We start from the raw sequence: 56,478 nt of genomic DNA, 5'->3' as shown, positions 1-56,478 counted from the left end.
CCAGATTGTTGGTGGCCTGCTCGGCGGCGGAAGAGACCGCCGCGGTCTGGCTGCTCGATTCCGACACCAGCGAGCGCACGCCGGTTGCGGTGGCATCGAGCTCCCGCGTCGAGGCCACAACGCTGTGGATCACCGCCTGCACGGTGTCATCAAAACTGCGGCAGGCCTCGTCGACGGTACCGGAGCGGGCCAACTGCAAGGCCTGCTGCGATTCACGCTCCCGGCCCAGGCGCTCGGCGGTCGCCGCGCTCTCGCGCAGGCTTTCGAGCGCCGCGGCCATGGTGCCGAATTCGTCGGGATGCCGGGATTGCGGCACCGGCGTCGCATAGTCGCGCGCGCTGATGCGGGCGATGGCGTCGAGAATGGCGCGCACCGGGCGCATCAGACGATTGCGCACCACGAACACACCGGTCAGGGTCACGGCAAGCGCGAGCAGGAAGGCGAGCGACTGTACCATGAGGTTGGTGAGAGCCTTGGCCTGAACGGCCTCGGCACGCGCGATCGACTGATCCAGCGCCTTGGTCGCGACGCCGACAATGAGCGCGAACGGTGACTGGCAGAGCGTATTCCATTCTGCCGCAGGGAGCGCCGGCTTGCCGCTGCCGTCAAAATTTTTGGTGAGCTCGTTGATCTGCTTGAGAACACCATCGGTCTTGGCCTTCGCGTCCGTCGCTGCCGTGACCAGCTCCGCCGACACACCGGGCGCAGCCAGCAGCTCGGCCATGCCGGCCCATGCGGAGGTGATGGTGCCGTCCCATTGCGCCACCGACCGCTTCTGGGCGTCGTCGAGCGGCTTGCTGCTGTTGACGTTCGAGCGCAGTGACGAACAATGGATGCCATAGCGGTCGCGCACCTGCCAGGCGAAGCGGCGGACCTGGATCATGCGTGCGATATAGGGATCGTTCATCCAGGCGCGGTTCGACACCGCCGTGGAGGCGAGGTTCGCGGTGTCGATGACCTTGGTGACGGAATCGTACCAGGAGTTGGTTCGCTCAAGCTTGCGCTCGGCGCGCGGACGCTTGGCCTCGTCGTAGAACAGCTGGAATTGCGGCGCGGTCTCGCTCCAGCGCTGCTTCAGCGTGCCGGCGAGCTCGTCGCGGCGGGCGAAGTCGACGGTCGAGAGCGCAGCGCCGACGGCCTCATAGCCGGCCTGCTCGGCCTTCTCCGCCGCTTCGAGCTTGGCGCGCGGATCGTCCTCGCCGAGCAGCGCACTCTGGGCATCGCCGCGATTGGTCCGCAGCGACAGCACGCCCTGGAAGATCGCCTTATCGGCCGCGGCAAGCCGCTCGGTCTCGAGACTCTCGCTGTAGCGGCCAAAAGCCCCGGCCATCTGGAACGCCGTCGAGGCCAGCGCGCCGGCAGCAAGGAGGGCCATCAGCGTCAGGAGAAGCGAGCTTACCGATTTCTTAAACATTGCCATGGGTCGGGGGCCTACTCTTCACGAGCGGCCACCTTGCATCGCGACATGCCAAGGTTTGGTTAAGACTTTAATCAAGTACCTGCGGTTGTGCCCGCCGCGCCTCCTGGCGGGCCGCGTCCCTCACGCGACCTTGGTGAAATCCGGCGGACGGCGCTCGGCAAAAGCCGTAAACGCCTCGCGCGCCTCGGCGGTGCGCAGGCGCTGCGCGAACTGCTCGCCTTCGGCCTGCATCTGCGCGACCAGTGCTTCGCCGTTGCGCATCAGCTTCTTGGTCGCCGTGAGCGCGCCGGCCGGCTGGCGGGCAAGACGCTGCGCCAGCGCGAGCGCCTCGGCATCGAGCTTGTCGAGCGGCACCACGCGGTTGGCGAGGCCCCATTCCAGCGCGGCCTTCGCCGGTAGGGTCTCGCCCAGCGCGAACATCTCGTAGGCGCGGGCATGGCCGATACGCGCCGGCATCAGCAGGCTCGATGCGGCCTCCGGCACCAATGCGAGGCTGACGAAAGGCGTCGACAATTGCGCGTTGTCGGCGAGCACGACGAGATCGCAATGCAGCAGCATCGTGGTGCCGACGCCGACGGCGCGGCCCTGCACGGCGGCGACCAGCGGCCGGGTGCAGCGCGCCAGAGACTGGATGAAGCGCACGACGTTGCGGCTGCCTTCGGACTTGCCGGCCGCGACCGCGGCGAATTCGCCGACGTCGTTGCCGGCCGTGAACATGTCGCCCTCGCCACGGATCAGGATTACGCGGGCCGACGGATCGAACTCGGCGGATTCGATGCTGTCAGCAAGCTTGCCGTACATCGCATCGGTCAGCGCGTTCTTCTTGTCGGGACGCGCCAGCGTGAGGGTGAGAATTCCGCTATTGTTCTCGATCCGGACGTGCTCGGTCATCGCTCTCTCCTTTTATTCGTCTGAATGTCTTGTTTCTGAAGATCTTGTATCTGAAGGCCTTGGAAACTTGTCCTGAATGCTCGTCAGCCAGCGCGCGACGATGTCGATCTCCGCAGCCGTGAATCCGTCCGTCAGCGCCGCGTTGACCTCTGCCGCGCCTGCCTTTGCTTGCGCCAGCGCGGTCCGCCCCTTCGGCGTCAGCCAGATGCGCCAGGCGCGTCCGTCCTCGCGATCGGCCCGCCGCTCGATCAATTTCGCCGCCTCCGTGCGGTCGACGAGGCCGGAAATGCCGGCCGGCCCCATGTCGAGCGCCGCGCCCGCCTCGCCCATCAGGACGCCATCCTGCTTGCCGAGGATGAACAGCAGCCCTGCCTGCGCCGGCGTCACCGCGTTCTCCGGCCGCGCCGCCATCCAGCGCTGCAGCCGGCGCTGCGCAACGCTCAGCAGGTAGATCAGCCGATGATGCCGCGCGTCGGCCGGTTTATTTCGCATGCGAAGCAAATAGCGCCTGTCGGTCTCTTTGTCAAAGCGCTTGACGTTCTCGCGCGTTCATGTTCCTTATTTGTTCCAAACTCGTTCTAGTTGCAACAGAAAGGTGAGCCGTGGCGTAGAAGCTGGAGCAAGCGGAAGAGCAAGACCAAGAACACGAAACGGAAGGCGAACTCGCCTATGCGTTCGGGGTTCTGGACGCGTACTTCCATGGCGTTCCGCTCAGCAAGCTCGTCACGACCACCCGGCAGTTTCCCGGCCACATGCGAGTGGACGTCCAAGCCGCCCTCGACAAGCTGCTGGCAGCGCACGTCGACTTGTTCGGACTTGCCGAGGAACACTACGAAACGCTGTCGTTTGCGCGCCTGCTCCGCGACGATCGGAGCGCCGTGGCGATCGCCCCGCTGCAATATTCCGACGTCGATGTCGGCGAGAGCAGTCCGTCGCGGTGCCTCGACAACGGCTTGTGGCTCTGCGAGCACGACGGCTTGCGCCATGCCGTCCTGCTCTGCGCCGACCGCGACCCCCGTCGCGAGCCCGGCATCCGGATCGAAATCATGGTGTCCGCGGGAAGCACGGGGGCGGCCGTGGTGCAGCATTGCTTCGGCGCGCTCGAAGACGCCGTGCAGGCCGCGCGCACCTATCGCGGCAAGATCCTGTCGCTCGAGGAATCTTCCGACTACCGCGGCCAATCCCGCGGCATCAATGTGCACCGGCTACCGACCGTCCGACGCGACGAGGTGATCCTGCCGGAGCGGACTCTGCGGCTGCTCGAACGCAACGTGCTCAATTTCGTTGGGACGCGCGAGCAACTGCGGCGGCTCGGACAATCGACGCGCAAAGGCATCCTGCTTTACGGACCGCCCGGCACAGGCAAGACCCATACGATCCGCTATCTCGCAACGCATCTGCCTGGACATACGACCCTGATCATCACGGCCGGGCAGATCGGCCTTCTCAGCGCCTATATGGGCCTGGCACGGCTGCTGCAGCCCGCGATGGTGGTGATCGAGGACGTCGACCTGATCGCGCGCGACCGCCGCAACATGGGGCCATGCGAAGAAACCATGCTCAACAGGCTGCTCAACGAGATGGACGGATTGAAGCCGGATGCCGACATCCTTTTCGTTCTCACCACCAATCGGCCACAGGACCTGGAAGCTGCCCTGGCCGGTCGCCCCGGTCGCGTCGACCAGGCCATCGAAGTGCCGCTCCCGGATGAAAATGGCCGCAGCAAGCTGGTGCGCCTCTATGGCAAGGGATTGCCGCTCGACGACGCGATCGTCATCGAGGCTGCCCGCCGCAGCGAGGGGACGAGTTGCGCCTTCATCAAGGAACTGATGCGGCGGCTGGCGCAAGCCAGCTTGGCGCGCGACGGCGGCAAGTCGATCGTCTCGGCCGATATCGACGAAGCCCTCGACGACATGCTGTTCTCTGGCGGCCGGCTCAATGCGCGTCTGCTCGGCGGGGCGCAGGCGATGGCAGCGGAGTGACTTCGCGGTCATCCATCCGGCCTGTGCCGCCTTACGGCGCGCAGGTGAAGCTTGCCGCCTCCGTCACCGCACCGGTCTTGTAGTGCGGCCAGGCCGGCCAGCGGCACAGCGGCAGCGCGCGCAGCGTTGCGAACGAGGGCGCCTCGACCTTCTGCTCGGCAACTTCGAGGTCTCCGGGCGCCTTGCCCTTCTCGATCCAGTCGACCAGCACGCTCAGCATATCGACGTTGGCCGGTGCGCCGGAGCCGACATGATCGACGCCGGGTGCGGTGTAGAGCCGCGCGAACTCTGCCGTTTCGGCCTTGCCGAGCTTGCGCTCGACGCTCTCGAAATAACGGATGCCGGCATAGGGGCTCTGCGCGTAGTCGGCCATGTGCTCGAGCATGATCAGACGGCCGCCGCGGGCGCGGAAGCGGCTGAGATCGGGATCGGTCGAATCCATCAGCTTCGAAACCTCGAGCAGCCGCGCCTTGTGCTCCTCAACCTTGTAGGTGGTGACATCGAGCTTGGGATCGCGCGCGAAGACATATTGGATGCCGCCGGCGCCGTAGATCCAGGCGATGCCGTTGTTGGGCGCAGGCGGCTGCGCCGGCGGCGCGGTGCCGAGCCACCACGCCACCCAGCCGCCGGTCGGGCCGATCGCCGGCGTATCCTCACCCGACACGCCCCAGCCGGGATAGTCGTCGAGACCGTTGGCGAGCGCGAACGGGAATTTGTAGGTCCCGTGCAAGGTATCGATCGCCTTGATCTGTGCATCGGTCAGGCACTGATCGCCGCTCTTTCCGGCCTCACAGCGCAGCGTCTCGACCTTGAAGGCCGCCTTGCAGGCGACGGGATCCTGCACCAGCGCATCGTCGGAGCCATCGGCCTTGTCGCAAGCCGCCCGCACGGCATCGCCGACGAGCTTCACCTGCGCCGGATTGATCCAGCCCGCGCCCATGGTGACGAGACCCGAACGCGTGCCGGCGTGCTGCAGGCCGACCCAGTTGATCACGGGCACGCGGGCGAAGATGCCGTCGAAATCGTCAGGGTAACGCTGCGCCATGGTCAGGCCTTCACGGCCGCCCTCGGACGAACCCATGAAATACATCTTGTCCGGCTTCTTGCCGTAGGCGCGCTCCATCAACCCAACGGCCACATCGCGCACCTTCTTGTAGGCGCGGTGAGCAAAATTCTCGAAGGCTTCGTCGTTGAGCGCGAAGACCTGTGGCGGCTCGCCTTGCTTGGTCTCGTGACCCGAGTCGGTGCCATAGGTGACGAAGCCGCGCGCGAGCGGCGACGGCTTGTCGAAGGGATAGGCCGGCGGCAGCGCAAGGCCGGTGATCAGCACACCGTTGAAACCGCCGCCGCCATATTGCAGCGAGCGGCCGTTCCATTCGACGGGAAGGTTGACCTGGAATCTGATCGGCGGCGCCTTGGGATCGACAGGGTCGATATGACCGAGCACCTTGCAGAAGGCCGGATTGGCCGGCGTGACGCGCCCTGACGGCGTCGGTCCGCGTTCGGCAACGGCGATCGGCGAGGGCGCCTGCAAGGTTGCGGAGTCGATCTTCACGGCATCGGCCCCGCCGACGAGACCCTTGCAGACCACATCGGCGTCTTCCGCCAGCGTTGCCGCCGACGCCGTGCCCGTTCCCAGTGTCGCCATCGAGCCTACAAGCAACGCACACAGCTTCGCTCTCTTTCGCGTCATCGTTTCCACCCGGCTTTCTCGATTTGTTGCGTCGACGGCTGGCCGCATTGAATGCAACCTTCGTCCTCCCGTCAATCGCTCACGCCGAGCCGCCCATCAGAATGATCCGAGCGCGCTCCCCAAGGCGATCACGGCCACCAGCGCCAATAGCGACGTCACGATGCCCACCATCACAATGTCGAGATAGCTGTCGCGATGGGTCAGGCCGCAGATCGCGAGCAGGCTGACCACCGCACCGTTGTGCGGCAGGATGTCCAGCGTCCCCGAACCGATCACCGCGACGCGATGCATCAGCGCAAGGTCGATGGCGTTGCGCGCGGCGATCTCGACATAGGTCTGGCCGAGCGCGTCGAGCGCGATCGTCAAGCCGCCGGATGCCGAGCCGGTCAGCGCGGCCAGAATATTGGTCGCAACCGCGAGCGAGACCAACGGGCCACCTTCGATCGCAAGCACCCAGTCGCGCACCGTTTCGAAAGCCGGTAGCGCCGCGATGACCGCGCCGAATCCGACGAGGCTGGCGACGCTGAGCGCCGGCAGAACCGATGCATTGGCACCGGCGTCCATGGTCTGCCGCAAAGAGGGAAGCCGGGCCCAATTGAGGAAGATGGTCGTGACGATGGCGGCACCCAGCGCGGTGCTGACCGACCACACACCAGCGACCGCCGCCAACGATGTACCGCCGAAGCGCTGCTCGCTCAGATACGAGACATCGAGCCGCGGCAACACCAGCAGCGACATCACGAGATTGACAGCCACGACGACGGCCAGCGGCAGGATGGCACTCACCACCGGAGCAGACATTTCACCGCGCCGTCCATGCCGGATCTCGGCCGGATCGAATTCTCGTGCGGTGGTCGCGTATTCGCGGACCAGTTCGTCGTCGACGGCACGTTCGGTTGCACCCTCCATGTCCTCGCCATAGCCTTCCCCCGCACGGCGAGCTGCGGCTTCGGCGCGGCGCAACCACCACAATCCCGCTCCAACCATGATCAGGGAGGCGATGATGCCGAGTCCGGGCGCGGCAAAAGGCGTTGTGCCGAAGAACGGCATCGGGATCGCGTTCTGGATCGATGGCGTGCCCGGCAAGGCCGACATCGTGAAGGTGGATGTGCCCAGCACGATCGCGGCCGGAATCAATCGCCGCGGAATCGCGGCGGCACGAAACAGCGAGCGGGCCATGGGGACGATCACGAAGAACGCAACGAACAGGCTGACGCCGCCATAGGTGACCATCGCACCGGCGAGCATGACCGCCAGGATCACGTGGCGCTGGCCGAGACGTCTCGCCATGAAGGCGGCAACCGACGCGACCGCCCCGCTGTCGTCCATCAGTTTCCCGAATACGGCGCCAAGCAGAAAAATCGGGAAGAACTGCGCCAGGAATGCAGCAGCATTCACCATGAAGATCTGCGTCAGGTTCGCAAGCAGCGGCTCGCCGCCGAACAGCGCCGCGACGAGCGCGGCGAACGGCGCCAGCAGGAGGACGCTCCAGCCGCGAAAGGCGAATAGGACGAGAAGGCCAAGCCCGACGAGAATGCCGAGAAGCCCCACCTCTCAGCACTCCGACAGCAGGATGTCGAGATCGGCGGTCGAGCGCCGACCGATATCCGGGCCGTGCTCGTCGAGGAACGTTTCGGCCGCCCGACGTCCTTCGCCGTGCAGCATCGAGACGAACTCCCATTCGGCGTTGAGCTTGGACGAGGCGCCGAACTTCGCCAGCATGTCGCTCTTGACGCGGTGGGTCCGCATCTTCGCCCAGCGCGCGCCCTCGCCGCTTCCCGGGTCGGCCGCCTGACGCAGCAACGCGATCATACGCAACTCCTTCATCAGCGGCGAGTTGAACGAAATCTCGTTCAGCCGATTGAGTATCTCCGCAGCCGTCCGCGGCTCTTCCGGCTTTTCAGTCGGATTGATCTGCACCAGGATGGTGTCGTGCGCGTCGCTTTCGCGAATGAGCGGTGTGATGGTCGGGTTGCCGGCATAGCCGCCATCCCAATACGGTTCGCCGTCGATCTCGATCGCGCGGAACATGGTTGGCAGGCAGGCCGACGCGAGCAACACGTCAGCCGTGATCTCCGCGTTGCGGAAGATGCGTCCTCGCCCGGTGCGCACCCGCGTCGCAGTGATGAACAGCTTGATCGGCGAGCGCGCGAGGCGCTCGAAATCGATGCTCTCAGCCAGCACCGCATGCAGCGGATTGTAGCCGGTCGGATTGAGGTCGTAGGGAGAGAGCACCCGCGACATCAGGTCGGTCAGGATGTAGGCCGGCGAGGTATCGAGCGTCCAGCGCCCCATCAGCCGGTCGAGCGGCGAGCGCTGGAGCGGGCTGAAGGCCGCCGCTTTGGAAACGCGGCGCCAGTATCGTTCGAGCGCGTCACGCGCACCCTCGGCGCCACCGGCCGTCCACCCATCCGCCAGCACCGCTGCGTTCATCGCGCCCGCGGACGTCCCGGAGATCGCGGCGATCGTAAGCCGCTTCTCTTCCAGCAGGCGATCGAGCACGCCCCAGGTGAAGGCGCCATGCGAACCGCCGCCTTGAAGCGCGAGATCAATCAGTACGGTGTCCGGTTCCATCGCGGCACTCACGCAACTGAATCTCAAATCCGACGCGATTTGTCACGTGCGCGTCGAAGTCGATGGCGTAGTGTAGAGAGCCTTGGCGAAGAAATGCAACCGGAACGTGGGCCCCGCGCCGTCTAGAGCGCGATGCGATGAGGATGAATCGTCATCGCGCTTTAGGTCGTTGTTTAAGCATGATCTTTTCGGAAAACCGCTGCGCGCTTCTCCGGATCACGCTTTAGTGCTCGAACACCAGCCGCGCGCCGACCGTGCCGTCGAGGGCGCGGATCTGCTGGAGCAACGCCGCGGAATCCTGCCCGCCGAGATCGGCGTCGAGCACGACGTAACCGAGGTCGCCTGATGTCTCCAGATATTGCGCGGCGATGTTGATGTCGCGCTGGAGGAAGACCTCGTTGAGCCGGCGCAACATGCCGGGGACGTTGCGATGGACATGGCTGAAGCGCGCGCCGGAAGGGCGCAAATGCAGCTGCACTTCCGGGAAATTCACCGCGCCCATGGTCGAGCCCGTGATGAAATAGTCGACCAGCTTGCGCGCGACCTCGCCGCCGATGCGCTCCTGCGCCTCCTCGGTCGAGCCGCCGATATGCGGGGTGAGGATGACGTTCTCGAGGCCCTGAATGGGGCTCTTGAAGCGATCGGAATTCGACGACGGCTCGACCGGAAACACGTCGACGGCCGCGCCGGCGAGATGGCCGTCGCGCAAAGAGCGCGCGAGCGCGTCGAGATCGACCACGGTGCCGCGGCTGTTGTTGATCAGGAACGAGCCAGGCTTCATCGCCCGCAGCTCCTTCTCGCCGATCATGCCCGCGGTCTCCGGCGTCTCCGGCACGTGCAGGCTGACGACGTCGCTCTGCGCGAGGAGCTCTTCGAGCCTCTCGACCGGCTCGGTGTTGCCGTGGCGGAGCTTGTCGGTGCGATCGAAATAGATCACGCGCATGCCGATCGCTTCGGCAAGCGTCGACAGCTGCGAGCCGATATTGCCATAGCCGACGATGCCGAGCGTGCGGCCGCGCACCTCGCGGCTGCCGGTCGCGGACTTGTCCCAGCCGCCGTCATGCGCGGACACCGAGCGCGGGAAGATGCGCCGCAGCAGCATCACGATCTCGCCTATCACGAGCTCGGCGACGCTGCGCGTGTTGGAGAACGGCGCGTTGAAGACGGGAATGCCGCGCTTGCGCGCCGCCATGAGATCGACCTGGTTGGTGCCGACGCTGAAGCAGCCGACGGCGAGAAGCTGATCGGCGGCTCCGAGCACATCATCGGTGATCTGGGTGCGCGAGCGGATGCCGAGCAGCGATACGCCCTTGAGAGCGCGCCGCAGATCCTCGCCGTCCAGCGCCTTGGTCAGCCGCTCGACATTGGTGAAGCCCGCGCTCTTGAAAAGGTCGACAGCGCTGTCATTGACGCCTTCGAGCAGCAGCGCCTTGGCACTCCGCTCAGGGCTTTGGCCTGGGCCTGGCATGGTATCTCCATAGATGATGAGCTTTGTCGCAGCTCATAGACCGCGGACGGTGCGCGGCACAATAGGGGTCGGATACGGGGAGAAAATGGCGGATGGTCATGCTCGCATCAGCCACTCCGTCATCCTGAGGCGTGAGCCCTGCGGTGCGAATGCACCGCTGGGCGAACCTCGAAGGATGCACGGCTCCGATGCAGCCGCGCGGAGAGAGTTGGGACGTCGCCCTTCGAGGGCCGCTAAGAAGCGGCCACCCCAGGGGGACGGATAATCCACCCGTTCAAGGTCAAATCACATAAAACCCGTGCGTGCCGTCACGGCGGAGCTGCTCGACCAGCCCATATTCCCAATCGAGATAGGCCTGCATCGCAGCCTGCGCGACGTCGGTGCCTTCATAGGGCCTGCGGTAACGATGGGCCGGATCGGGCTTGGGCAGCATGCGCGGCGGGCCGATCTCGAGCGCGGCGTCATAGCCCCCTTCCAGCACATAGACCTCCCAGCCCATCTGCCCCAGCCACGACGCCGTCATGTCGGCACGGACACCCCTGTCGTCGGTCAGCAGAATGCGCGCGCCGCGCACGGGCGCGGCCATGTCGGTCTCCTGGACCAGCTGGCCGCCGGGATAATGGCGGAAGCCCGCGAGATGGCCGGCCGCATATTCCTCGGCGTCGCGCACGTCGAAGCGATAGAGCGTGCGATCGGTCTGCGCGACGAGCGCGGCCATCTCGCTTGCGCCGATATGGCGAACACCGGCGCGATAGGCGACGTCGCGCGCATTGGCCGGGCCGCGCTCGAACGAGCCGATCGCGCCGCGCCTGTCCGCACCGTGATCGAGCGTGTGCCGCGCCAGCGTCCAGCCGATGGTGCCGTTGCGCAGCGCCCGCACCTTGTTGGGCACGCCGGCATTGATCAGCGACTGCGTGCCGATGATCGAGCGGGTGCGGCCCGCGCAATTGACGATGATGGTGGTTTCAGGGTCGGGCGCGGCCTGCCCCGCCCGCAGCACCAACTCCGCGCCGGGCACGCTGATCGAGCCCGGAATGTTCATGGTGGCGTATTCGTCGAAACGGCGGACGTCGAGGATGGCGATGTTGGCCTTGTCCGCGATGAGTTTTGCCACCTCGTCGGCGCTGAACGAGGGCGTGTGCTTGCGCGACTCGACCAGTTCGCCGAACGCTTTCGAATAGGAATTGACGTCCTCGAAGACCTGATAGCCCGCCTCGCGCCAGGCCTTCAGGCCGCCATCGAGCGCGCTGATACGGGTGTAGCCGAGCGCGGCGAGACGTTCGGCGCCGGCCGCGACCAGCCTCTCGCCGTCATCGTAAAGCACGATCGCCACGTCCTTGCGCGGCAGCCGCACCTCGGCCTCGATCGCGATCCGATCCACGGCCATGTTGGCTGCGAACAGCGGATGTCCGGTCGCAAAACCTGCCTCGTATCGGAGATCGAGCAGCGCGATTTCTTCGCGCAGCAGCAGTGCGCGGCGGATATCGGCGGGGGTGACGGTCGGAAGCTTCATGGCACGGACCTTGAGAAGAGGACCATGAGCTTTTGACCGATTAGAAGCGCGTTGGCTAGCCTCGCCCGCTCACTCGCCGGGAACGAGCCGCCCGAGCGGCTGCCGTGCCGGACGGCGCAGCTTGCGGCGCGACAGGTAGAGCAGGATGCCGGTGGCCGCGAACAACGGCATCGACATCGCGGCAATCATGAACGCGAGCTTGCCCGGCCAGCCCAGGATCTCGCCGCGATGGATGTCGTAGATGGCCGCGATGATCTTTTCGCCGAACGTCTTGTCAGCAAAGCGCTCCGCTGAGACCAGCTGCCCGGTGACGGCGTCGATGCGGAATTCGTCGCGCGTGGTCTCCAGCAACGAGGCTTTCCCCCACGACCGGATCCGCAACGTCGTACCCTGCGCCGGCAGCGTCAGCAAAGCCCTGGAGAACCGATCGCCCTCCTCACGCTGGAACGTCATCCAGGCCTGATCGAATCCAATTGGCGCCGCCGGTTCGGAGTTGGCCGCACGCGGCAGCTTTGCGGGCATTTTCGCTGCTGTGACGTGCGGACGCGCGAGCAGCCAGGTCACGCCGTCCTTGTACCATTCGAAGGAGAAATACAGACCGGTGAGGGTCATCGTCAGATAGACCGGAAGGACCCAGGTGCCGATCACGGTGTGCAACGACCGGTGCAGAGCGCGGCCACCGAGCCCAAGATTCGGCTTCAGCCACATCGTCACGCTGCCTGCACGGCGCGGCCAGCGCAGCACGAGGCCCGTGACCAGCATGACGATCAGGCCGAGCGCGATCGTGCCGGTGATCGGACGTCCCCAACCCTTGCCGTCGCCCGGAATGAGCAGCCAGCGATGCAGCCGGCGCACGGTCGCGAAAAACGCTTCGCCGCGCGGCGCGCCGAGCACGCTAGCGTCATAGGGATCGACATAGAGCGAAGTCGGCCGGTCGCCCCGGTCGTCACGCGCAAAGCGGACATGAACCGCCGCAGACGGATCGCTCGACAGTGTGACGGCGGCGACCTTGCCGAGGTCCTGCGAGGCCTTCAGCCGCGCAACCAGCGCATCAGGCATTAACGCCGGTGCCTGACGCGGTGCGACCTGCATGATGCCGGCGTTGAGATGATCGACGATCTCGTCCTCGAAACTCATGATCGCGCCGGTCAGCGCGATCAGGGACACCAGCAGCGCAAGGACCAGGCCCGCGATGGAATGGACCTGGAACAGGACCGCCTTGATGGTGTGTCCGAGCCGCGCGGCCATGGCTAGAACTTCACCGTGGCCGACAGCGAGACGCGCCGCGCATCGCCGATCGCGACGTTGAGATTGTTGACGGCTGAGGGATAGTAGACGGTGTCGAACAGGTTCTTGACGTTGAACTGATAGATCACCGGCGTGTTCTGGTATCTCGTCTCATAGGTCGCAAAAATGTCGGCGACCACATAGGACGGCAAGAAGAAGGTGTTGGTGGAATCGCCGGGACGGTCGCCGACATAGCGCGCACCGCCGCCGAGGCGGAGCTGACCGGGCAATGCGGTGCCGAAGTCATACACCAGATAGAGCGATGCGGTGTTCAGCGCGACGTTCTGCAACTTCCTGCCGAGCAGCGTCGCATCCTCGGACGCCGTCACGCGGGCATCAGTATAGCCATAACTGCCGATCAGGGCCCAGCTATCGGTGAGCCTGCCGGTGACGTCCAGCTCGACGCCGCGCGAGTGAGCCCGGCCGACGGTGTGGAGCTCCACGTTGCCCGCGCTGTTCGTCTTCGTCGTCTGCACGTTCTTCTTGTCGAGATCGTAGAGCGCCAGCGTACCGGAGATGCGCTTGTTCAGATCGAATTTGACGCCGGCCTCGTATGACACGCCCTCTTCCGGAGCGATGTTGGAATCGATCACCACGCCGATCGGCGCAATGGTCGAGTTCGGCTTCAAGGACTGGGTGTAGCTCGCATAGAGCGAGATCTGGTCGGTCAGCTTGAAGATGGCGCCGCCGAGCGGAAGTACCTTGTCCTGTGACACATTGGTATTGGTGTTGAAGGGCTTCCCGCGGCCGGCGATCTGCTCATAGTCCATGTAGCGCGCGCCGCCGACCAGCGCGAAGCGCTCGGTCAGATGCAGCGTGTCCTGGACAAACAGAGACCACTGGCCGAGCTTGTCGGTCTGGGCGCTATCGCTGTTCGACGCCGTCGTCCCGGGCCCGATCAGCCCATAGACGGGATTGTAGACATTGAAGGCGGGCGTCGTCTGCCGAATCAGGGTGTCGCGGTAGATGGTGCGATACTGACCATCGCCGCCGAACACGACGTCATTGCGCATGTCGCCGAGCCAGAAGCTGCCGGAAATATACGACGTTCCGTAGCTGACGTTGCTGAGCGAGCTTCCCGTGCCATCGTTGCTGCGCGTCTCCCTGCCGGTCGTGAAGTCAATACCGGTGATACGGAGCTGGTTGGCGCTGAAGGTCTCGGTGTTGTAGCTGTAGCCAGCGTAGAGCTTCCAGTCCTGGTTGAAGCGATGCTCGACCGAGGCCTGCATCAGGTCGGACGTACCCCACGTGTTGTTGAAGGGCTCATCTAACCGGCGCGTGGCGGGCACCGCGAGCGGCGCCTTGGTCACCGGGTTGAACGCCGTGCCGCGATCGAACGGGTAGATGAACTCGCGATGCTCGTAGTTGAGCTGGACCGTGGTGTCCTGGCCGTACCAGGCCAGTGACGGCGCGATCAACATCTCGCGGTGGCGACCGAAATTGCGCCAATAGTCCTCGCTGACACCGTAGCCGATAAATCGATAGGCGAGACCTTGGTCGCCGATCGGGCCGGTGACGTCGAGCAGGCCGTCGGCGCCGGTCTTGGAGGCGTTGAAGGCCGAGCCGAGCAGCGTGACCGAGCCGTGCTGGTAGAGCTCGGGGCGCTTGCTGATGGTATTGACGATGCCGCCGGGGTCCATGATGCCGTAGAGCAGCGAGGCTGGTCCCTTCAGCACCTCGACACTTTCGACGGCGGCATTGAGGCTGCGGCCCTGCACCAGCGGCATGCCGTTGCGCATGATCGAGCCGTCGCGATTATCGCCGAAGCCGCGCCGGATCACCGCGTCCTGGCTGCCGGCAAGCGTGTTGGTCTGGGTGACGCCGGAGACGTTGATGAGCGCATCGTCGATGTTGCGCGGGAGCTGGTCCTTGAGCACCTGCTCGGGCACGACGTTGACGGCTTGCGACGTATTGAGTGGCGAGGCGCCGCTGCGCAACGTGGTCGCGCTCGGCATCGCGCGATAGCCGAGCTTGGCGGCCTGCTGCGCGGCGGCTTCCGCGGCCGCGCGCTCCGAGAGTGTCGGTGCGGCGGGCGCAGGGTTACGATTGCGCTGGCGCGCGGCGGTCTGCGTGCGGCGTGACGCCTGATCCGACGCGCGCGCCGGCTTCGGCCGCTGCGCCGGCGCCTCCACCGTCACCGGGGGCAGGGCCGATTGCGCCTGCGCGGTCGTCATGATGGAGGGGCATTCGGCGAGCAGCACGGCCGCTCCGATGAGAAGACCTGCACGGCTCTTGCCGGCATGAGTTCGATGGCCGCAGACACGCTGGCCATCCAGATGGGCACGCACGTTCGATTCACTTCCAGGTCAGACGCAGCATTGAAGCTGGCGCGTCTAACAGCCGCGGTGCCCGAAGAGAACCGCAGGCAGAGTTGAATCGCTCTAGTGTTGAATCGTTCTAAGAAGGAGCGACATCGAACGGCAATCTCCAATTGCCGTCGTGCCGGTCGCAACACGCAACACGCGAATTCGCGGCGTATCACGATTCTGTGCGGTCTCAGGCGATGGCAGGAGCCGTCAACTCGTCGAGCTTCCGCTTGAACGCGGAGCCGTCGGACGAGGCGCGGAGCGGCGGGCGCACGCGCTGCCAGGCCGCATCGCCGGTCTGTGCCGCCAGGATTGCTTTCAGCGTCGCAGTGAACGAGGGCGTCTTCAGCACGACGTCGATCGCAGCCTGCATGCGCGCTTCGACATCCTTGCCCTCGACCATGCCTTTGACCAGCTCGGGCACGACATTGGCCATGCCGCAGATGGTGCCGGCACCGCCGGCGGCGATCGCTCGGGTGATATCGGCTTCATTGCCGACGGTGATGGCGAGCTCGGGAGCCGCGGCACGGAACGCCTGGAACTGCTTGAAGTCGCCGCTGGAGTCCTTCAGGCCGGCAATCACCTTGCCGTAACGCTTGCGCAAGTTCGCGGCGACGGCGGTTGGGATCGCAACGCCCGACGTCTGCGGGATGTGATAGAGATAGGCGCGCAGCCGATCGTCGGCGACGCCGTCGATGATCGCGGCAAAGGCATCCTCGATGCCTTCGGGCGCGACGCTGCGGTCGAAGTAAGGCGGCAGCACCAGCACGTGGCGCAGGCCGAGGCCGAGCGCGGCGCGCGTCAGCGCGATGCCGTCGGTGATGGCGGGGAAGCCGCCGCCGATGCCGATGCGTTCCGGCGCGACACCGGCCTTGAGCACGGCTTCGATGGTCGCGATGCGCTCGGCGACATTGAAGGAGGTGCCTTCGCCGGTGGTGCCGAACAGCACGACGCCGTCGACACCCTTGCCGAAGAGCTGCTTGGCGTGAGCCGCCAGCTTGGCGGAGTCCACGCTGCCGTCGGCCGCCAGCGGCGTCGCCGATGCCACCCAGAACCCGCGAATTGCCTCTGTCATCACACCGCCCTCTAAGCTGCGATCTCGGACCAAGCCCCTGATCTCCCAATGGTCTTTAAGGGGGCTTCCGAGCCTTGTTTTTGCTTTACTTTCCGTCTTGTACCTTACATACAAGAAAGAGGCAAATCCTTTCCACCGTCACGGCGCGCATGGGCGCAGCCAGATTCAGGAAGGTCTCGCATGAACATGGTGACCCCGGTGAAGCGTCCCGACCAATTGCTCGGCGCCCTGCGCGACAAGCTCGGCGCAGCCGCCGTCCTGATCGGCACCGACGTGCCGGCGCGCAATTGCAACGACTGGAGCGCGAGCCTGCCGCAGACGCCGCTTGCGGTGATCCGTCCCGTCGATGCGCAGGGCGTGGCCGATGCGATTGCGACCTGCCGGCAGGCGCAGCTGCCGTTCGTGCCGCAGGGCGGACTGACCGGGCTGTGCCGCGGCGCATCGCCCGAAGCCGGCTGGGTCGCGATCTCGCTCGAGCGCTTGAGCGGCATCGAGGAAATCGACCGCGCTTCCGCGACGATGACGGTGAAAGCAGGCACGCCGCTGGAGACGATCCAGAAGGCCGCGGACGAAGCCGGCTTCTTCTTTCCGCTCGATCTTGGCTCGCGCGGCTCCTGCGCCATCGGCGGCAACCTCTCGACCAATGCCGGCGGCAACCGCGTGATCCGCTACGGCATGACGCGCGAGCTGGTGCTCGGTCTCGAAGTCGTGCTGCCCGACGGCACCATCATCACCGGCCTCAACAAGCTGATGAAGAACAATGCCGGCTACGATCTGAAGCATCTGTTCATCGGCTCGGAAGGCACGCTCGGCATCATCACCCGCGTGGTGCTAAGACTGTTTCCGAAGCCGCGCTCGACCATGGCCGCGCTCTGCGCGCTGCAGGACTACGCCGCGGTGATCGCGCTGCTCGATGCGGCGCGCAGCGGGCTCGGGCCGCTGCTGTCGGCGTTCGAGGTGATGTGGCCGGACTATTGGGACGTGATCACGACTCGCGCCGGCGTGAAGCCGCCGGTCGCCGCAGGTCACGGTCTCTATGTGCTGGTGGAAGCACAAGGTACCGACGAGAGCCTGGACGCGCCGCGCTTCCAGGCCTGGCTCGAAGAGCTGATGGAGCGCGGGCTGCTGGCCGATGCGGCGGTGGCGCAATCGCTGGCGCAGACGCAGGCCTTCTGGCGGGTGCGCGACATCTGCGCCGAATTCGGCCAGGTGCTGGGCCCGCACATCTCCTACGATATCGGCCTTGCGGTTGCGCGGATGGACGAGTTCGTCACGCGCTGCAAGGCGGCGCTTGCTTCCGGCATCGCGGGCTGCGAGAGCGTCTATTACGGCCATATCGGCGACGGCAATCTGCATCTGGTCTCCTGGGTCACCGGCCTTTCCGTCGAGCAGCAGCCGAAGGAAGAGATGGACACGATCATCTACGGCCTGGTCCGCGAGCTCGGCGGCAGCATCTCGGCCGAGCACGGCATCGGCACGCTGAAGAAGAAATGGCTGGGCCACGCCAGGAGCGAGGCCGAGATCGCGCTGATGCGGACGCTGAAAGCGGCGCTCGATCCCGGCCATCTGCTCAATCCCGGCAAGGTGGTCTGAGAAACGCCAATGCGCTCGCTCAAGCTCGATACGCCGAAATCGCTGTCGCAGCGGGTGATGCAGCGGCTACGACAGGCGATCATCGACGGCGAGTTCGCGCTCGGCGCTGCCATCTCCGAGGAGATGGTGGCCAATTCCTTCGGCGTCAGCCGCACGCCGGTGCGCGAGGCGATGGGCCAGCTGCAGGCGCAAGGCCTTGTGGTGATCCGCCCGCAGGTCGGCAGCTTTGTCTTTACGCCGAGCGCGGACGACATCAACGCGCTCTGCACCTTCCGCATCGCGCTCGAACCCAAGGCTGCCGAGCTCGCCTATCGTCACGATCGTGACGGTGCAATCGCCACAATGGGCGAGGCCATCGCAGCGATGGAGCCGGCGGTTGCGGCAAAGGACAACATCGCCTATGGCCGCGCCGATGCCGCGTTTCACGAGGCGCTGTTCACCCATTGCGGCAACCGCTACCTCGCCGAATCCTATCAGCTGGTCTCCGGCCGCGTCGCCGCGCTCCGCACCAATCTGACCTCGCCGATCGACGTGCGGACCCGCACCTCGTTCGACGAGCATCGCAGGCTGCTCGATTTGTTCGCGCGCGGCGAGTTCACCGCCTTCGAAGAATTGATGACCACGCATATCACCAATTCGGGCGTGGTCTATGCCAAGGCATTGAAGGTGGAGGCGTTGAAGGTGGAAGCGTCGGGCGTGGAATAAGCGCCTCTAGCGCCCTTCCCTCGGTCCCGGCCTGTCCAGAAAATCCAGCGCAGTGTTGATCTGCTCGAGTTGGTGCTCGATCCTGTCGCGGTCCTCGACCGATGGCGCCTTTTCGAGCTGCTCCACGAGCTTCTGCTTTCGCAACAGCAGGTTCTCTATGACTGTACTCACAGCTCCCCCATCGCCAGAGGCGAACATCGCGAGTGCGCGCGAGCCGGGCTCGCGGCAACCCCTCATCAGAATGTCCGCGAAGGCCGATGGTTCCTGCGGGTGAACCTGGACGCATGCGGATGGAACTAGCGGCGCAAACTGGCCCAGACGCCACCCAAAATCAGCAAACCACCGAAAAGATGGATCAGCTGCGGCGGTTCGCCGAGGATAGCGAAAGACAGCAGCGCGCTGGCGATCGGCCCGAGATAGAGCACGAGCGAGGTCCGCACCGAGCCGAACTTGCCGCCGAGCCAGGCAAAGCCCGCATAGGCGAGCAGGCCGGGAACGATCCCGGCGAAGACATAGGCCGACAGCGCCTTGGTGCTGAAGACCTCCCCCGGCGTCGCCCACATCTCCATGGCCGCGAGCGGCAGCGAGAATAGGGCGCCGGCGCCCGAGAACAGGCTGATGCGTGCCAGCAGCGACGCCTTTGGCGCGGCGCGCGATTGCAGCAGCGTGTAGCCGGACCAGCCGAGCATCGCGATCACGACGAGGCCATCGCCCGCCGCGGTCTGAAGTTCGATCAGTGTCTGCGGATGGCCGCCGGAGATGATGAGCAGCGCCCCTGCGAGCGCCAGCGCGGTGCCGAGCCATTGCAGCGGGCCGACATGCTCCATGCCGCGCAAGGCGGAAATCAGCAGCACCGTGATCGGCGACAGCGCCATGATCAGCGCGATGTGGATCGCCGTCGTCGAGACGCCCGCGGCATAGACCGGACCGCCGCACAGGAACATGCCCATGAAGCCGGCGGCGAGGATCGGCCAGACGTTTCGGCCGAGCGGCACGCGGCCGCCCTGGATCTCCTTGAGCGCGATCGGCGCGAGCCCGATTGCGACGATGCTCCAGCGGAAGAAGGCGAGCGCGAAGGGCGGGACGGAGCCCGCGAGTCCGCGCGCCAGAATTTGATTGGAGGCCTGCGCGGTCGCCACCAGGATGAAGCCGACCAGCGCAATCACGCCGAGCCAGGCATTCGGGGACGGCGATACGCCGGCCACTGCGTCATGACCGCCGTCAGAGGTTTCCTTGCCCATGGGGTAACCGGATATCCGATGTCGGCCGCGGTGAGAACCCTGACGACGCCCCGGCCGCGGCCCGGGAACCTCAACTTTCACGCGCCCGTCGGTTGAATTCGGAGGCGTGGGGACTTATCCCTTGGCGCCATGGACACCCAGATGATCACCGCCGCAAAGCCGCTGATGGCCCGGGCGCAGCCGCGCAAGCCGGCACCGTTCCTCCCGATGAGCCGCGCCGAGATGGACGCGCTCGGCTGGGACGCCTGCGACATCGTGCTGGTGACCGGGGACGCCTATGTCGACCATCCGAGTTTTGGCATGGCCATCATCGGCCGGCTGCTGGAGGCGCAGGGCTTTCGGGTCGGCATCATCTCGCAGCCGGACTGGCACTCGGCCGAGCCGTTCAAGGCCCTCGGCAAGCCAAAAGTGTTCTTCGGCGTCACCGGCGGCAATATGGATTCCATGGTGAACCGCTACACCGCGGACCGGCGCCTGCGCTGCGACGATGCCTATACGGCCGGCGGCGAAGGCGGCAAGCGGCCGGACCGCTGCACCGTCGTCTACGCCCAACGCTGCCGCGAGGCGTTCAAGGACGTGCCGATCGTGCTCGGCGGCATCGAGGCCTCGCTGCGCCGGATCGCGCATTACGATTACTGGTCGGACAAGGTGCGCCGCTCGGTGCTGGCCGACGCCAAGGCCGACCTGCTGCTCTACGGCAATGCCGAGCGCGCCGTCGTCGAGGTGGCGCAGCGGCTCGCCGCCGGCGAAGCGCCGCGCGCGCTCGACGACATCAGGGGTGTCGCGCTTTTCCGCAAGGTCCCCGAGGACTACACCGAGCTGCACGCCGACGATCTCGATTCCGCCGACGAGGGCGCGACGCGCCAGAAGGGTGCGACCGTCATCCGCCTGCCGGCGCTGGAGCAGGTCGAGCAGGACAAGGAAGCTTATGCCCGCGCATCGCGCGTGCTGCACCGGGAGAGCAATCCCGGCAATGCGCGACCGCTGGTGCAGCGTCATGGCGATCGCGATCTCTGGCTCAACCCGCCGCCGATCCCGCTGACCAGCGACGAGATGGACGCGGTCTACGACCTGCCCTACGCGCGCGCACCGCATCCGTCCTACGGCGAAGCAAAGATCCCGGCCTGGGACATGATCAAGTTCTCGGTGACGATCATGCGCGGCTGCTTTGGCGGCTGCACCTTCTGCTCGATCACCGAGCACGAGGGCCGCATCATCCAGAACCGCTCGGAAGGCTCGATCCTGCGCGAGATCGAAAAGATCCGCGACAAGACGCCGGGCTTCACCGGCGTGATCTCAGACATCGGCGGCCCCACCGCCAACATGTACCGGATGGCGTGCAAGGATCCGAAGGTCGAGGCGGCGTGCCGGCGGCCGTCCTGCGTCTTCCCCGAGATCTGCCCGAACCTCAACACCTCGCATGACGACCTGATCCGCCTCTATCGCAAGGTGCGCGAGACCCGCGGCATCAAGAAGGTGATGGTCGCCTCCGGCGTGCGCTACGACCTCGCGGTCGAGAGCCCCGAATACATCAAGGAGCTCGTCACCCATCACGTCGGCGGATACTTGAAGATTGCCCCCGAACATACCGAGCGGGGGCCGCTCGACAAGATGATGAAGCCGGGCATCGGCGCCTACAACAAGTTCAAGCGGATGTTCGACGAAGCGGCCGAACGGGCGGGCAAGAAATATTACCTGATCCCCTATTTCATCGCGGCGCATCCGGGCACGACCGACGAGGACATGATGAACCTCGCGCTGTGGCTCAAGAAGAACCGCTATCGCGCCGATCAGGTGCAGACCTTTCTGCCCTCGCCGATGGCGACCGCCACCGCGATGTACCACACCGGCGTCAATCCGCTGCGCGGCGTCCGCCACGGCGGCAGCGACAAGGTCGAGGCGATCAAGGGCCTGCGCCAGCGCCGCCTGCACAAGGCGTTCCTGCGCTACCACGATCCCGACAACTGGCCGGTGCTGCGCGAGGCCTTGATCGAGATGGGCCGCCGCGATCTGATCGGCTCGCAGCCCCACCAGCTCGTGCCCGCGCACCAGCCCCCCGGCACCGGCAAGGCCGCCGGCACGCGCCGCCCGGTGCGGCCGGGCGGCAAGACGCAGCGGTTCACGACCAAGGGGCTGCGGGTGATGAAGTGAACGCGCGCGGCAGCGTTCCTAGAGATCGAGCACGACCGGCCCCGACACCGCGTCCGTCACGCCGCGTCCGTTGCCCTGGTCCTCGAGCACGGACCTGAAGCTGTCGAGCGTCTTGATCATCGCCGATCGTGCCGCGACCAACGCGTCCTGACTGGCCCATGTGCCGATGAGGCAAAAGGTCTGCTCGCCGGTCTTGATGATGACGCCGTGCTCCAGCCCCGGCCATTTGGCCTTGCCGTTCCGATGCGCGTCGAGGAAGGCGGCTTCCTCACCCGGTTTCACCTTGAACCTGACCACATTATAAACCTGCATGATGCGCCTCCGAAAAATGGACTGATGAAAACGGGGCCGTGCGAGGTGAGGACGAAAAGCCCGGCCGGTCGCCCTGGCCGATTGTTGTCCCCGCGCGCGGCGGCGTCACCGTGACAAATCAGCATGGTCTATCCCGGCCTTCCTGATCGCAGGACAGAAATGTGCGAAAACAACCCCATGCACAGTAGCCGGGGACAGCAAAATCAACAGCATAGGACGCGGCAAGAGAGCATGATCCTTTCGGAATTCGCGGCGAGAATTCCTGATTTTGCGAGACGATCATTGATCCGTCGGGCAAAACAGGAGCAGGATGACATCATCGGCGCGCCCGGTGTTGCGTGTCGGCCCTGACGGCTTCAGCACGGCGCCCCGTCCAGAAAGCGTAGATCGCCAATCCCTGCACCAACGCCGTGGCAACATAGAAGCCTGGCGCGGCACCAGAGGCGGCGGCCGAAAACCATTCGCGGATCAAGCCAAAGACCGCCGGCGCGAATGAATAAGCGCCTTGCGACATCGCAACGATCAGCGCGACGACACGCGGTACGTCCTCTGGTGCAAATTCGACCTGGGCGATCAACGGCGGCAGGAACGTGCCGTTGCCGAATCCGACACCGAACAGGACGACGCCAAGAATCAACAGCGGAACGTTCGTTCCAGCCGCGGCGATGAAGATCATCGAGCCCATGATTTGAACCGTGTAGCTGGCGCAGGCAATCAGCCGCCGGTCGGTGCGCTCCGGCATGAGCCAGCCCAGCAGCGTTCGACCCATGATCGCCATAGCGCCGATCAACCCGACCACCAGTCCGGCCCATTGCGTGCCGAGCGCGGGCAGCAGCAGCGAGAACAGGTGCGCGGTCAGGCCGATCTGCGCAAACAGCCCGAGGCTCATGCCGGCCGCGAGCGTCAGGAATTTTCGGTCTCGCCAGATCAGCGATCCCGGGAGCCGCCGCGCAGCATCCGCAGGCCCGGTCGCCGCGGCTGGCTCCGCTCCGTCCGGCAGCGATCCGATCTGCGCAGGCGTGCGTGACAGCACGGTGCTTGCGAGCATCCACACCAGGATAACCATGATCACGCCGAGGACGGCCGCTGCGATGGCGAAGCCGTACATTGCAATAGCCGCGGCCCAGAGCGGCGGAAAGATGATCCCTCCGACGTTCGCGCCGTTATACGCGACGGCGAGCGCCGCAGGGCGGCGGCGGACGAACCAGGGCGACACGATGGCGTTGACGGCGGCGACGCCCATCGTCACCCAGCCCGCGCCGCTCAGCAACGTCGCGCCGAACAGCTGCCACGGCGTTGTCGCGCTCGCCCATCCCAAGATGCCGGCGGCCAGGGAGAGAGCGCCGGCCTTCGTCACGGCCGCAATGCCGAAGCGCCGATAAAGCGCCGGCAGATTGGCGGTCACGATCGATCCAATCAGGAAGTGCACGGTGACGGCCATCGAGACCAACGCCAGCGGCCAACCCCTGGCTTCACAAACCGCGTTCAGGAAGATCGGCGGACCATAGAAGCCGAAACCAAGGCCGAGAACGGCGAGACCAAAACTCGCCGCGACGACTCGCCAACCATAAAACGTGCTGTTCTGCATCTTTGTCGACAGCCTGCGCCCCGCGGCGCGATTGTGCACAAGCCTGACGGCGGGTCCTTCGCTCGCGGTCGAATTATGGGATCGGAAAGACCTGCGTGGGGCCCGCTTGACGTCGCCGCCATCATGTAACATATAAAGTTACATGAAGCGAGATTCCCGACTCTCCGGCGTTCTGCACGTGCTGCTACACATGGCGCAGCAGCCTGGGCCGTTCACGTCCGAGACGCTGGCCAAGGCCATGGACACCAACCCGGTGGTGATCCGCCGCATCATGGCGGGCCTGCGGGAGATCGGTTACGTGCGCTCCGAGAAGGGGCACGGCGGCGGCTGGACCATCGCCTGCGACCTGTCGAAGGTGACGCTGCGCGACGTCTATGCCGCGCTCGGCAATCCCCCGCTTCTGGCGATGGGCAACCGGACCGAGGCGCCCGGCTGTCTGGTCGAGCAGGCCGTCAATGCCGCCCTCGATCAGGCCTTTGACGATGCGGAGGCGCTGCTGCTGGCGCGGCTCGGCGAGGTGACGCTGGCGATGCTGGGCGAGGACCTGCGCAAGCGGCTCGGGTCCCGAAAGATCCACGATATCAGCGCGCATCGCGCGTGAACGGCTCCATTCACGGAGACAACATCATGACCGACATGCAAGCCGCATTTTCCGATCCGCAATTCGTGGCGAGATACACCGAGGGGCCGCGGCGCTTCGTGCCGGGCTATGACGCCATGCAGTCCATGACGGCGATTCTGCTCGCCGAAAGGGTCCCAAGCGATGGGCAGGTGCTCGTCCTCGGCGCGGGTGGCGGCCTCGAGCTCAAAGCGTTTGCGCAGGCGCATCCCGGCTGGCGCTTCGACGGCGTCGATCCGTCCGCGGCGATGCTGGCGCTGGCCGGGCAAACCCTGGGATCGCTCGCATCCCGTGCACGCCTTCATCAAGGCTATATCGATGATGCCCCGGAGGGACCGTTCGACGGTGCCACCTGCCTCTTGACCCTGCACTTCGTCGGCGTCGAGGAGCGGCGCCGCATCGCCTCGGAGGTCCGTCGCCGCCTCAAGCCGCGCGCGCCGTTCGTGGTCGCGCATTTGAGCGCGCCCAATGGCGAGCAGGAGCGCCCGCTGTGGCTGTCGCGGTACTCGGCGTTCCTGGCCGCATCCGGCGTCGAGCCCGAGCAGGCGGCCGCCGCGCGGAACGCCGTCACCAACCATCTGGAGATTCTGGCGCCCGCGCAGGACGAGGTGATCTTGCGCGAGGCCGGCTTCACGGACCCAACCCTGTTCTATACCGGCTTCGCCTTCCGCGGCTGGGTCGCCTATGCGTGAGGTCGCAATTCGTCGTTCGGCACCACGGGATGCTTCAACCGCGCTTGGCTCTCGATACGTAACCGGCGGTCACCTCATCTTTGTGGCTGGCGAACGCAGCTAGTACTTCGGTCTTCTCGCGCTTCGGGACCTTGGCGAAGTCAAGTGTCCGTCCGAGTTCAGCGGCGACCTCGTCGAATTCCGCCGGGGAGATCCGCAAGCCCCGGTGCGCCTCCTCAAGGCCAAGGGGCGTCGTCCCCGGCCTGGTGGCTTTGAACTGGAACGGCCCACCCGAAACGTCACAGACCCAAAGTGTTCGCATGAACTTGAGACCAGGCAAGCGTTTCAGATTTTTGGTGTGCCATTCCCTCAACTGCGGATTTTTTGACTTCTGACCGACGACGGCGTTCTTTACGACAGCGTCGCTGAAGTGATCCACGACCGCTGCAATGGCGAAGACGCCGCCAAGTCGTTCATACAGGCTTTGATCCGGAGTGGTTTGCTGGGCCTGCGCACGCGCTTGATTGGCTCCGGCCAAAGCCACGGGGGCGGCGGTCAGCGCCAGTCCTGCGACCACACTTCGTCTGCTGATGGAAGTCGAACGAGGCCTTGCCATGGGCACCTCCTTACATCGGTTTCCTGAGGCATTGCAGCCAGCATATCCCGTGCAACGGCCGCCGTGCGCGTTGCCGTCCGGAGGCCTGTCGGTGATTGCCGCGCACCCATTGGATGGTTCGGAACGGAAATGGTTCCTGGAAATTTTGAGCTGGACGCCGACCCATGCCCGCCGAACTGCGAAGAAACTTGGTATGAGCAAATCTAGCCCGCCGCGCCCCTGAGAGCTGGCGTCGAGCCAAGCGTCGAACGCGGACGAAAAGGGCCAGGCCCGGACTCTTGCCGCAAAAAGGAAGTAGCAACACTACGTCTTTGCAGGGCGGGCTGTGGTGGAACTAGGGGGCTGTGTGAGAAGCGACGTTCGATTTGTGATGCATCCAGATGACGAGGCTGTGCTCATGTCGGAGGTGTTACGCGATCCCGTGGTTCTTCTCGTCGATGGCCCGCGGTGGAAGTCGGCCGCGCCCCCCACAACTCGAAATGTCGCCTCTGTCGGTTACCACTGCATCATCTGGTCCCCCGAGGACCTGCCAAAGCTACCGGCCGAATTCATCCCATCGTGCAACGATTGGTATTGCAGAGCTGAGCATGCCACAATTCAATTCATAAGGTGCGTAATCACCGGCACGTTTGATCACACAAGGCCGATTTGCGATCGCGACTGATCAGGCAAGCGAGAAGACCGCGGCGAACGTCGAGCGCCGTTACAATTTGCTGCGTCGTTGGATCAAGAAAACCTGCGTCAACTCCGTCGTCCGCTGGCGCAATCCTGGGATTCCGGAAGCCCCGGCTGGACCAAACAGATCCGCCAATCCAAGCAGCCCAGACCGATCGCTATGGGTTGGACCCTCTGCGATGAACTGGCTGACCGCCGATGCAACACGGCGGATCAAAATCTCGCCGGAGACTCTGGTAGAAGGGTTTACCAGCCAACGATCGATCTGACCTCGGACCCTGCGGTCAACTTAGCTTCCGCGACGAGAGGGACTTTGGCGAGGCTTCGCTGCCGTCGAAGGGGAGCCTGTCTGCATTGGGTCAAAAGCAGCGGTCGCCCAATCGGTCAGGCGGTGCCCAGCTGTACGGTCTATTCTCAGCGGCCGCGGAAGCAGCACCGACGTTAACCCTGTCGGCAAATGATTCGCCGTAGGTCGGCAATCGCCGACAAGTTGCCTTATTGGCGCGGAGAATTTTCAGCGGCACTAACTTAGGTTAGAGGCGCTTTATGCTGAAAATGGCGTTGTTGGGCCTCCTCATCCTGTTGAGCGCAGGCGTGCTGTCGGCAATGGAGCTGAGCGCTCCACCGCGTCGCGCCGTCGCGATCGCCCCGCCGCTTGCCGAGCAGAGCGCTAGCGTCTCTGCGTCACATGACGCGTTGCCGAAGGCCGATCGCCTCGAGGTTGCCGCTGTGAGCAGCGCGATGCCAACACAGGACGCTCCGGTCGAGAACCCCGTTGCTCCGCAAGACATCCAAGTCGGTTCGACCGCACCGGAACCAATCGTCCGTCATCGGCGCGATACGAAGAAGATCGCGACCGCTGAACGTCCCAGGCCGAAACCAAAGGCAATTGTTGCCAAGCGAACTGCCAATGCGCAGCGTGCAAAGGCCGCCAGCGAGACCGAGCCCTGTCGACTCAAGGCGTTCGGCGGCCTGCTCAAGGCATTGAATTTGACCGGTTGCGAAATCTGAGGCCGCTTCCGGGCACGACGGATCAAGATCGAACGACCTGACGTCGTGGTGCGAACCCGGGCCTGCTTCCTCCTGGAGGCACTTACGGGCACACGCCCTGCCGCCACTTTTCCCTCGGCCAACGTCTCGCAAATTCTTCCGGTCATGCATACCTAGCCCTCATGAAAAAGATCGGCTTCCTCTCCTTCGGACACTGGACCCCCTCACCGCAATCGCAGACCCGCTCGGCCGCAGACACGCTGTTGCAATCGATCGAGCTTGCGGTCGCGGCCGAGCAACTCGGCGCGGACGGCGCCTATTTCCGCGTGCATCATTTCGCGCGCCAGCTCGCCTCGCCGTTTCCGCTGCTCGCGGCGGTCGGCGCCAGAACCAGCACAATCGAGATCGGCACGGCCGTGATCGACATGCGCTACGAGAACCCCCTCTACATGGTGGAGGACGCCGGAAGCGCCGATCTCATCGCCGGCGGCCGGCTACAGCTCGGCATCAGCCGCGGCTCGCCCGAGCAGGTGATCGACGGCTGGCGCTACTTTGGTTATCGCCCGGCCGAGGGCCAGAGCGATGCGGACATGGGCCGGCGCCATGCGGAGGTGTTTCTCGACCTGCTCCGGGGCGAAGGCTTTGCCGAGCCCAATCCGCAGCCGATGTTTCCCAATCCGCCGGGCCTCTTGCGCATCGAGCCGCACGCGCAAGGCCTGCGCGAGCGGATCTGGTGGGGCGCCGGCTCCAACGCCACCGCGGTGTGGGCGGCAAAGCTCGGCATGAATCTGCAGAGCTCGACGCTGAAGAACGACGAGACCGGCGAAGCCTTCCACGTGCAGCAGGCCGCGCAGATCCGTAGCTTTCGCGCCGCCTGGAAGGAGGCCGGCCACGCCCGTGATCCCCGCGTCTCCGTCAGCCGCAGCATCTTTGCGCTGATGGACGATCGCGACCGCGCCTATTTCGGCGGGGAGCGCGAAGGCGAGGACCAGATCGGCTTCATCGACCCGCAGACCCGGGCGATCTTCGGCCGGAGTTATGCCGCCGAGCCGGATGTGCTGATCGAGCAGCTGCGCCGGGACGAGGCGATTGCGGAGGCTGATACACTGCTGCTGACGATCCCGAACCAGTTAGGGGTCGATTACTGCGCGCATGCGATCGAGGCGATCCTGAAGCACGTCGCGCCGGCGCTGGGGTGGCGGTGAGCGAGTGGTCCACCTTGGCGCCACATTGACCTGGATTCCGGGCGCTAAAGCGCGACGCCATCAGGATGAAGCGTCACCGCGCTTTAGGTCGTTGTTTAAGCATGATTTTTTCGGAAAGCCGCTGCGCACTTTCCCGGATCATGCTTCAGGCAAATAGCTCCCGGTCTCTCCTGCTGATCGGATCGTCCCAATCCTTCTGCCACCACGGCTTCTCTGAAGCCTTTTTGGGCGGCAACTGAAGCTCGAGCACCTTTTTGCTCTTGCCCTTTGCGTCCTCGCGGGCGGAGCGGAAACGATAGTGATCGTAGATGCGCAATGCTTCAATCATGTAGCTGGTCGCGACCGTGCGATCCTTGATCAGCAACAGGTTCTCGCCATTGTCAGTATCGGCGGGCTCAGAGAAATTGTATGAGCCCAGATAAACGCGTGCATCATCGGCATCGAAATCGAGCACGACGAATTTGTGATGCATCCGAGTACCCCGGTGCTGACCGTCGCTGCCGGCAAGTCCTGACGGTTCCGTACTGAACGGAGCCGGCACATTGCCGGTCAGCGCCGACGAACGAACGACGCGCTTCTTGTTGTCGGCCGTCAATACGGTGACGCCCAAATTCCCTTCCTTCACGCGCGCATCGGCGATGCCAAGCGCGAACACCGTCTTGCTCTTGATGGCGCGACCCAGGGCAGGACCGATCGGTCCATTTTTCATCTGACCCAGGAACGCCAAAGAAAAAAGAACACTGGATTTCGCCTTGGCTATGTCCTTGCCCACCACAGCCAGGAGCCCGTTCTCTTCGGTATGCGGCGAAAAAGCGACCTTTCCGCCGAGTCCGCTCACTCCCAGATCGCGCCAACCCGTCGCCACCTCGGAGTCGCGAAAATCGCCTGCGGCTTCCGCCGAAAAATAGCTATCGAAAACCTTGAAGTAATCGTCGACAGCATTCTTGCTGTTGACAATGACCGCATTGTTCGACTGCACGTAGAACCCGCGCCAGCTCATGTTCGTGGAGCCGTACACGACCTTATGCACACCCTTGCCGGAAACCGCGATGGATTTATGGTGCTGCAGGTTCGCCATATGCTGGCGCTTGACGTTGTCAGCCCCGGCCGATTTGCGTAAGCGCTTCTCAGCGACGCTCTCGGGCGAATCCTTGGCTTTGTGCCCGCCGCCCTTGGCCGTCGAATCGTCGATGATGACCTTCAGCCTTTTTCCGAGCTTTTCGAGACGGGTCAGGATTTCGGGCATGTTGAAGTCATAAGCGATGACGCGAACATTGGCCTTGGCGGCGATCGCCTCATCCAGCACGTCGAGGATCGACGCACGCGCTTCGAAGCCCATCCACTTGTAGGCTTCCTCGGCCTTCTTGTTCGTGGGCTTGAAGGTCAAACCATCCTTCGCATCATCTGGAATGAGGCTGCCGAGCTTGCGGTCGGGCGCGAACTTCTCAACAAAGGACTGCGAGGACACATAACCGCGCGTGAAAGCAACATTCAGCTTGCCCGGTAATGTCTCGCGCATCAGGGCGATCGAGGCTTCCTGCGGTTCGCCTCGACTGAGCGTTCCCAACTTGTCCATGAACATGGGTGTCACGCGATAGAGAAATTGTCCGTCCTTGTCGGCGTGCCAGGGGAAATGCACCCAGCGGAATTTTTGAATCGGCGCAATCGTACTCGGGAGCATCGGGTCGCTCGGCTTCTTGCGCTGACCCGGAAAGCCGATGCGGTTGGGTACCGGCCAAAACCGGTCTTGCTTCGGCTCCTTGTACTCGATTGCAAAGCCGACGAAATCGCGCGGCGGCTTGCCGTGCCGCCAGTTCATCGCGAGCAGCAACATCCCGTCGCCGCGATGAATCTTCAGGGTGAATGGCGCGTTCGCATTGGTGCCCGTGACCTGATAGGAATTCTTCATTCTGCCCCCCGCCCTGAAGTTTGGGGCAAATCCTATCAACACAATTTTTGATTGCAAGCGCGTGATGCTTGGCGCATGAGGGCTGCACCGGCCGGGCCAATGCGATGCTTACCCTTGTCTTCCTGACAGCGAGCTTCCCGCCATCCACCAGGTTGCGTGATGAATCAGCATCTGTCCCTCGTCAGTCTCGTGGTCGCTGACTATGATGACGCGATTGCTTTCTTCACACGCGCTCTGAATTTCGAGCTTTGCGAGGACACGCCGCTCGGTGGCGGCAAGCGCTGGGTGGTGGTGCGGCCGCGGGGCAATTTTGGCCCCGGCTTGCTCCTGGCGCGGGCGGACGGTCCGGCGCAGATGGCACGCATCGGCGACCAGACCGGCGGACGTGTCTTCCTGTTCCTGGAGACGGATGATTTCGAGCGCGATCATGCGCGCATGATCGCCGCCGGCGTGCGCTTCGTCGAGGCGCCACGGCATGAGGCCTATGGCGTGGTGGCGGTTTTCGAGGATCTCTGTGGCAACCGCTGGGACCTGATCCAGTCAGCCAAGCGCAGCTGACACACGAGCGACCGCGCCCCGCCCGGCCTTACCCCGTCTTCGTCCCCGTGATCACCGCCAGCGCCTCGACGAGGCGATCGAGATCGGCCTCGTCGGTAAAGAGCGCCGGCGTCACGCGGATGCACTGGCCCCTGGCGACGCCGGCCCGGCGCACCGTCATGACCTTGTGGCTGTCCCGCAGTTTTACCACAATGGCCTCGTTGTCGGCCTTGCTGGTCTTGCCGGCGAGACGGAAGGACGTGATCGCGCCGTATGAGCCGATTTCGTCCGGCGTCAGGATCTCGATGTCCTTGAATCCGCGGGCACGGCTCACCCAATAGTCGCGCAAATGGCGCAAGCGGGCCTGCTTTGCGGCGGCGCCGATCTGCTGATGCAACGCCACGGCCGTCGGCACCGTCAGCACCGTGGCGAAATTGACCGTTCCGGTGTGAACCCGCGAACGGATATCGGCCTCCGCAAAATCCTCATCCCCCATGTCACGGTCGATGGCGGCGAGGCGGTCCTTCCTGATGTAGAGAAAGCCCACGCCGAGCGGCGCGCCGATCCATTTGTGCAGATTGAAGCCGACGAAATCGGCCTCGAGCTCACCGACCCGGAAGTCGATCTGCCCCCAGGAATGCGCGGCGTCGACGATGGTGTCGATGCCCTTGGCCTTGGCCATGCGGGCAATCTCGGCGATCGGCATGACAAAGCCGGTGCGGTGGCTGACATGGGTCAGGAGCAGAAGTCGCGTCTTCGGGTTCGCCTCGATGGCGCGGGCATAGGCGTCGAGCACCGCCTGGCGGGTGGCGGGCTCCGGCACGTCGAACTTGACCACGTCGACGCCGCGGCGCCCCTTCAGCGCGTTCATCGCATACTGCATCGAATCATAATCGAGATCGGCATAGAGCACGGCATCGCCGGGCTTCAGCCGGTTGTAGCCGCCGATGAGGAGCTGCAGCGCTTCGGTCGCACCGCGGGTGAGCGCGATCTCCTCGGTCGCCGCGCCGACCGCCTCCGCCACCTTGGCGCGCACCGCCTCGAAATCCGCACCCGCGCGCTGCCGCGCGTAATAGGTGTTCTGAAAGTTGATCATGTCGGACTGGCGGATGAACTCGCGCCGCACAGGCTCGGCCATGATGCCCCAATAGCCGTTCTCGAAATTGACGACATCGGGCGTCACGGCGTAGAGCCCCTTCACCGCCGCCCAATAGGCCTTGTCGGCGGCGATCGCGGCGGCCGAACCGGCCGGCTGCGCCGGCAGGCCCTCGGCCGCCATCGCCGGCGCGGCCATCGGCGCCATGGCTGCGGCTGCGAGGCCCTTCAGGATCGACCGGCGGTCGGACGAAATGGTCTTGATCAGATGCATATATCAGCCTCCACGATGCGCGGCGAAAGGAGCAGCGATCAGTAGAGCGCGAATGACAAGGCGGTGACAGTTCGATGATGCCGGCCCCTGAAGGCCGCGGCGCGAGCGGGCTACGCGCGTGGCTGGTGCCGTTTGCGAAGGGACGGCCGGCGTGCCGCCGGGCTACGCCACCGGCTGATAGTGCGTGAGAGGCTCGACTGCCATATCCTCGCGGGCGACGGCCTGCATTCTCACATGGCTGCCGATGACGAGGCCCGTGAGCGAGAGCATGAGCCCGAGCGCGAGTGGCGCGAACAGGGCCTCTTCCTGGAACAATCCGTTGAGCAGCACCACCATGACGCCGAAGCCGGCGAGACCCTGCGTCAGATAGCCCGATGAGGCGTAGAGGCGCCATGCCCTAAGCGCCATCGCGAAATAGAAGGCCAGCAGCACGAAGGCGCCAACGCCCATCTGGTACAAGAGCACGCCGATCGCGCTCTCGACGGCGCCGTCGATCGTCCCGGCCGCCTGTGCGGCACTCCAGTCGATGGAGAAATAGCTCTCCGACAAATTGCCACCAATGCCGAGGCCCCGGCCGAAAGGTCTCTGCACGAATCCGTCCAAACCACCCATCAGTCCGATGACGTGATAGTCGCCGATCTGCAGCCCGAGGCGGATCGCCAGAACCGCGAAGGCGGCCATGCCGAAGAAGCCGAGCAACAACGTCACCACTGCGCCGATCAGACGGGTCGCGACCCAGGCCGCAACCACGAAGATCACCACGATGAGCGCGCCCTTCACGCTGCAAAAGATCAGCAGCGGCAATGCTGCGAGGGCCAGCAGCGGCCGTCCCACCGAGAACAGGAACAGGGCGAGAAACCCGACGCCGTAAGCGAAGCTGATCGGATGCATGTTCGGACCGTTGATGCGCAGCATCTTCGACAGGCCGAACCCTTCGAGCAGCGGTGTATTCAGGAAGTCGAAGCTGAAGCGGTCCTTGAGGTCGACGGGCACGTTGCCGGTGGCCCGCATCTGGGCTTCCCAGACACCCGAATGGGTCGCCTTGAGCTCGTCGAACCCCCAGAACGTATAGCTGTTGGTGATGGCCAGCCAGAGATCGCGGAAGACGAGCTCGACATAGCCGCACAGCAGAAGGATGACCGCGAGCATCACCAGGAACGGCGTGATGCGCACCTCATAGGTCGCGGCCGTCAGAAGCGAGAGCTGGAACAGGAACAGCGGCAGCACGATATTGCGCAGATAGACCGCCGCCGGCTGTCCGTCCTGGATGAAGCCGATCGCGAAATACAGCGACACCACGGCGAGGGTGACGACACCCCAGCGCATGATCTGGTTCACCTCGGCCGATTGATTCCTCTGGCCCAGCACGTAAAGGCCGAACGTCGCCAGCCACATCACGGAGCAGACGAGGAAATTGTAGCCCTTGATGAAGTCGAGATCGGACGGCAGCGGGACCAGCGGCGACAGGATCGAGACGAACAGGTTCTGGAAGAACAGGACGAAGATCGCGATGGCCGGCGCATAGGTCGGGACCGCCAGCACGATGGCGATGCCGATGAGGACCTCGACCACGATGGCCAGGGCCGGATAGGCCAAATGCAGGACCGGAGCAAAGCCGATCGCTGCCACGGCGATGCAGAGGGTCGGAACCAGCTCGCGCCAGGCCGGCGGCGATGGCTCGGCCGGCACGGTCTGAACCTGGGTCAAGTCCCCGGCACCCATCAATCGTCCTTTGGCAGCGCGCGTCGAGCACGATAGCGGGGCGATGTGTAAGGATTCCTTAACGATAGCGAACCCGTGCGATGTCAGCGCCGGTCGCGCCGAGGCACGCCGAGCAGCGCCCGCATCACGTCGGGATCGGGCTTGCCCGTGCTGCGATCGACGAGGCCAAAGCCTTGCGCCAGCTCCCAATGCGTCCAGCCCCAGCAATGCTCCCTGGCATAAGCGGTGACGTCCGCCAGCCAGCGCAACCGGCTTTGTCTGGGCGCGCCGGCTTTCAGCACGCCGAACTCGTTGACGATGATTGGCCGCTTGAACTGCTGCTGCCATGCGAGCGCCGGCGCGAGCCAGCGATCGGCGCCTGGCTTGTCCTTGGCGGCGGCAATTGCAGTGTCGAGCATGCCGAGCGCCTTGGTCGCGCCCCTCGCCTGCAGATCCTGGCGCAGCCCCTGCACTTTGGGATCGCCGGCGTTGATCGGATAAGGCAGATCGATGATGTCGTGCAGCGGATCCTGCGCATCCCAGTGGGCCTGATGGGTGAACACCATGGGATCATAGAAGTGGATGGCATAGACGATGTCGGGATCGTCCAGCGGACGAAACCGCGGCAGCGAGTCCGCGCGCTGCCAGTTGACGGGGCCGACAATGAGGGTCGTGGCGGGAAGCAATTTGCGGACGAAGCCGGCGAGCGTCTCGACCTGCCTCTGCCATGTGTCGGTGTCGATATCGGGCTCATTGAGCAGCTCGGCGAAGACGCGGTCGGCCGGATAGGAGCGAATGACTCCCGCGAGGCTGCCCCAGGCGTCCTGCATCTCACGCAGCGCCGCGTCGTGATCTTCCTTGTGCAGGCGATTGAAGCGCTCGCCGGGATGAAGATCGACGGAGATGGAATAGCCGAGCGCGGTGAGCTGCTTCAGCGCCTCCTCGAGCGCGCGCAGCGTCTCGTCGCGGTCGACCTTCGCGGCGAACCGGGGCATCACGCGCTCGGCCGGCACCGGCAGCCGGACGTGAGTCATTCCAGCGCGGCGCAGTTGCTGCAGCAGTTCGCGGCTCGGCACCTCGCCGTTGATCCAGCCATCGGCATTGAAGCCGCGCGACAGTGCGGCGAGCCTCGCCGGCGCCACGGTCTGCGGCACGGGCACGCAAGTGTCGGCGAAGGCCGGCGCTCCGAACGAGATCGACAGCAGCATCGCAGCAGTCAGCCAACGACGGCGCGCCGCTTTCATCGTCAAACCGCAAGGCCCAATGCGCCGCCCTCGGGGTGAGGCGCCGTCGAGCCCGCAGGCGCGTGATTGACGACCAAACCCGTCGGCACGCCCTCGTACCGCGACAGCGCGGCGGTCACCCGGCGCATCGCCGCCGAACCGAGCTCGCCGGCGCGCGTCACCAGGACGATCAGGTCCGCATGCGCCGCCAGCGCGATGGCGTCGGGCTGCAGGGCGAGATTGCCGGCATGGACGATGATCAGATCGAACTCCGAACGAATATCGTCCTCGGGCCTCGCATCGGCCTTTCGGCCGGCACTGAGGAGCTCGTCGATCGACTGAAGTCCTGCCGTGGTCGAGCCGTCGTTCCATTCGGTCACCGGCGGCTGGTGACCTGCGAATTCGCCCTGCAGCCGGATCAAGACGCTCATCATGCCCCGGTTCACGGCGGCGCGATTGAGCGAGCGCGCAACGGTGTTGCCGCCGGCGCTCTTGCCGACCGACAGCACGAGGGCGACCTTGCAACCGCGCACCGGCACGCGATCGATCCGCTCGAGCAGCGGCCGCAGATAGGCGCCGAGATCGAGCTCCACTGAGGCAGCGATCGGTCTTTGCCAGACGGTGTTGGTGTTGGTCCCGGCTCCGGACGAAAGATCGGGGATGCGGGCCCAGACAGGAAGGCGCGGCATCGCCTCGGGCCGGGGCGCGGCAGCGGCGGGCTGCTGGACTTGCGGCTGGAGCGGCTGCTGGACTTGCCCGCCTTGCGTATCCTGCGCCGCCGCGCGCACGGCAGCCTCGGCAGGCGCAGGCCCGCCCGACATGCTTGTCATCGCCGCAGTGGCGGCGGTCGATGTCAGCAGCGAGCCGATCGCCAGCGCCGCCAGCAGCAAAGCGAGCGGCGGACGGGTCGAGCGCAGCGGCGGAATGGCGGGCGAAGCGATCTTGGTCTGGGAGTTTTGCAGCTGACGCTGCTCGTTGGTCGTCTTGAACCGCGACAGGAACTGCTCGTAAATGTTCCTGTTGGCATCGGCGTCCCGTTGCAGCTCCTGCAGCTTCACCAGCGCCTGGCCGTCGACCAGCATCTGCGTCTCGACCGCCTTGAGCTGCTTCTCCAGCGCGTTCTGCTGCTCCAGCTGGGCCTCATATTCGGACTTCGCCGTGTCGATGTTCTTTTTCCGCTCGACCTCGATCTGCCGGTTGATATCGGCCAGCTGGCTGTAGGAGATCGCGAGGTCGGGATGGCGGTCGCCGTACACCGCCTTCTTCTGCGCAATCTGGTCGTTCAGGGTCGAGCGCTGCGCACGCAGCATGCTCAACAGGTCCTGCTTCACGGGACCTTCGACATTGGCCTTGAGATCGCGCTGCACCTGCTCGTAGCGCGCCTTGGCTTCCTCGGTGCGAAGACGAGCAGCGGAGACCTGCTGATTGAGATCGGTCACCCGCAATTGCTGCGTGGTCGAATCCTTGCCGGCATTGAGGATCTTGTGCTCGAGCCTGAAGGCGGCAACGGCGTCTTCCGATGCGCGCAGCCGCTCGTTCAACGTGTTCAGCCGGTTCTTGAGCCAGTCGGCCGCCTCGTCCGTGGCCTCGGTGCGGACGCGGCCCTGGCTGGCAACGAACGCCTCGGCGATGGCGTTGGCGTAGTAAGCGGCCCGCTCGGGGCGGTTCGAGGTGAAGGAAATCGCAATGACGTAGGTGAGCCCGCGCCGCGTGATCTCGAGGCGGTTGCGGAATTTCTCGAGCAGGCGCGTCATGTCGGTATGACCGCCCGCGATATCATCGTCATCGGCGATCTTGAGCTGCTCGATCAGGGGGCGGAGAAAGCCGTCCGATTTGGCGATCTCGATCTGGCTCTGAAGCGCCGCGGCGTCCTGGCCGATGCCCGGCAGCACCTCCTGATCCGAGGTCACGCGCAGCTCCCGGGGATCGAGCACGACCAGGGCGGTCGCGGCGTACCGGACCGGCAGAATCATCAGAACGACGACGCCGAGGGCGAACAGCGCCAGGGCCAGCGTCAGAATGCGCCGGCCGTTCTCGCGCAGGAAAGACAGCACTCCGGTGACGGTCAGCGATCCCTTGATCAGCGCCGGCGCGGCGCCGTCAGGTTTCATCCGCGCAGCCCGCGGCGCTTCCCACGAAGCCGCAGGCTCCGTCGGGGCGATGCTTCGCGGAGTTGCGCGGCTACCGAACGCCATGGGCTCGACTCGAAATCAACTGACAGTCACAGTTCAGAGGCTTTCGACACCGTAAATATCCATGGTTAACCGCCGGTTACGGCCGGCGCGCGAAGCCGGTCATGGCAAAACCTGAGAACAGGCCCGTTCAGGCGGAAAAGAACGGCTTGGATGGTCTGCGTCCCGGACCCGCCGCACTGGCGGCCAGCGGCGCCCTCGGCGTGGCCGGCCGCGCGCGCTCGACATCGCCAAGCAGGCAGGACCGCAAGGTTTCGATCTCCGGACAATCGGCGGTGCCGAGCGGGCCGATCAGGAAGCCGCTCTCCAGGGGCTCGCATTTGTAGCCGGGACAGCGTTGCACCCTGTCCGCGATCACGACGTCGACCTTGCCTTCGAGCAGCTCGTGCAGCCCTGCCGGCTGACTGATGCGAATGGCGAGCTGGGGCTGGGCCCGGCGGAACTGCGCCAGGCGCGCCCGCAACGCGTCGACGGCAAAACTGGCGTGGAGCCCGATATGCAGCAGGCTCGTGACGCCCTCGGGCTTGAGCTCGGCGGTGGCCTCGGCAAGGCAACGAAAGGCGTCACGGACCCGCGCCAGATAGGTTTCGCCGGCAGAGGTCAGAATGATCTGCCGTGTCCGTCGCTCGAACAGCTGCACCCCCAGCCGTTCCTCCAGCAGGCGGACTTGCTGGCTGACCGCACCGGCCGTGACGTGCAGCTCGTGAGCGGCCTGCTTGAAGCTGAGATGGCGGGCGGCGGCCTCGAAGGCGCGCAGGGCATTGAGTGGCGGCAGCAGATACGTCATGGCCGGCTCCGGGCGATGCGGGAAGGCCGGGAGGATGCATGAGTTTCGCTCGCTCGACAAAAGAGAAATCCTGCTTTGTCGCCGCTGACGGCGAGCGATACCCCAGGGCCGATCTCCATGCAGCCCCAGGAAACCCGCCGCAGTGCCCGACATGCCGTCGATCGAAAATTCGTATTCCTGGATTCGCCTCACCGCCTCCATCGCCCTCAGCGCATTGGGCTGCGTTGGCATGTGGTCGCTGATCGTGGCATTGCCGGCGTTGCAGGCCGATTTCAATGCGCCTCGCGCGGAGGCGACCCTGCCCTACACGCTCGCCATCATCGGCTTCATGATCGGTGGCATCATCGTCGGCCGCTTGGCGGATCGCTTCGGCATCCTGCCGCCACTGGCCGGCGGCACAATCCTGATGAGCCTCGGCTATGTCCTGACCGCCTTTGCCCCTAACCTGTCCGTGTTCGCGACGATCTCAGGCGTCACGATCGGGCTCGGCGGCGCGGCGAGCTTCGCGCCCCTGGTGGCCGACGCATCGCTGTGGTTCGACAGGCACCGGGGCCTTGCGATTTCCCTGGCCACGGCCGGCGGCTCTCTTGCCGGCGTGATCTGGCCACCCATCGTCCAGCATGCCATCGCCGCGCATGGTTGGCGGCAGACCCATATCGGCATCGGCCTGTTCTGCCTCGCAACGATGCTGCCGCTTTGTCTCGTTCTGCGGCGGCGACCGGTATTCCACAAGGTTGCGCACCAAGCGGCGAGCTGCGGCAACACGATGCAGGCCATCGGCCTGTCTCCGGGCGTCACCCAGGGCCTGCTGGCCCTGGCCGGCATGTGCTGCTGCGTTGCCATGTCGATGCCGCAGGTCCATTTGGTCGCCTATTGCGGCGACCTCGGCTACGGCTCCGCGCGCGGCGCCGAAATGCTGGCGGTGATGCTCGGCTTTGGTGTGGCGAGCCGTCTGATCTTCGGCTGGGTGTTGAACCTCATCGGCGGCCTGCCGACCTTGCTGCTGGGCTCGGCGATGCAGGCCATGGCACTCGCGCTCTATCTGCCGTTCAACGGGCTGGTCTCGCTCTACGTCGTGTCCGCCATTTTCGGCCTGGCGCAGGGCGGCATCGTGCCGAGTTATGCGGTGATCATCCGTGAGCTGTTCCCGGCAAGGGAGGCCGGCTTTCGCGTCAGCCTCGCCATCTCGGTCACGCTCGCCGGCATGGCGCTGGGGGCCTGGATGGCCGGCGCGATCTACGACTGGACCGGCTCCTACGCTTCGGCGCTGGTCAATGGCATCGCCTGGAATATCGTGAACATGGCGATCACAGCCTGGCTGCTGCAGCGCCAGCGTCGATGTGCCGTCGGCGCCTTCGCCGCGGCCTAGCTGATGTTCAGCAGGATCCGCCCCGATGTGCCGCTGCGCATCAAATCCAGTGCGTCGTTGACGTCGTCGAGCGCGAACTCGTGGGTCACGATCCCGCGGTAGCTCACCTTGCCGGCGTCGCTCAGGCGAACGAGACGCGGGATATCGCGCGCCGGCTGGCATTGCCCGCCTTCCGAGCCCTTCAGCACCTTCTCGAAGTGCAGCGGCAGCGTATAGATCTCGGCCTTCTCGCGGGGAACGCCGACGAGGATGCAACGGCCTTTCTTCGCCGTGATCTCGTAGGCGAGCTCGATCAGATTCTTGACGCCGGTGGTCTCGACGACCTTGTCGGGTCCCTCAGTGCCGGTGATGGAGCGAACCTCGGCAGCGACATCCTTGACCGCTTCGGAGTTGATGGTGTGGGTGGCGCCGAAATCCTTCGCCATCGCCAGCTTGTTGTCGAGGCGGTCGATCGCAATGACAGGATAGGCGCCGACCATCGCAGCGAATTGCACGATGTTCAACCCGACGCCGCCGACGCCGAACACGACGACGGCCTCGCCGATGGCGATCTGCGCATCGTTGTTGACGACGCCGAGCGCGGTCGTCACCGCGCAGCCGAGCAGCGGCGCGCTGGTGCGGTCGATCGAGGCGGGAACGGGCGTGACACGATTCTCCGACACCACGGCATATTCATTGAAGGTGGTGACCCAGCCCGCATTGAGGCGCTTGCCGCGCCAGGAATAGGCCGGCGTGTTGGCCTGGATGCCCTTGCCGGGCCGCCAATGCATGACGACGGTGTCGCCCTGCTTGCAGGAGACGACGCCGGGTCCGGTTTCGATGATCGTTGCCAGCGCTTCGTGCCCCAGAAGATGCGGCAGGAACTTGTCGACACCTTTGACGGCGTCGATCTCGTTGATCTGCGCGCCGCAGATGCTCGACGTGTGCACATGCGCGAGCACCTGGCCGTGTTCGAGCCTATCGGGCAAGGTGAACTCGTCGACGATCAGCGGCTTGCCGGATTCGACGAGAATGGCCGCCTTGGCAGTCTTGATATCCATGAGGCGCGCCCGATCACTCGAAATAGATGAATTCGTAATCGCCGGTGTAACCGAGCTTGCCGTAGAGCCAGATCCATTCTGACGTGTGCAGGATGGACTCCGCCGTCAGCGCCCAGCATTCGAGATTGTGCAACTCGGCGACGTTCCGGTAGCCCTCGACCATGACGTATTTGTTCTTGCCGACCCGCTCGACCTCCTTGAGCGCCGCTTCGAGCTCATAGAGCCGGAGATTGTGCAGCGTGCCGAGCGAGATGACGAGATCGAAACTGTCGTCGCCATAGGGATAGATGTCCTGGGCACGGTAATTGAAGAGGTACGGCTTCACCTGCTCGTGCGCGTTGTCGAGGCCGTGCTTGGAAATATCGAAGCCGACGACCTTCAGGCCCGGCAGGATCTTCTGCATCTCATACAGCAGGAAGCCCTTGCCGCAGCCGACGTCGAGCACGCTGGAGCCGTCCTTCAGGCCATAGGTCTCGATCAGCGCCTTGGCGACCGGCGCCCAGCGCCCCTCGATGAAGCGATAGCCGCCATAGCCGAAGCGACGGTCGCCATCCCAATAGTCGGCCTCGTATTCCCGCGCTTTCAGCGAGCAGCCGATCTTGTCGTCGTTCATGCGCCCCATGTAGTCGCGCTTGGTCGCCGTATGCAGCGGCGTCACGATATTCAGTAGTCGTCCCATTGAGCCCTCAGATTCCAGCACGCGCTGCGATTGTCGCGACCGGCTGGGAAGCCCTGAGTCGCAACTTGCGAGTCGTTCTAGCATTGGTCGTCGGGATCATCATTGCTTCAGATCAATGATGGGGAATTCCGAGACGGGACCGTCAGCAGCCGGCACAGGTTCCGCCGCCGGCAGCGACAGGGAGGCGCATGGAACGGGGCTGCGAAGCACGGCGTTTCGCCCGGAAGGAGTCCACCATGCCGACCAAGCCGACCATCGCTCGCATCTGGCGCGGTCGCACCCGCCGCGATCTCGCCGATGCCTACCAAGCCTATCTGCAGTCCGAGGGCATTCCGCCGCTGCTCAAGACCGCGCTCGGTGTGCAGCAATTGCGCGAGGACCGCGACGAGGAGACGTGGTTCACGACCATTTCCTATTGGGCGGACATCAAGGCCATGACGGCCTTCACCAAGGGCGAGCCGACCAAGGTCCATCATCTCGCGCGCGACGCGGAATTCCTGATCGAGCTACCGGAGCGCATCGAGATCCACCGCATCCTGATCGACGAGCAGGGGCTGCGGTGAAAGGCCAGTGTCAAAACTGAAGCTCATATCACCGTCGAATTATGGCCGTTGCAGCGATTCGATCGCTCGCGACTGTGCGGTTTAGCCGCAATGTTGCTGGCGAAATGAATCACTATAGTCAGAATGTCATGGCATATGTCGTCGACATAGATGCGCGCACCGCGCGCTTCGGTCTTCACGCCGGCCGCCTCCAAGCAGGCGGTTAGCCGGACGGTGCTTGCACCGTCCGGGCTCTTTTCCAGCTTTCGTGACCTCGCCCTGAGAGGTCGTCTTGAAGCAGAAGGAGTGTGCCGTGCTGCCTCTTCCAAGAATCGCGCTCACCGCATCGGACTATCCGCGACTCGAACAGCTTGCCCGCCTTGCCGCCCAAAAAGGCGATTTGGACGGGATATTTCTCATCAGTGAGATCAACCGCGCTGACATCGTACCGAACGATTGGGACGATCTCCGTTCGCGGGTGACCGTTGGATCGTGGGTCACCTATTGCACGAATTGGGGCGTTCCGCGTCGCGTCGTGCAATTGGTCTGGCCCGAGGAGTGTGGGTCGGATCCCGCCCGCATTTCGGTTCTGACACCTTTGGGGGCAGCCTTGATCGGCCTGCAGGTCGGCGACCAAATGCCATACATCCTCGCCGGCTGCCTGAACGTCGTCAGGGTTCAGAACGTGACCCAATCAAGCCCCAACGTCGTCCCGCTCTTCCGGGCTCATCGGCGCAAGCCGATCGATGACGATCCCGGACCAACGGCAGCATAGGAGACATCAAATGCACAACTTCGAAACCGAGATTCGGCGAGACCAGCCGGCGTTGCCGCCGATCAAGATCACTGAAGACGAATCGCGGCGTCTCAGCTCGCTGGCGAATTCGACCATGGATCTATTCCCTCGTGTCGCCCAGTTTCTGGCGCGCGAACTGGAGCGCGCGTCGGTCGCCGCAGAGAACGATTTGCGCGGCGTGGTCAGGATGGGCTCCAAAGTAACCTATCGCGATGACGGGACAGGTGCGAGCCGGGAGATCGTGCTGGTCTATCCGCACGAGGCGAACATCGAACTCAACCGGGTCTCGATCCTGACGCCCGTTGGAGCGGCCCTGATTGGCCTCTCGGTGGGACAGCGGATCGAGTTCGAGACGCCGGACAAGCGCACCAGGGGGCTGACCGTTCTCGCCGTCTCCGAATGAGGGCTGTCATCCGACCGAGCAGAACACTCTGGTGAGGACAGATAGAAGCGGAGCGTGCTTGCGCAATGCTTCGCAATGCGCAGGCGCCCTCCTGCTGTCCTATTGCACCTCGATGTTGGCGTCCTTGACCAACTTGCGCCAGCGTTCCTCCTCCTGCCCGACATAGCGATCGAGCTGTTCCGGAGCGCCGCCGACCATGATGAGGCCTTCGTTGGCCTCCAGCTTCTTGAAAGCGCCGGACTGAACCGCCTTTGCGATTGCCTGATTGAGACGCGCAATCACCGGAGCGGGCGTCTTGGCCGGAGCGTACAATCCGTACCAGGATTCGGCGGCATAGCCGGGCACCCCGGCCTCGGCGACAGCAGGCAATTGCGGAAATGCCGCCGAACGTTCGGCGGACGTGACAGCCAGCGCCCGGAGCTGGCCTGCAGCCACCAGCGAGGCCGCGCTTGCCACGGTGGTGAACATCACGTCGATCTGGCCGCCCAAGAGATCGCTGATCGCGGGCGCCGCACCCTTGTAGGGCACCGCCGTCATCTTGACGTTGGCCATCGCATTGAACAGCTCGCCGGCGAGATGGGCCGAGGTGCCGGTGCCGAATGTTCCGAAATTGAGCTTGCCGGGATTGGCCTTGGCTTCTGCGATCAAATCGGAGATCGAGTTGATCTTGGAGGCCGGGTTGACGACGACGATATTGAAGGATCGCGCGATCAGCGAGACCGCCGCGAAATCCTTGTGCGGATCGAACGGCAGCTTTTTGTACAGGCTCGGATTGACCGCGTGCGCGAAGGTCGCCATCAGGAGCGAATAGCCGTCGGGCTCGCTGGTCGCCACCGTCTGGGTCCCGATGATGGTCCCGGCGCCCGGCTTGTTCTCGATGATGACGGACTTGCCGAGATCCGTCTGGATCTCCTGCGCCGTCGTTCGCGCCATGATGTCGGTCCCGCCGCCGGCTGCGAAGGGCACCACGATCTTGATGATCTTGTCGGGATATTCGGCGCGCGCCGGCGTCAGTCCGAGCCCCGAGACGACAGCACAGGCGAGAATGGCAAGACCTCGCCAGCGCCGCACGGCGAGATCTTTCCTGCGCGCGCCGTCGTGATTGATGATTCCGCCACTGGCCATCTGGAGCTCCATCCGATTTTGTTCAGACATTGAGAACAACCAATCCGTCTGCCGCCTTCACGCCCCGGCCCGCCGGCAGCACGAAGACCGGATTGATTTCGGCCTCGACGAGGCGATCACCGAGCTGCGCAACCATGCGCGAGAAAGCGACGACCGCTTCTGTGAGCGCTTCGACATCGCATTTCGGCCGGCCCCGAAAGCCGTCCAGCAACGGCCAGGTGACGAGATCACGCACCATCGCAAGGGCCTCGGCCTGGCCAAGGCTGCCGTCCGGTGGCAGCAGGCGCATCGTCGTGTCCTTGAACAGTTCGGCCGTGACGCCGCCCATTCCGAGGAGGATGGCCGTTCCCAGAGGATCGCGATGCATTCCGAGAATGATCTCGACGCCATCGGAAACCATCTCCTGAACCAGGAATTGGTCGGGCCGCGTCCCGACCCTGGCCTCGACCTCGTCTGCCATCGCCGTCAGGCGGCCACTGATCGTCTCGGCAGTCAGGTTGACCGCGACGCCACCGACATCGCTCTTGTGCGCGATCTCGCGAGAGAGAATTTTGAGCACGACCCGGCCGCCGAAGTCTCGTGCGGCCTGTTCCGCTTCGCTCGCCGTTGCGACCATTTTCTCTGCCACGACCGGAACACCAAAGCGGGCGAACAACGCCTTGGCTTGAGCCTCATCCAGCGATCCTGCCGGGAAGTCGCCGATGTCGACCGTCGTCTCGATCGCACCGGAGGTCTGGACCTGCTCCGGCATTGCGGCCCGCAAGAGCCCGTTGAGCGCAGCCGTGCAGCTTTCGGCGGACGTGTAGGCCGGGACGCCTCGGCGGGTGAGGACGGAAACCACCTCGGGCGCGTAGGGGCTCACATAGGCAATGACGGGCTTGTCGCTCAGCGGCAGGCAGTCGTGGATCGCATCGGCCATCAGGCTCGGCGATCCCACGGCCGACGAGCCGGCAATGACGACCAGCGCATCGTAAGAGGGACTTGCGAGCAGAATGCGGATGGCGGCGCGCAGCAGATCCGGCTGCAAGCCGGCGAGGGTCACATCGATCGGGTTGCGATCGAGATTGGCTTGCGGTCCCGACTGCAGCGCGCGCAATTGCGCGGCCGTCTCAGCATCGGGTGCGGGTGTCACAAAGCCGGCGACGCCGAGACTGTCTGATACGATCGTGCCGGCGCCGCCGGTCGAGGTGAGAATCGCAACACGCCGGCCGGACAGCTTCCGTCCCGCACCAAGGGCTGCGGGAATATCGAGCAGGTCTTCGAACGTTTTGGCGCGGATCACGCCGAGTTGCCTGAACAAGGCGTCATACATGCGATCGGAGCCGGCCAGCGCGCCGGTGTGCGAGACCGCCGCCTGTGCGCCCGCTTCCGATCGACCGATCTTGAAGGCGACGATTGGTTTGCCGGCGCGGCGCGCTTTCAAAACCGACTCGCGAAAGCGAGCCGGATTGCGGATCGCCTCGACATAGAGCGCGATGACCTTGGTTGCGCTGTCGTCGGCGAGAAAATCGATGAAATCGGCGAGGTCGAGATCGGCCTCGTTGCTGGTCGACACCAGCTTCGACAGACCGACCCCGCGCGCCGCGGCGCGCGACAGCAAGGCGCCGAGAATGCCCCCGCTTTGCGAGATCAATCCGATGGATCCCGCCGGGAAGTCATCCATCGCCAGCGCGCCCGACGCCGACAGCACGATATTGTCGGTGAGATTGACGAGGCCGATCGTGTTCGGCCCGAGGATCCGCATGGAGCCGGCGGCTTGCATGAGCTGCTTCTGCCGCTCGGCGCCTTCCGCCCCTGTTTCAGTGAAGCCACTCGCAAGGACGATCGCCGCGGCGGCGCCCCGCTCGGACAATTCGCGCACCGCGACGTGCGCGCGCTCGGCATCGAGCAGGACAAGGCCGACGTCAGGCACATCGGGCAGCGAGGCGATGTCGGGGTAGCAAGTCAGACCGCCGATGCTCGCGACCTTCGGATTGACGGGATAGATCGCGCCCGCAAAGCCATGCTTCCGGAGATAGGACACCGGCCGCCCCGACGTCTTGCTCGGGTCCGCTGAAGCGCCGATGATGGCGACGCTGCGGGGCCGGATCAGGCGTTCGATCGCATCCATGGCTCAATCCTTCGACGCGGATTGCGCAAGGAACGCGGTCACCGCGTCGCGATGCTCCGCGCTGGTGTAGCAGATGGCCTGCGCCTGGCTGCCGAGACTGAAGATGTCGTGGGCGGAATGCTCGAACGTCTCGTTCAGGATCTTCTTGCCCAGCGCCAGCGCGGTGGGAGAGCCTTGAGCCAGTTCGGCCGCCCAGGCCTGCGCGGCCGGCAGGAGCTCGCTCGAGGCCACCTTGCGATCGACGATGCCGAGCGCGAGCGCTTCGTCGGCCTCGACGACGCGTCCGGTGAAGATCAGCTCCTTGGCCTTGGGAAGCCCCACCCGGCGCGGCAGGAAATACAGGCCGCCGCCGTCGGGGATCAAACCGCGCTTGATGTAGGACCAGGTGAATTTCGATCGCTCCGTTGCCATGACCAAGTCGCAGGCGAGCGCAGTGTCCGCGCCGAGACCCGCCGCGGCGCCGTTGACGGCGGCGATCGTCGGTTTCGGCAGCCCGAGCAGCAACGACTGCACGTGATGCACGCCCTGCTGACGGCTCCATCCGTTGAATGCGACTTCGCCCTGCGGCGCCTCGAGCCGGCGCTTCATTCCGCTGATGTCGCCGCCGGCGCAGAACGCACTGCCGCGCCCCGTCAGCACCAGAGCCTTGATCGCTTTGTCCCGAGCCACGGTTTCGAGCGCAGCAACGAACTCGGCGCGCATGTCGTCGCTCATGGCGTTGCGCCGGTCCGGCCGGTTGAATGCAATCGTCGCGACACCCGCCGCGACTGAAAATTCGATGAGCTGATAGGACATGGCAAGCTCCTTGGTTCGAGTCGGATCGATCACCGCGACGCATTGCGGATGTCGAATGCCGATTTCGGCGGTGCCGTTTCCTCGTTGAGCCCCGGCACGGCCGGGCGTTCTTCTTCCCGGTGCTGATAGCGGCTTGCGCCCGCCGGAACCTCCCCCTAATTCCACTTAGTGGAAACACTGGACGGAGGCTGGATGTGGCGCAGGCGCGCAGATATGCGGGCGGGGTGGACGGCAACCGCTCGCTCGAACGGGGCATCGAGATCCTCCGGTCATTCCGGCCCGGCGTCGACACGCTTGGCAATGGCGAGATTGCGGAGCGAACAGGACTGCCGCGATCGACGGTCAGCCGGCTGACGCGAACGCTGGTCAATTCCGGGATGCTCGACGAAGTCCGCGCGATGCGGACCTACCGGCTTGCCGCGTCCGTCATCAGCATCGGTCACGCGATGCGGACGGGATCACCGGTGCTCAACGCGATCGGACCGATGATGCGGGCCGAATCGGCCAAGCGCCGGCTCAACGTGGGCCTCGCGACGGCGGATCGAGCCATGATGGTTTACCTGGAGTCGATCCGCTACAGCCCCCGGGCGGCACTGCGGAACGTCGTCGCGGGTCAGCAGGTCCCGATGGAGTTGACGTCGCTGGGCCGCGCGTACCTCGCCGGCATCGCAGAGACCGAGCGCGAGCGATTGCTGAAGCAGTTCAAGCGGCGCAGCGCTGCGGCCACCAACGCGTTGCTTGCGGACGTCAGGACATCGATACGCGCGGTCGAACGCAACGGTTATTGCGCAGTGTCGTGGCAACCCGGCGTTCTCGCCGTTGCCACACCCATCGTGCTGGCCGGACTTCCGGTCTACGCCCTCAACATGAGCCTTCAGAATGTCGAGCGGTCCGATGCGCTGGCCAGCGAACTCGGCGCGTACCTCAACGCGTTTGCGGCAAAGTGCAAGGAGGTGCTGGGTTGAGGAGATCACACGCCCATGGCATAATATGCCATAGGTTGCCTGGCTTTGAGCAACAGGGAAATGCCGATGCCCACCCGAAACGTCGTGCTGACTGAGCGTCAGGAAGAGCTCCTTGAGACCCTCGTCAAGTCTGGCCGCTACCAGAATGCCAGTGAGGTGCTGCGCGACGGGTTGCGGCTCGTGGAGCAACGCGAGGCGGAGGATGCAGGCAAGCTGAAAGCCCTGCGGGCCGCGGCGCGCGCCGGTGTCGGGGCATTGGACCAGGGAAACTTCAAGGAATTCGGAAGTATCGAGGACCTGCAAACCTATTTGAACGATCTCTCGGAGAAGATCATCTCCCGAACCGCCGAATAGAGCCGTCATGGCCGGGCGGAGATGGCGCGTTCGTCTCGGCGCAGCCGCAGAGGTCGATTTCGCCAACATCCTCAGGTGGACCACAGAGAATTTTGGCGCGCGACAATCTCGAAGCTATCGCGACACCCTTGTTCAGGCGATGGGCGAGCTTGCCGACGGTCCCAATGTTGCGGGCTCCAGGCCGCGGGACGAGATCATGGCAGACCTTCGCACGCTTCACGTGGCGCGGCACGGCCGTCGCGGAAGCCATTTCCTGATGTATCGGGCCGCAGCGGACAGCACGATCGAAATCGTGTGCATCCTTCACGACAGAATGGACTTTCGGCGCCACGTTCCACCCGCCAGCGACGAAGGCACAGAGTAGGCTCGCGGCATTTCAGAGAGCGCTCTCAAGGCCTCTGGATACGCCAGCATGCTCTGGCGTGGAATTGCGCCGCTACAATTTCCCATAGACCCGCCCGGCGACCGCCTTCAGGCGCTCGACCGAGCCGGATTCCGGATGCGGCTTGACCGGGGCAAACACGATCGAAGCCTGCCTGCCGTTCTTCCAGACATAGATGGTGACGGCGTTGCCGTTGCCCTTGGTGCAGGAATGCTCACCGAACGCTTCACCACCGAGCTCTTGTATCGCCACGTGCTTGCAGGGACCTGCGCGCTTCATCATGCCGATGGCGGTGTCGCGCGAGGTCGCGATCACCGCGACTGTCATGGTGTTGGCCTCGCGATCGAACATCATGCAGCTGCCCGCGCCGGTGCGCTGGACCGTCAGCGTGCTCTTGTCGAGAAAGCCGTCGGCATCCGCGTCCGTGAGCCACTCGCAATTGCCGAACCGCTCGCTGCTCTTGCTCACGCTGGCGATGGCCACGCGCGCGGCTTCGGTGACCGGCCCGAGCAGCGCGTCGTCGGCACGCCGGCCGACCGGATAGACGGTGATCTGCAGAATGTAATCGCCGGACAAGGCGACGACCGAGGCTTCCTGGCGCTCTGCGCCGGCCGCGCTCGTTCCGCCCTGGCCTTCGTCGCCGATCCCCGCGACTGCGTTAAGCGGCATGCGCTCGCCAAGCGTCTTGACGAAGGTCGCGTACAATTCCCTGGCGCGGTCCTTGTCCGGGTTGCGGAACACGGAGAGCATCATCGTGTCGCCGCGCCCGGCCTGGTAGATGCAGCCACGGCCGTCCTGATTTGAAATCAGCGACCATTTGAGCGCCGGCATCGCGGCGGCGAGATCCTTGGCGCTGATGAACGGGCAGGTTTCGGCCGCGCGCGCGGGAAGCGCGGGGACGGCTGCGATTGCAAGGAACAGAACGAGGCAGGAGAACAGGCGATCGATGGTACGCATGGGACGTACTTACTATCGAAAGGGCGCGTCCGGAACAATTCGAACGTCCGCCCCTCAGATCCGTCGTTTGATGCTCTATCCAGCCGAGCCAAGGACGGCCCGCGCCGGATCAGCGCAGGGCCATCGCTACTGCCCGTTATATTCGGCCCAGCAGTCCGCCGTTTCATAGACACGGACCGCCGACAGCTGTCGAAGGCTCGGCTTCAACCGGTCCCAGATCCAGATCGCGATATTCTCGGCGGTCGGGTTCTCGAGGCCTTTGACCTCGTTCAGGCAGTGGTGATCCAGCGCGCCCAGGATGTCGGCGAAGCTTTTTTCGATGTCGAAGAAATCCGCAACGAAGCCGGTATGCGGGTCGACCGGCCCGTCCAACTGGACCTCGACCCGATAGGAATGACCATGCAGCCGGCGGCATCGATGGGTCTCGGGCACGTTCGGCAGCCGATGCGCCGCCTCGAACTTGAACGCCTGCGATATCTTCATTCCGCTCCTCACACGGCGTCACCATCCGGTCTCGGGCCCGTCTGGCGACCAGATGCTGCTAGGTCCTGACCTTTCGGCGAAGAATGGCGCGCCCGGAACGATTCGAACGTCCGACCCTCAGATTCGTAGTCTGATGCTCTATCCAGCTGAGCTACGGGCGCGTTTTTCGCAAACAGCGCGGGCTTGGCCCGCAGGCAGCCCCCGGCAAAGCCGGAGGGGGTGCGAAAGAGCGCTCTGACTAACCGCTCTTGCCCCGATTGGCAAGGTCCGGGATGGGGAGATTTTGCAGGGAAATGACGGTTTGGATGTCATTCCGGGGCGATGCGCAGCGTCGAACCCGGAATCTCGCGCCAAAGCTCTTGGATTCCGGGTTCTCGCTACGCGAGCCCCGGAATGACGGGAGATTATGGGCCTCTGGCCGACTACGCCCTCTGCCGCTCGTTGCGGATGGAGAGGAGCTCGACGGGGCGGTCGGGAATGACGATGCGGAAAGTGGCGCCGATGGTGCCATCGACCAGGTGGATATCGCCGCCATGGGCGCGGACCAGCTCGGCGGCGATGGCGAGGCCAAGGCCGCTTCCGCCGGGGCGGCCGGAGGTCTGGAACGCCTCGAACAGGTGCTCCCGGGTCTTCGGGGGGACACCGGGGCCGGTGTCGGAAACCTCGAGAATTGCGACCGCGCCCTCGCGTTTTCCCGTGATCCGGATCTGCTGCACCCCGCCCTCGCCGGAGGCGTGACTTTCCAGCGCCTGGGCGGCATTGCGGACGAGGTTGAGCAGCACCCGGAACAGCTGATCGGGATCGGCATCGACCGCAAGCCCGCGATCGATCGCGGCGACCCAGGCGATCGAGGCGTCGGAGGCGAGGCCCGCGGTCTCGCGCACCTCCAGCACGACAGGCTCAATCAGGATCATGCGCCGGTCCGGTGCGGCCTCCTGGGCGCGGCCGTAGGACAGCGTCGACTGGCAGAAGGCGATGGCGCGCTCGAGCGAGCGCACCAGCTTTGGCGCGAAGCGCTGCACCCGCGGGTCCGGCACGCTGGCGAGCTGGTCCGACAGCAGCTGGGCCGAGGCCAGCAGATTGCGCAGATCGTGGTTGATCTTGGATACGGCGAGGCCAAGCGCGGCGAGCCGGCTCTTCTGATGCAGCATCGACATCAGATCGCGCTGCATGTCCGACAATTCGCGCTCGGCGACCCCGATCTCGTCGCTGCGCTGGCTCGGCACAATGATCCCCGCTGAGCTTTCGGGGTTCTCGTGGAAGCCGACCAGGCTCGCGGTCAGCCGCCGCATCGGGCGCACGAAGAGATAATGAAGCGCGAGATAGACGAGGCCCGCGGTCAGCGCCGCGATGATCAGCGCGACCACCACGACGTTGCGGGAGAACCGGTACATCTGCTGCCGCAGCGGCAGCTCGTCGGTGACGATCTCGATGAACTGAGCATTGCCGACGCCGGGCCCGACGATGCGGATGGCCTGATTGCCGGTCTCCAGCATCATCCGGAACGAGCCGGTGATCGCCTCCCATGCCGTCATGTCGCGCAGGTCGATGTCATGCTCGATGGCGGCCGGAATGTTGTCGCTGGCGAGCAGCCGGCGCTGCTGGCCCATCTTGATGGCGACGGCGCGGGCATTGATGCTCTTCAGGATCTGCCGCGACAGCGAATCAGGAACCATGCCGAGCGGAGCCGCATCGAGCACCAGCGCGGCGGTGTTGGCGGCGGCGACGCGGTCGTTCAGCCGATTGACCCAGAAGTTGGCGATGGCGGGCACATAGAGCAGGCTGGCCGCGATCATCACCAGGGGAACGGTGAGCAACAACAGCTTGCCTGACAGCCCGAGGCCGCGCGTCCCACGGGGGCGCATCGCCGGCTGGTCCGGCTGATCCTGATCCTGGATCGGCTGGAGGTCTGTCGCTGCCACGAAAGTCGCCCTCGCTGCCTTTGGCCGGTAAAGGATTGGCGGTATGAAGATGCGACCCGACCCCGGTCCGGTCAAATTACGGATCGCTAATCTGCCGAGGTGGGATGTAAGCGCTGATATCGCGAGTCGCCACCTCAAGGGTTAAAAACCCCGCACAAACAGCGATATTCACCGGAATCGTGCGCTTGTGCGGCGTTGACGAAAAGAAGGCACTCCCTTATAAGCCGCGCAAATTGTCCGCGATGACCCGGTGCGACACCGGGAGCGGCTCTCTTGGGGCCGGAAACGGCTCGTTTTGGGCCGCATCTTCCGGACTTTACCATCAATTCTACAGGCAAATTGCCCGGTCAGCGGAGAAAAACCCGTGAAGCGGACTTATCAACCCAGCAAACTGGTGCGCAAGCGCCGTCACGGCTTCCGTGCTCGTCTCGCCACTGCCGGCGGCCGCAAGGTTCTCGCCGCCCGCCGCGCCCGCGGCCGCAAGCGTCTGAGCGCCTGAGCCGGACCCCCTTTTCCGGGATTTCATCATGGATCGGCTGAGGCAGCGGGCGGATTTCCTCGCCGTTGCCAATGGCGCGCGGGTGAACAGTCCCGCGTTCGTCCTGCAAAGCCGCCCCCGCGATGACGGCGGCCCGATCCGGATTGGCTTCACCGTTACCAAAAAGAACGGCAACGCCCCCGCGCGCAATCGTATCCGGCGCCGGCTTCGCGAATTAGTGAAGCGGCTCGATCCGGTGTCGATGCAGCCCCATCATGATTATGTCCTGGTCGGACGAAGCGGCGCGCTCTCGCGCGACTTCGCCACCATGCTCGACGATCTGCGCATGGCGTTCACGAAGCCGGCGCGGCATACGGCCAAGGGACCTGCGAAGGGACGCAGCCCGAGGACTGACCGTACCGGGCCCCGCCCCGCTCCTGCTGCCAGCCGCAAACCGGATTGATGACGAGACCCAGAGATGACCGACAATCGCAATACCATCCTCGCCGTCATTCTGTCGGGCCTCGTCCTGATCGCCTGGCAATATTTCTACAATGTTCCGCAGATGGAGAAGCAGCGCGCCCAGCAGCAGACGCAGGCCGAGCTCCAGAAGACCACGCCGCAGCCGTCGGCCTCCGCGACGCCGGGCGCGGCGCCGCAGCAGCCGGGCAACGCCGCTCAGCCGGCAACGCCGGGCGCGAACCAGCAGGCCCAGCCCGTGGTGGCGCGCGAGGCCGCGATCGCAGCCAGCCCGCGCGTGAAGATCGACACGCCGCGGATTGCCGGCAGCATCGCGCTGAAGGGCGGCCGCATCGACGACATCGCGCTGGTGCAATTCCGCGAAACGGTCGATCCGAAATCGCCGCCGATCATCCTCTATTCGCCCTCGGGCACCGCGGAGCCCTATTACGCCGAATTCGGCTGGGTGGCGGCGACAGGCGTGACGGCGAAGATGCCTGATGCCCAGACCGTCTGGCAGCAGGACGGCAGCGGCAGCCTGACGCCGACGACGCCGGTGGTGCTGAAATGGGAGAATGGCGATGGCCTCACCTTCCGCCGCACCATCGCAGTCGACGACCATTATCTCTTCACCATCAAGGACGAGGTGAGCAATGTCGGCAATGCGCCGGTTACGCTCTATCCGTTCGCGCTGATCTCGCGCCACGGTGCGCCGCAGGTCTCCGGCTACTACATCCTGCATGAAGGCCTGATCGGCTATCTCGGCGACCAGGGCCTGCAGGAATATGCCTACAAGAAGATCGACGAAAGCAAGAAGGTGGACTTCAAGGTCACCAACGGCTGGCTCGGCATCACTGACAAGTACTGGGCCTCGGCGCTGCTGCCCGATACCAATGCCCAGTTGCAGGCGCGCTTCTCGTCGAACCCATCCGGCAACGTCCACACCTACCAGACCGACTACCTGCTCGACCCCGTCACCGTCGCGATCGGCGGCACTGCGACCGCGAACGCGCGGCTGTTCGCCGGCGCCAAGGAAGCCGGCGTGGTCGGCGTGTTCCCGTTCGCCGGCCTCGGCGGCTACAACAAGGAGCTGGGGCTGAACCATTTCGATCTCTTGATCGACTGGGGCTGGTTCTACTTCATCACCAAGCCGATGTTCCTCGGCCTCGACTTCTTCTACCGCTTCTTCGGCAATTTCGGCATCTCGATCCTGCTCGTGACCGTGATCGTGAAGCTGCTGTTCTTCCCGCTGGCGAACAAGTCCTACGCCTCGATGGCGAAGATGAAGTCGGTTCAGCCGCAGCTTCAGGCGCTCAAGGAGCGCTACCCCGACGACAAGGTGAAGCAGCAGCAGGAGATGATGGAGATCTACCGCAAGGAGAAGATCAATCCGGTCGCCGGCTGTCTTCCCGTGCTGATCCAGATCCCCGTGTTCTTCTCGCTCTACAAGGTGCTGTTCGTCACCATCGAGATGCGGCACGCGCCGTTCTACGGCTGGATCAAGGACCTCTCGGCGCCGGATCCGACCAACCTCTTCAACCTGTTCGGGCTGATCCCGTTCGATCCGACCACGATCCCGGTGTTCGGCCATTACCTCGCGCTCGGCATCTGGCCGATCATCATGGGCATCACGATGTGGTTCCAGATGAAGCTGAACCCGACGCCGCCGGATCCGACGCAGCAGATCATCTTCAACTGGATGCCGCTGATCTTCACCTTCATGCTGGCGGGCTTCCCGGCGGGCCTCGTGATCTACTGGGCCTGGAACAACCTGCTCTCGGTGATCCAGCAGAGCTACATCATGCGCCGCAACGGGGTGAAGGTGGAGCTGTTCGACAATCTCAAGGCGACGTTCGCGAAGAAGGCGACGTAAGTCTCACACTCTGTCATTCCGGGATGGTGCGAAGCACCAGACCCGGAATCTCGAGATTCTCAAGTGCGCAATAGCGCACCAGAGCTCGATGCTTCGCATCGCCCCGGAATGACAGGAAGCAAAGAGCTTCGCATGACCGACGACAAAGATGCGAAGCTGATCGAGGCCGGACGGAAGCTGTTCGCACGCGACTGGCAGTTCATCTGGGCCTCGCCCTCGATCCAGACGCTGCCGCCGATGGCGGGGCTGGAAGTCGCCTTTGCCGGGCGCTCCAATGTCGGCAAGTCGAGCCTGATCAACGCGCTGACGGGGCGCAACGCGCTGGCGCGCACCTCGCATACGCCGGGACGCACCCAGGAGCTGATCTTCTTCGAGGTGCCCGGCAAGACCGACCTGCGCCTGGTCGACATGCCCGGCTACGGCTATGCCAAAGCGCCCAAGAGCCAGGTCGCGTCCTGGACCGAGCTGATCCACAAATTCCTGCTGGGACGCGCATCGCTTGCGCGCGTCTACGTGCTGATCGACGCGCGGCATGGCCTCAAGGAGGTCGACCTCGAGGTCCTCAAGACGCTCGACCGCTCGGCGGTCAGCTACCAGATCGTGCTGACCAAGGCCGACCAGGTGAAGGCCTCCGAGCTGCAATCGCGCATCGCCGAGACCGAGGCGGCGCTGGCCAAGCATCCGGCCGCGTTCCCGAACGTGCTCGCGACCTCGTCACGCAGCTCGACCGGCATGGAGAGCTTGCGCGCCGCGATGGCCAAGCTGCTGGAAGAGCGGGCCTCGTGATGGTGGCGCAGCGCCTGCTGATCGGGCTTGCCGGCTTGATGGGCGCCGCCGGCGTCGCGCTGGCAGCCGCCTCGGCGCATGGCGGCGATGCGAGCCGGCTGGCCTCGGCCAGCGCGATGCTGCTGTTTCATGCAACTGCCATACTTGCAGCTGTCGCCCTGCTCGCGCGCGGCCTTCTGCACGGCGGAATTGGCCTGATCGGCGCATTCGGCTTCGTGATCGGCGCCATGCTGTTCGCGGGCGACCTCACCTTGCGGCAATTTGCCGGACACTCGCTGTTTCCGATGGCGGCGCCGACGGGCGGGACGGTGATGATTTTGGGCTGGCTGGCGGTGAGTGCGGCGGCGGTGGTGAGGAACTGACGTTCTTTCTTACCCTCCCCTGGAGGGCAGGGGAATCGCATATGGGTTTTGTCTAGCTATTGCATTGGAAGGCAAGACGGATTCTGAAGACGACTCCCGGAAGACGGAGGGGGTCGGATGCAGAAGTTCAGAAAGGCCTTTCGGCGGTTGCCGGACCCGCGCGCGGACAATGCCCGGCATGATCTGCTGGAAGTACTGTTCATCGCGTTGGCGGCGACGTTGTGCGGGGCGGATTCGTGCTCGGACATGGCGGACTTCGGACAGTCGAAGGAGGAGTTGTTGCGGCTCTTCCTTCGCCTGGAACA

At 64.7% G+C, this 56,478-nt stretch carries 52 protein-coding genes and 1 tRNA gene (1 of these 53 only partly in view); 22 read left to right on the top strand and 31 right to left on the bottom strand.

The window, feature by feature from the left end:
- From A3AS_RS0130095 to A3AS_RS44035, 3 genes are all read right to left on the bottom strand, one after another.
- A protein-coding gene (locus A3AS_RS0130095) for a methyl-accepting chemotaxis protein (RefSeq protein WP_018321212.1) crosses the window boundary here: on the bottom strand, positions 1-1,420 show its 5' portion. It extends 662 nt beyond the left edge of the window; the window shows 1,420 of its 2,082 coding nt (coding positions 1-1,420); the start codon lies at positions 1,418-1,420; its stop codon lies off the left edge, out of view.
- Between the two features lie 120 nt (positions 1,421-1,540).
- Positions 1,541-2,311, bottom strand: a complete 771-nt coding sequence (locus tag A3AS_RS0130090) for an enoyl-CoA hydratase (RefSeq protein ID WP_018321211.1) — start codon at positions 2,309-2,311, stop codon at positions 1,541-1,543.
- Positions 2,312-2,323: 12 nt separating this feature from the next.
- Entirely contained in the window at positions 2,324-2,803 is a 480-nt protein-coding gene (locus tag A3AS_RS44035; protein WP_018321210.1) for a MarR family winged helix-turn-helix transcriptional regulator, read from the bottom strand.
- A gap of 260 nt (positions 2,804-3,063) precedes the next feature.
- On the opposite strand from A3AS_RS44035, the gene A3AS_RS44030 reads away from it, so the two are divergent.
- Complete coding sequence (locus tag A3AS_RS44030; protein WP_018321208.1) at positions 3,064-4,293, top strand: ATP-binding protein; 1,230 nt, start codon at positions 3,064-3,066, stop codon at positions 4,291-4,293.
- Positions 4,294-4,324: 31 nt separating this feature from the next.
- Here the strand turns inward: A3AS_RS44030 and A3AS_RS0130070 are convergent, their stop codons facing one another.
- The 8 genes from A3AS_RS0130070 to A3AS_RS0130035 form a co-directional block, all read right to left on the bottom strand.
- Positions 4,325-5,986 (bottom strand): tannase/feruloyl esterase family alpha/beta hydrolase, encoded by a 1,662-nt coding sequence (locus A3AS_RS0130070; protein WP_026202510.1) that lies wholly within the window; start codon positions 5,984-5,986, stop codon positions 4,325-4,327.
- Positions 5,987-6,082: 96 nt separating this feature from the next.
- The gene (locus A3AS_RS0130065; RefSeq protein WP_018321206.1) at positions 6,083-7,537 is read right to left on the bottom strand and encodes a GntP family permease; all 1,455 of its coding nucleotides are present in this window, start codon (positions 7,535-7,537) and stop codon (positions 6,083-6,085) included.
- A 3-nt stretch (positions 7,538-7,540) separates the two neighbouring features.
- Complete coding sequence (locus A3AS_RS0130060; RefSeq protein WP_026202509.1) at positions 7,541-8,560, bottom strand: patatin-like phospholipase family protein; 1,020 nt, start codon at positions 8,558-8,560, stop codon at positions 7,541-7,543.
- Between the two features lie 223 nt (positions 8,561-8,783).
- Entirely contained in the window at positions 8,784-10,028 is a 1,245-nt protein-coding gene (gene serA / locus A3AS_RS0130055; RefSeq protein WP_018321204.1) for a phosphoglycerate dehydrogenase, read from the bottom strand.
- Positions 10,029-10,308: 280 nt separating this feature from the next.
- The gene (locus A3AS_RS0130050) at positions 10,309-11,541 is read right to left on the bottom strand and encodes a rhodanese-like domain-containing protein (protein ID WP_018321203.1); all 1,233 of its coding nucleotides are present in this window, start codon (positions 11,539-11,541) and stop codon (positions 10,309-10,311) included.
- 69 nt (positions 11,542-11,610) lie between these two features.
- A complete protein-coding gene (locus A3AS_RS0130045) occupies positions 11,611-12,789 on the bottom strand; it encodes a PepSY domain-containing protein (RefSeq protein ID WP_018321202.1) in 1,179 nt (392 codons plus the stop codon).
- A gap of 2 nt (positions 12,790-12,791) precedes the next feature.
- On the bottom strand, positions 12,792-15,116 hold the full coding sequence (locus A3AS_RS0130040; protein WP_018321201.1) for a TonB-dependent siderophore receptor: 2,325 nt from the start codon (positions 15,114-15,116) through the stop codon (positions 12,792-12,794).
- 208 nt (positions 15,117-15,324) lie between these two features.
- Positions 15,325-16,209 carry a dihydrodipicolinate synthase family protein gene (locus tag A3AS_RS0130035; protein WP_026202508.1) on the bottom strand — a complete coding sequence of 295 codons (885 nt, stop codon included), beginning with the start codon at positions 16,207-16,209 and terminating at the stop codon, positions 15,325-15,327.
- Between the two features lie 180 nt (positions 16,210-16,389).
- Here A3AS_RS0130035 and A3AS_RS0130030 point away from each other — a divergent pair, with 180 nt between their 5' ends.
- Positions 16,390-17,802, top strand: a complete 1,413-nt coding sequence (locus A3AS_RS0130030; RefSeq protein ID WP_018321199.1) for an FAD-binding oxidoreductase — start codon at positions 16,390-16,392, stop codon at positions 17,800-17,802.
- A 9-nt stretch (positions 17,803-17,811) separates the two neighbouring features.
- Positions 17,812-18,507: a GntR family transcriptional regulator gene (locus tag A3AS_RS0130025; protein ID WP_018321198.1), complete on the top strand. Its 696-nt coding sequence runs from the start codon at positions 17,812-17,814 to the stop codon at positions 18,505-18,507.
- A gap of 6 nt (positions 18,508-18,513) precedes the next feature.
- Here A3AS_RS0130025 and A3AS_RS48565 read toward each other — a convergent pair whose 3' ends face one another.
- Positions 18,514-18,678 (bottom strand): hypothetical protein, encoded by a 165-nt coding sequence (locus tag A3AS_RS48565; protein ID WP_167443383.1) that lies wholly within the window; start codon positions 18,676-18,678, stop codon positions 18,514-18,516.
- A gap of 125 nt (positions 18,679-18,803) precedes the next feature.
- Complete coding sequence (locus tag A3AS_RS0130015; RefSeq protein WP_018321196.1) at positions 18,804-19,748, bottom strand: DMT family transporter; 945 nt, start codon at positions 19,746-19,748, stop codon at positions 18,804-18,806.
- A 129-nt stretch (positions 19,749-19,877) separates the two neighbouring features.
- On the opposite strand from A3AS_RS0130015, the gene A3AS_RS0130010 reads away from it, so the two are divergent.
- Positions 19,878-21,899, top strand: a complete 2,022-nt coding sequence (locus A3AS_RS0130010) for a YgiQ family radical SAM protein (RefSeq protein ID WP_018321195.1) — start codon at positions 19,878-19,880, stop codon at positions 21,897-21,899.
- A gap of 18 nt (positions 21,900-21,917) precedes the next feature.
- Here A3AS_RS0130010 and A3AS_RS0130005 read toward each other — a convergent pair whose 3' ends face one another.
- Together A3AS_RS0130005 and A3AS_RS0130000 are read right to left on the bottom strand one after the other, a co-directional pair.
- Positions 21,918-22,211: a hypothetical protein gene (locus A3AS_RS0130005; protein WP_018321194.1), complete on the bottom strand. Its 294-nt coding sequence runs from the start codon at positions 22,209-22,211 to the stop codon at positions 21,918-21,920.
- 316 nt (positions 22,212-22,527) lie between these two features.
- Positions 22,528-23,799 carry an MFS transporter gene (locus A3AS_RS0130000; RefSeq protein WP_049815029.1) on the bottom strand — a complete coding sequence of 424 codons (1,272 nt, stop codon included), beginning with the start codon at positions 23,797-23,799 and terminating at the stop codon, positions 22,528-22,530.
- 142 nt (positions 23,800-23,941) lie between these two features.
- Between A3AS_RS0130000 and A3AS_RS0129995 the strand changes: the two genes are divergently transcribed.
- Positions 23,942-24,400 carry an Rrf2 family transcriptional regulator gene (locus A3AS_RS0129995; RefSeq protein ID WP_018321192.1) on the top strand — a complete coding sequence of 153 codons (459 nt, stop codon included), beginning with the start codon at positions 23,942-23,944 and terminating at the stop codon, positions 24,398-24,400.
- Positions 24,401-24,426: 26 nt separating this feature from the next.
- Positions 24,427-25,110, top strand: a complete 684-nt coding sequence (locus A3AS_RS0129990; RefSeq protein WP_026202506.1) for a class I SAM-dependent methyltransferase — start codon at positions 24,427-24,429, stop codon at positions 25,108-25,110.
- Positions 25,111-25,144: 34 nt separating this feature from the next.
- Here the strand turns inward: A3AS_RS0129990 and A3AS_RS0129985 are convergent, their stop codons facing one another.
- Positions 25,145-25,705: a group 1 truncated hemoglobin gene (locus tag A3AS_RS0129985; RefSeq protein ID WP_049815028.1), complete on the bottom strand. Its 561-nt coding sequence runs from the start codon at positions 25,703-25,705 to the stop codon at positions 25,145-25,147.
- A gap of 1,221 nt (positions 25,706-26,926) precedes the next feature.
- On the opposite strand from A3AS_RS0129985, the gene A3AS_RS0129980 reads away from it, so the two are divergent.
- Positions 26,927-27,391, top strand: a complete 465-nt coding sequence (locus tag A3AS_RS0129980; protein ID WP_018321189.1) for a hypothetical protein — start codon at positions 26,927-26,929, stop codon at positions 27,389-27,391.
- Positions 27,392-27,552: 161 nt separating this feature from the next.
- The gene (locus tag A3AS_RS0129975; protein ID WP_018321188.1) at positions 27,553-28,575 is read left to right on the top strand and encodes an LLM class flavin-dependent oxidoreductase; all 1,023 of its coding nucleotides are present in this window, start codon (positions 27,553-27,555) and stop codon (positions 28,573-28,575) included.
- 145 nt (positions 28,576-28,720) lie between these two features.
- On the opposite strand, the gene A3AS_RS0129970 is transcribed toward A3AS_RS0129975, so the two are convergent.
- Positions 28,721-30,484 carry a phospholipase D-like domain-containing protein gene (locus tag A3AS_RS0129970; protein ID WP_018321187.1) on the bottom strand — a complete coding sequence of 588 codons (1,764 nt, stop codon included), beginning with the start codon at positions 30,482-30,484 and terminating at the stop codon, positions 28,721-28,723.
- Between the two features lie 159 nt (positions 30,485-30,643).
- On the opposite strand from A3AS_RS0129970, the gene A3AS_RS0129965 reads away from it, so the two are divergent.
- Positions 30,644-31,042: a VOC family protein gene (locus A3AS_RS0129965; protein ID WP_018321186.1), complete on the top strand. Its 399-nt coding sequence runs from the start codon at positions 30,644-30,646 to the stop codon at positions 31,040-31,042.
- A gap of 28 nt (positions 31,043-31,070) precedes the next feature.
- Here A3AS_RS0129965 and A3AS_RS0129960 read toward each other — a convergent pair whose 3' ends face one another.
- The 5 genes from A3AS_RS0129960 to A3AS_RS49920 all read right to left on the bottom strand — a co-directional run bounded on the left by A3AS_RS0129960 (position 31,071) and on the right by A3AS_RS49920 (position 38,293).
- Positions 31,071-32,390 carry an aminotransferase class V-fold PLP-dependent enzyme gene (locus A3AS_RS0129960; protein ID WP_026202504.1) on the bottom strand — a complete coding sequence of 440 codons (1,320 nt, stop codon included), beginning with the start codon at positions 32,388-32,390 and terminating at the stop codon, positions 31,071-31,073.
- 162 nt (positions 32,391-32,552) lie between these two features.
- On the bottom strand, positions 32,553-34,097 hold the full coding sequence (locus tag A3AS_RS0129955; protein WP_245283316.1) for a hypothetical protein: 1,545 nt from the start codon (positions 34,095-34,097) through the stop codon (positions 32,553-32,555).
- A gap of 98 nt (positions 34,098-34,195) precedes the next feature.
- Positions 34,196-35,335, bottom strand: a complete 1,140-nt coding sequence (locus A3AS_RS0129950; RefSeq protein WP_018321183.1) for a glycoside hydrolase family 5 protein — start codon at positions 35,333-35,335, stop codon at positions 34,196-34,198.
- A 2-nt stretch (positions 35,336-35,337) separates the two neighbouring features.
- Positions 35,338-37,509, bottom strand: a complete 2,172-nt coding sequence (locus A3AS_RS0129945; protein WP_018321182.1) for an exopolysaccharide transport family protein — start codon at positions 37,507-37,509, stop codon at positions 35,338-35,340.
- Positions 37,510-37,636: 127 nt separating this feature from the next.
- Positions 37,637-38,293 (bottom strand): LysR family transcriptional regulator, encoded by a 657-nt coding sequence (locus tag A3AS_RS49920; protein ID WP_018321181.1) that lies wholly within the window; start codon positions 38,291-38,293, stop codon positions 37,637-37,639.
- Between the two features lie 151 nt (positions 38,294-38,444).
- On the opposite strand from A3AS_RS49920, the gene A3AS_RS0129935 reads away from it, so the two are divergent.
- Positions 38,445-39,662, top strand: a complete 1,218-nt coding sequence (locus tag A3AS_RS0129935; protein ID WP_049815032.1) for an MFS transporter — start codon at positions 38,445-38,447, stop codon at positions 39,660-39,662.
- Here the strand turns inward: A3AS_RS0129935 and A3AS_RS0129930 are convergent.
- On the bottom strand, positions 39,659-40,702 hold the full coding sequence (locus tag A3AS_RS0129930; protein ID WP_018321179.1) for a zinc-binding dehydrogenase: 1,044 nt from the start codon (positions 40,700-40,702) through the stop codon (positions 39,659-39,661). The two genes, A3AS_RS0129935 and A3AS_RS0129930, sit on opposite strands and share 4 nt — an antisense overlap.
- A 13-nt stretch (positions 40,703-40,715) precedes the next feature.
- A complete protein-coding gene (locus A3AS_RS0129925; RefSeq protein WP_026202501.1) occupies positions 40,716-41,381 on the bottom strand; it encodes a class I SAM-dependent methyltransferase in 666 nt (221 codons plus the stop codon).
- Positions 41,382-41,617: 236 nt separating this feature from the next.
- Between A3AS_RS0129925 and A3AS_RS0129920 the strand changes: the two genes are divergently transcribed.
- The 3 genes from A3AS_RS0129920 (at position 41,618) to rnk (ending at position 43,122) form a co-directional block, all read left to right on the top strand.
- Entirely contained in the window at positions 41,618-41,944 is a 327-nt protein-coding gene (locus A3AS_RS0129920; RefSeq protein WP_018321177.1) for a hypothetical protein, read from the top strand.
- A 271-nt stretch (positions 41,945-42,215) separates the two neighbouring features.
- Positions 42,216-42,698 (top strand): GreA/GreB family elongation factor, encoded by a 483-nt coding sequence (locus tag A3AS_RS0129915; RefSeq protein ID WP_018321176.1) that lies wholly within the window; start codon positions 42,216-42,218, stop codon positions 42,696-42,698.
- Positions 42,699-42,708: 10 nt separating this feature from the next.
- Complete coding sequence (gene rnk, locus A3AS_RS0129910; protein WP_018321175.1) at positions 42,709-43,122, top strand: nucleoside diphosphate kinase regulator; 414 nt, start codon at positions 42,709-42,711, stop codon at positions 43,120-43,122.
- 99 nt (positions 43,123-43,221) lie between these two features.
- Here rnk and A3AS_RS0129905 read toward each other — a convergent pair whose 3' ends face one another.
- Genes A3AS_RS0129905 through A3AS_RS0129895 form a run of 3 tightly spaced genes read right to left on the bottom strand, consistent with a single transcriptional unit; the run spans position 43,222 to position 47,152 of the window.
- Entirely contained in the window at positions 43,222-44,247 is a 1,026-nt protein-coding gene (locus A3AS_RS0129905; protein WP_049815031.1) for a tripartite tricarboxylate transporter substrate binding protein, read from the bottom strand.
- Positions 44,248-44,269: 22 nt separating this feature from the next.
- The gene (locus A3AS_RS0129900; protein WP_018321173.1) at positions 44,270-46,357 is read right to left on the bottom strand and encodes an acetate--CoA ligase family protein; all 2,088 of its coding nucleotides are present in this window, start codon (positions 46,355-46,357) and stop codon (positions 44,270-44,272) included.
- A gap of 3 nt (positions 46,358-46,360) precedes the next feature.
- Positions 46,361-47,152 (bottom strand): enoyl-CoA hydratase/isomerase family protein, encoded by a 792-nt coding sequence (locus tag A3AS_RS0129895; protein WP_026202499.1) that lies wholly within the window; start codon positions 47,150-47,152, stop codon positions 46,361-46,363.
- Positions 47,153-47,346: 194 nt separating this feature from the next.
- Between A3AS_RS0129895 and A3AS_RS0129890 the strand changes: the two genes are divergently transcribed.
- The 3 genes from A3AS_RS0129890 to A3AS_RS0129880 all read left to right on the top strand — a co-directional run bounded on the left by A3AS_RS0129890 (position 47,347) and on the right by A3AS_RS0129880 (position 48,835).
- Positions 47,347-48,117, top strand: coding sequence for an IclR family transcriptional regulator (locus A3AS_RS0129890; RefSeq protein ID WP_018321171.1), 771 nt, complete (start codon positions 47,347-47,349; stop codon positions 48,115-48,117).
- Between the two features lie 66 nt (positions 48,118-48,183).
- A complete protein-coding gene (locus tag A3AS_RS0129885) occupies positions 48,184-48,471 on the top strand; it encodes a type II toxin-antitoxin system ParD family antitoxin (RefSeq protein ID WP_026202498.1) in 288 nt (95 codons plus the stop codon).
- A gap of 7 nt (positions 48,472-48,478) precedes the next feature.
- The gene (locus A3AS_RS0129880; RefSeq protein ID WP_018321169.1) at positions 48,479-48,835 is read left to right on the top strand and encodes a type II toxin-antitoxin system RelE/ParE family toxin; all 357 of its coding nucleotides are present in this window, start codon (positions 48,479-48,481) and stop codon (positions 48,833-48,835) included.
- A 72-nt stretch (positions 48,836-48,907) separates the two neighbouring features.
- On the opposite strand, the gene A3AS_RS0129875 is transcribed toward A3AS_RS0129880, so the two are convergent.
- From A3AS_RS0129875 to A3AS_RS0129855, 4 genes are all read right to left on the bottom strand, one after another.
- Positions 48,908-49,810 carry a hypothetical protein gene (locus tag A3AS_RS0129875; RefSeq protein ID WP_018321168.1) on the bottom strand — a complete coding sequence of 301 codons (903 nt, stop codon included), beginning with the start codon at positions 49,808-49,810 and terminating at the stop codon, positions 48,908-48,910.
- A 126-nt stretch (positions 49,811-49,936) separates the two neighbouring features.
- Positions 49,937-50,293, bottom strand: a complete 357-nt coding sequence (queD, locus tag A3AS_RS0129865) for a 6-carboxytetrahydropterin synthase QueD (RefSeq protein ID WP_018321167.1) — start codon at positions 50,291-50,293, stop codon at positions 49,937-49,939.
- 84 nt (positions 50,294-50,377) lie between these two features.
- A tRNA-Arg gene (locus A3AS_RS0129860) sits at positions 50,378-50,454 on the bottom strand.
- A gap of 261 nt (positions 50,455-50,715) precedes the next feature.
- Complete coding sequence (locus tag A3AS_RS0129855) at positions 50,716-52,215, bottom strand: HAMP domain-containing sensor histidine kinase (protein ID WP_018321166.1); 1,500 nt, start codon at positions 52,213-52,215, stop codon at positions 50,716-50,718.
- 364 nt (positions 52,216-52,579) lie between these two features.
- Between A3AS_RS0129855 and rpmH the strand changes: the two genes are divergently transcribed.
- From rpmH to A3AS_RS0129825, 6 genes are all read left to right on the top strand, one after another.
- The gene (gene rpmH, locus A3AS_RS45760) at positions 52,580-52,714 is read left to right on the top strand and encodes a 50S ribosomal protein L34 (RefSeq protein ID WP_008542748.1); all 135 of its coding nucleotides are present in this window, start codon (positions 52,580-52,582) and stop codon (positions 52,712-52,714) included.
- Positions 52,715-52,742: 28 nt separating this feature from the next.
- Complete coding sequence (gene rnpA / locus A3AS_RS0129845) at positions 52,743-53,156, top strand: ribonuclease P protein component (RefSeq protein WP_018321165.1); 414 nt, start codon at positions 52,743-52,745, stop codon at positions 53,154-53,156.
- A gap of 15 nt (positions 53,157-53,171) precedes the next feature.
- Positions 53,172-55,025, top strand: a complete 1,854-nt coding sequence (gene yidC, locus A3AS_RS0129840) for a membrane protein insertase YidC (RefSeq protein ID WP_018321164.1) — start codon at positions 53,172-53,174, stop codon at positions 55,023-55,025.
- Between the two features lie 132 nt (positions 55,026-55,157).
- A complete protein-coding gene (yihA, locus tag A3AS_RS0129835) occupies positions 55,158-55,811 on the top strand; it encodes a ribosome biogenesis GTP-binding protein YihA/YsxC (protein ID WP_018321163.1) in 654 nt (217 codons plus the stop codon).
- Positions 55,811-56,173, top strand: coding sequence for a DUF423 domain-containing protein (locus A3AS_RS0129830; RefSeq protein ID WP_018321162.1), 363 nt, complete (start codon positions 55,811-55,813; stop codon positions 56,171-56,173). The genes yihA and A3AS_RS0129830 overlap by 1 nt, the downstream gene beginning before the upstream one ends.
- 117 nt (positions 56,174-56,290) lie before the next feature.
- Positions 56,291-56,478 (top strand): transposase family protein (locus tag A3AS_RS0129825; RefSeq protein ID WP_018321161.1); only part of this gene is annotated, 188 nt, incomplete at its 3' end.

This window comes from Bradyrhizobium sp. WSM2793 (genome assembly GCF_000379585.1).
GTDB lineage: Bacteria > Pseudomonadota > Alphaproteobacteria > Rhizobiales > Xanthobacteraceae > Bradyrhizobium.
Note: the sequence above shows the minus strand (reverse complement) of the source record. Positions and strands in the feature narration are given on the sequence as shown.

What these genes read in the sequence shown, in the direction of transcription:
- A3AS_RS0130060 (WP_026202509.1), bottom strand. Translation starts at nt 8,560, where the DNA reads ATGGAACCGGACACCGTACTGATTGATCTCGCGCTTCAAGGCGGCGGT.
- A3AS_RS49920 (WP_018321181.1), bottom strand. Translation starts at nt 38,293, where the DNA reads ATGACGTATCTGCTGCCGCCACTCAATGCCCTGCGCGCCTTCGAGGCC.
- A3AS_RS0129945 (WP_018321182.1), bottom strand. Translation starts at nt 37,509, where the DNA reads ATGGCGTTCGGTAGCCGCGCAACTCCGCGAAGCATCGCCCCGACGGAG.
- A3AS_RS44030 (WP_018321208.1), top strand. Translation starts at nt 3,064, where the DNA reads ATGCGAGTGGACGTCCAAGCCGCCCTCGACAAGCTGCTGGCAGCGCAC.
- A3AS_RS0130045 (WP_018321202.1), bottom strand. Translation starts at nt 12,789, where the DNA reads ATGGCCGCGCGGCTCGGACACACCATCAAGGCGGTCCTGTTCCAGGTC.
- A3AS_RS0129990 (WP_026202506.1), top strand. Translation starts at nt 24,427, where the DNA reads ATGACCGACATGCAAGCCGCATTTTCCGATCCGCAATTCGTGGCGAGA.
- A3AS_RS0129875 (WP_018321168.1), bottom strand. Translation starts at nt 49,810, where the DNA reads ATGCGTACCATCGATCGCCTGTTCTCCTGCCTCGTTCTGTTCCTTGCA.
- A3AS_RS0129885 (WP_026202498.1), top strand. Translation starts at nt 48,184, where the DNA reads ATGCCCACCCGAAACGTCGTGCTGACTGAGCGTCAGGAAGAGCTCCTT.
- A3AS_RS0130005 (WP_018321194.1), bottom strand. Translation starts at nt 22,211, where the DNA reads ATGCAGGTTTATAATGTGGTCAGGTTCAAGGTGAAACCGGGTGAGGAA.
- A3AS_RS0129880 (WP_018321169.1), top strand. Translation starts at nt 48,479, where the DNA reads ATGGCCGGGCGGAGATGGCGCGTTCGTCTCGGCGCAGCCGCAGAGGTC.
- A3AS_RS0130070 (WP_026202510.1), bottom strand. Translation starts at nt 5,986, where the DNA reads ATGACGCGAAAGAGAGCGAAGCTGTGTGCGTTGCTTGTAGGCTCGATG.
- A3AS_RS0129900 (WP_018321173.1), bottom strand. Translation starts at nt 46,357, where the DNA reads ATGGATGCGATCGAACGCCTGATCCGGCCCCGCAGCGTCGCCATCATC.
- A3AS_RS0130090 (WP_018321211.1), bottom strand. Translation starts at nt 2,311, where the DNA reads ATGACCGAGCACGTCCGGATCGAGAACAATAGCGGAATTCTCACCCTC.
- A3AS_RS0129985 (WP_049815028.1), bottom strand. Translation starts at nt 25,705, where the DNA reads ATGGCAAGGCCTCGTTCGACTTCCATCAGCAGACGAAGTGTGGTCGCA.
- A3AS_RS44035 (WP_018321210.1), bottom strand. Translation starts at nt 2,803, where the DNA reads ATGCGAAATAAACCGGCCGACGCGCGGCATCATCGGCTGATCTACCTG.
- queD (WP_018321167.1), bottom strand. Translation starts at nt 50,293, where the DNA reads ATGAAGATATCGCAGGCGTTCAAGTTCGAGGCGGCGCATCGGCTGCCG.
- A3AS_RS0129970 (WP_018321187.1), bottom strand. Translation starts at nt 30,484, where the DNA reads ATGAAGAATTCCTATCAGGTCACGGGCACCAATGCGAACGCGCCATTC.
- A3AS_RS0130050 (WP_018321203.1), bottom strand. Translation starts at nt 11,541, where the DNA reads ATGAAGCTTCCGACCGTCACCCCCGCCGATATCCGCCGCGCACTGCTG.
- A3AS_RS0129980 (WP_018321189.1), top strand. Translation starts at nt 26,927, where the DNA reads ATGCTGAAAATGGCGTTGTTGGGCCTCCTCATCCTGTTGAGCGCAGGC.
- A3AS_RS0129960 (WP_026202504.1), bottom strand. Translation starts at nt 32,390, where the DNA reads ATGCATCTGATCAAGACCATTTCGTCCGACCGCCGGTCGATCCTGAAG.
- A3AS_RS0129930 (WP_018321179.1), bottom strand. Translation starts at nt 40,702, where the DNA reads ATGGATATCAAGACTGCCAAGGCGGCCATTCTCGTCGAATCCGGCAAG.
- A3AS_RS0129895 (WP_026202499.1), bottom strand. Translation starts at nt 47,152, where the DNA reads ATGTCCTATCAGCTCATCGAATTTTCAGTCGCGGCGGGTGTCGCGACG.
- serA (WP_018321204.1), bottom strand. Translation starts at nt 10,028, where the DNA reads ATGCCAGGCCCAGGCCAAAGCCCTGAGCGGAGTGCCAAGGCGCTGCTG.
- A3AS_RS0129975 (WP_018321188.1), top strand. Translation starts at nt 27,553, where the DNA reads ATGAAAAAGATCGGCTTCCTCTCCTTCGGACACTGGACCCCCTCACCG.
- rnk (WP_018321175.1), top strand. Translation starts at nt 42,709, where the DNA reads ATGCACAACTTCGAAACCGAGATTCGGCGAGACCAGCCGGCGTTGCCG.
- A3AS_RS0129905 (WP_049815031.1), bottom strand. Translation starts at nt 44,247, where the DNA reads ATGGCCAGTGGCGGAATCATCAATCACGACGGCGCGCGCAGGAAAGAT.
- A3AS_RS0129995 (WP_018321192.1), top strand. Translation starts at nt 23,942, where the DNA reads ATGAAGCGAGATTCCCGACTCTCCGGCGTTCTGCACGTGCTGCTACAC.
- A3AS_RS0129965 (WP_018321186.1), top strand. Translation starts at nt 30,644, where the DNA reads ATGAATCAGCATCTGTCCCTCGTCAGTCTCGTGGTCGCTGACTATGAT.
- A3AS_RS0129935 (WP_049815032.1), top strand. Translation starts at nt 38,445, where the DNA reads ATGCCGTCGATCGAAAATTCGTATTCCTGGATTCGCCTCACCGCCTCC.
- A3AS_RS0129950 (WP_018321183.1), bottom strand. Translation starts at nt 35,335, where the DNA reads ATGAAAGCGGCGCGCCGTCGTTGGCTGACTGCTGCGATGCTGCTGTCG.
- A3AS_RS0130000 (WP_049815029.1), bottom strand. Translation starts at nt 23,799, where the DNA reads ATGCAGAACAGCACGTTTTATGGTTGGCGAGTCGTCGCGGCGAGTTTT.
- rnpA (WP_018321165.1), top strand. Translation starts at nt 52,743, where the DNA reads ATGGATCGGCTGAGGCAGCGGGCGGATTTCCTCGCCGTTGCCAATGGC.
- yihA (WP_018321163.1), top strand. Translation starts at nt 55,158, where the DNA reads ATGACCGACGACAAAGATGCGAAGCTGATCGAGGCCGGACGGAAGCTG.
- A3AS_RS0130030 (WP_018321199.1), top strand. Translation starts at nt 16,390, where the DNA reads ATGAACATGGTGACCCCGGTGAAGCGTCCCGACCAATTGCTCGGCGCC.
- A3AS_RS0129920 (WP_018321177.1), top strand. Translation starts at nt 41,618, where the DNA reads ATGCCGACCAAGCCGACCATCGCTCGCATCTGGCGCGGTCGCACCCGC.
- yidC (WP_018321164.1), top strand. Translation starts at nt 53,172, where the DNA reads ATGACCGACAATCGCAATACCATCCTCGCCGTCATTCTGTCGGGCCTC.
- A3AS_RS0129925 (WP_026202501.1), bottom strand. Translation starts at nt 41,381, where the DNA reads ATGGGACGACTACTGAATATCGTGACGCCGCTGCATACGGCGACCAAG.
- A3AS_RS0130025 (WP_018321198.1), top strand. Translation starts at nt 17,812, where the DNA reads ATGCGCTCGCTCAAGCTCGATACGCCGAAATCGCTGTCGCAGCGGGTG.
- A3AS_RS0130035 (WP_026202508.1), bottom strand. Translation starts at nt 16,209, where the DNA reads ATGACAGAGGCAATTCGCGGGTTCTGGGTGGCATCGGCGACGCCGCTG.
- A3AS_RS0130010 (WP_018321195.1), top strand. Translation starts at nt 19,878, where the DNA reads ATGGACACCCAGATGATCACCGCCGCAAAGCCGCTGATGGCCCGGGCG.
- A3AS_RS0130015 (WP_018321196.1), bottom strand. Translation starts at nt 19,748, where the DNA reads ATGGGCAAGGAAACCTCTGACGGCGGTCATGACGCAGTGGCCGGCGTA.
- A3AS_RS0129830 (WP_018321162.1), top strand. Translation starts at nt 55,811, where the DNA reads ATGGTGGCGCAGCGCCTGCTGATCGGGCTTGCCGGCTTGATGGGCGCC.